This window comes from Loktanella sp. Alg231-35 (assembly GCF_900143545.1).
Taxonomy (GTDB): domain Bacteria; phylum Pseudomonadota; class Alphaproteobacteria; order Rhodobacterales; family Rhodobacteraceae; genus Yoonia.
The window spans coordinates 1-56,090 of the sequence record NZ_FREV01000007.1 but is presented as its reverse complement, the minus strand read 5'-3'; the positions used below and the strand labels follow the sequence as shown (position 1 = coordinate 56,090).

54 protein-coding genes and 2 tRNA genes (1 of these 56 running past the window's edge) are annotated in these 56,090 nt (G+C 57.5%); 30 read left to right on the top strand and 26 right to left on the bottom strand.

Features of this window, described 5'->3' with window-relative positions:
• From ptsP to DHN10_RS16215, 5 genes are all read right to left on the bottom strand, one after another.
• On the bottom strand, positions 1–1,581 hold the 5' portion of the coding sequence (ptsP, locus tag DHN10_RS16235; RefSeq protein ID WP_108816531.1) for a phosphoenolpyruvate--protein phosphotransferase. 663 nt of this gene lie to the left of the window's left edge; the window shows 1,581 of its 2,244 coding nt (coding positions 1–1,581); its start codon is at positions 1,579–1,581; its stop codon lies beyond the left edge, outside the window.
• Between the two features lie 36 nt (positions 1,582–1,617).
• Positions 1,618–2,856 (bottom strand): aspartate kinase, encoded by a 1,239-nt coding sequence (locus DHN10_RS16230; RefSeq protein ID WP_108816405.1) that lies wholly within the window; start codon positions 2,854–2,856, stop codon positions 1,618–1,620.
• Positions 2,857–2,926: 70 nt separating this feature from the next.
• Positions 2,927–3,577, bottom strand: coding sequence for an SDR family NAD(P)-dependent oxidoreductase (locus DHN10_RS16225; RefSeq protein WP_108816404.1), 651 nt, complete (start codon positions 3,575–3,577; stop codon positions 2,927–2,929).
• 15 nt (positions 3,578–3,592) lie between these two features.
• Positions 3,593–3,994, bottom strand: coding sequence for a DUF1178 family protein (locus tag DHN10_RS16220; protein ID WP_108816403.1), 402 nt, complete (start codon positions 3,992–3,994; stop codon positions 3,593–3,595).
• A gap of 40 nt (positions 3,995–4,034) precedes the next feature.
• Positions 4,035–4,529: an NUDIX hydrolase gene (locus DHN10_RS16215; protein ID WP_108816530.1), complete on the bottom strand. Its 495-nt coding sequence runs from the start codon at positions 4,527–4,529 to the stop codon at positions 4,035–4,037.
• Between the two features lie 33 nt (positions 4,530–4,562).
• Between DHN10_RS16215 and DHN10_RS16210 the strand changes: the two genes are divergently transcribed.
• From DHN10_RS16210 to modC, 4 genes are read left to right on the top strand one after another with little or no spacing between them, the layout of a single operon-like run.
• Positions 4,563–5,720, top strand: a complete 1,158-nt coding sequence (locus DHN10_RS16210) for an acetoin utilization protein AcuC (RefSeq protein WP_108816402.1) — start codon at positions 4,563–4,565, stop codon at positions 5,718–5,720.
• 38 nt (positions 5,721–5,758) lie between these two features.
• Positions 5,759–6,505, top strand: coding sequence for a molybdate ABC transporter substrate-binding protein (gene modA, locus DHN10_RS16205; protein ID WP_108816401.1), 747 nt, complete (start codon positions 5,759–5,761; stop codon positions 6,503–6,505).
• Positions 6,502–7,197 (top strand): molybdate ABC transporter permease subunit, encoded by a 696-nt coding sequence (gene modB / locus DHN10_RS16200; RefSeq protein WP_373456718.1) that lies wholly within the window; start codon positions 6,502–6,504, stop codon positions 7,195–7,197. Before modA ends, modB begins: the two co-directional genes overlap by 4 nt.
• Positions 7,194–8,255 (top strand): molybdenum ABC transporter ATP-binding protein, encoded by a 1,062-nt coding sequence (gene modC / locus DHN10_RS16195; RefSeq protein ID WP_108816399.1) that lies wholly within the window; start codon positions 7,194–7,196, stop codon positions 8,253–8,255. Before modB ends, modC begins: the two co-directional genes overlap by 4 nt.
• On the opposite strand, the gene DHN10_RS16190 is transcribed toward modC, so the two are convergent.
• Genes DHN10_RS16190 through neuC form a run of 3 tightly spaced genes read right to left on the bottom strand, consistent with a single transcriptional unit; the run spans position 8,252 to position 11,901 of the window.
• Positions 8,252–9,544: a 3-deoxy-D-manno-octulosonic acid transferase gene (locus tag DHN10_RS16190; RefSeq protein ID WP_108816398.1), complete on the bottom strand. Its 1,293-nt coding sequence runs from the start codon at positions 9,542–9,544 to the stop codon at positions 8,252–8,254. The two genes, modC and DHN10_RS16190, sit on opposite strands and share 4 nt — an antisense overlap.
• 1 nt (position 9,545) lies before the next feature.
• A complete protein-coding gene (locus DHN10_RS16185) occupies positions 9,546–10,793 on the bottom strand; it encodes a 3-deoxy-D-manno-octulosonic acid transferase (protein ID WP_108816397.1) in 1,248 nt (415 codons plus the stop codon).
• Positions 10,777–11,901, bottom strand: a complete 1,125-nt coding sequence (neuC, locus tag DHN10_RS16180) for a UDP-N-acetylglucosamine 2-epimerase (protein ID WP_108816396.1) — start codon at positions 11,899–11,901, stop codon at positions 10,777–10,779. The genes DHN10_RS16185 and neuC overlap by 17 nt, the downstream gene beginning before the upstream one ends.
• Positions 11,902–12,069: 168 nt before the next feature.
• Between neuC and DHN10_RS16175 the strand changes: the two genes are divergently transcribed.
• Positions 12,070–12,143 (top strand) — tRNA-Cys (locus tag DHN10_RS16175).
• A 52-nt stretch (positions 12,144–12,195) separates the two neighbouring features.
• On the opposite strand, the gene DHN10_RS16170 is transcribed toward DHN10_RS16175, so the two are convergent.
• Both DHN10_RS16170 and DHN10_RS16165 read right to left on the bottom strand, forming a co-directional pair.
• Positions 12,196–12,612 (bottom strand): GtrA family protein, encoded by a 417-nt coding sequence (locus DHN10_RS16170; RefSeq protein ID WP_108816395.1) that lies wholly within the window; start codon positions 12,610–12,612, stop codon positions 12,196–12,198.
• Positions 12,609–13,604 carry a glycosyltransferase family 2 protein gene (locus DHN10_RS16165; protein WP_108816394.1) on the bottom strand — a complete coding sequence of 332 codons (996 nt, stop codon included), beginning with the start codon at positions 13,602–13,604 and terminating at the stop codon, positions 12,609–12,611. The genes DHN10_RS16170 and DHN10_RS16165 overlap by 4 nt, the downstream gene beginning before the upstream one ends.
• A 215-nt stretch (positions 13,605–13,819) precedes the next feature.
• Between DHN10_RS16165 and DHN10_RS16160 the strand changes: the two genes are divergently transcribed.
• The 3 genes from DHN10_RS16160 to DHN10_RS16150 all read left to right on the top strand — a co-directional run bounded on the left by DHN10_RS16160 (position 13,820) and on the right by DHN10_RS16150 (position 16,654).
• Complete coding sequence (locus tag DHN10_RS16160) at positions 13,820–14,473, top strand: protein-L-isoaspartate O-methyltransferase family protein (protein ID WP_108816393.1); 654 nt, start codon at positions 13,820–13,822, stop codon at positions 14,471–14,473.
• Positions 14,474–14,528: 55 nt separating this feature from the next.
• Positions 14,529–15,893: a TolC family outer membrane protein gene (locus DHN10_RS16155; protein WP_108816392.1), complete on the top strand. Its 1,365-nt coding sequence runs from the start codon at positions 14,529–14,531 to the stop codon at positions 15,891–15,893.
• A 71-nt stretch (positions 15,894–15,964) separates the two neighbouring features.
• Positions 15,965–16,654 (top strand): hypothetical protein, encoded by a 690-nt coding sequence (locus DHN10_RS16150; protein ID WP_108816391.1) that lies wholly within the window; start codon positions 15,965–15,967, stop codon positions 16,652–16,654.
• Here the strand turns inward: DHN10_RS16150 and DHN10_RS16145 are convergent.
• Positions 16,651–18,096 carry a cobyric acid synthase gene (locus tag DHN10_RS16145; RefSeq protein ID WP_108816529.1) on the bottom strand — a complete coding sequence of 482 codons (1,446 nt, stop codon included), beginning with the start codon at positions 18,094–18,096 and terminating at the stop codon, positions 16,651–16,653. The genes DHN10_RS16150 and DHN10_RS16145 overlap by 4 nt on opposite strands.
• A 52-nt stretch (positions 18,097–18,148) precedes the next feature.
• Between DHN10_RS16145 and DHN10_RS16140 the strand changes: the two genes are divergently transcribed.
• A complete protein-coding gene (locus DHN10_RS16140) occupies positions 18,149–18,727 on the top strand; it encodes a cobalamin biosynthesis protein CobQ (RefSeq protein WP_108816390.1) in 579 nt (192 codons plus the stop codon).
• A gap of 57 nt (positions 18,728–18,784) precedes the next feature.
• Here DHN10_RS16140 and DHN10_RS16135 read toward each other — a convergent pair whose 3' ends face one another.
• Positions 18,785–19,108, bottom strand: coding sequence for a DUF6280 family protein (locus DHN10_RS16135; RefSeq protein WP_108816528.1), 324 nt, complete (start codon positions 19,106–19,108; stop codon positions 18,785–18,787).
• A 222-nt stretch (positions 19,109–19,330) separates the two neighbouring features.
• Here DHN10_RS16135 and efp point away from each other — a divergent pair, with 222 nt between their 5' ends.
• Positions 19,331–19,894 carry an elongation factor P gene (gene efp / locus DHN10_RS16130; RefSeq protein WP_108816389.1) on the top strand — a complete coding sequence of 188 codons (564 nt, stop codon included), beginning with the start codon at positions 19,331–19,333 and terminating at the stop codon, positions 19,892–19,894.
• Between the two features lie 3 nt (positions 19,895–19,897).
• On the opposite strand, the gene ygfZ is transcribed toward efp, so the two are convergent.
• Both ygfZ and DHN10_RS16120 read right to left on the bottom strand, forming a co-directional pair.
• Positions 19,898–20,632, bottom strand: coding sequence for a CAF17-like 4Fe-4S cluster assembly/insertion protein YgfZ (gene ygfZ / locus DHN10_RS16125; protein ID WP_108816527.1), 735 nt, complete (start codon positions 20,630–20,632; stop codon positions 19,898–19,900).
• A complete protein-coding gene (locus tag DHN10_RS16120; RefSeq protein ID WP_108816388.1) occupies positions 20,625–22,415 on the bottom strand; it encodes an ABC transporter ATP-binding protein in 1,791 nt (596 codons plus the stop codon). Before DHN10_RS16120 ends, ygfZ begins: the two co-directional genes overlap by 8 nt.
• A 129-nt stretch (positions 22,416–22,544) precedes the next feature.
• On the opposite strand from DHN10_RS16120, the gene DHN10_RS16115 reads away from it, so the two are divergent.
• Positions 22,545–23,723, top strand: a complete 1,179-nt coding sequence (locus tag DHN10_RS16115; protein ID WP_108816387.1) for a pyridoxal-phosphate-dependent aminotransferase family protein — start codon at positions 22,545–22,547, stop codon at positions 23,721–23,723.
• On the opposite strand, the gene DHN10_RS16110 is transcribed toward DHN10_RS16115, so the two are convergent.
• Entirely contained in the window at positions 23,720–23,902 is a 183-nt protein-coding gene (locus DHN10_RS16110) for a hypothetical protein (protein ID WP_108816386.1), read from the bottom strand. The two genes, DHN10_RS16115 and DHN10_RS16110, sit on opposite strands and share 4 nt — an antisense overlap.
• Before the next feature lie 48 nt (positions 23,903–23,950).
• Positions 23,951–25,072 carry a pyridoxal phosphate-dependent aminotransferase gene (locus tag DHN10_RS16105; protein WP_108816526.1) on the bottom strand — a complete coding sequence of 374 codons (1,122 nt, stop codon included), beginning with the start codon at positions 25,070–25,072 and terminating at the stop codon, positions 23,951–23,953.
• A 125-nt stretch (positions 25,073–25,197) separates the two neighbouring features.
• Here DHN10_RS16105 and DHN10_RS16100 point away from each other — a divergent pair, with 125 nt between their 5' ends.
• A complete protein-coding gene (locus DHN10_RS16100) occupies positions 25,198–25,359 on the top strand; it encodes a Tat pathway signal protein (RefSeq protein WP_108816385.1) in 162 nt (53 codons plus the stop codon).
• Positions 25,360–25,431: 72 nt separating this feature from the next.
• On the opposite strand, the gene DHN10_RS16095 is transcribed toward DHN10_RS16100, so the two are convergent.
• The 4 genes from DHN10_RS16095 to DHN10_RS16080 all read right to left on the bottom strand — a co-directional run bounded on the left by DHN10_RS16095 (position 25,432) and on the right by DHN10_RS16080 (position 30,788).
• Entirely contained in the window at positions 25,432–28,497 is a 3,066-nt protein-coding gene (locus DHN10_RS16095; RefSeq protein ID WP_108816384.1) for a valine--tRNA ligase, read from the bottom strand.
• A 291-nt stretch (positions 28,498–28,788) separates the two neighbouring features.
• Positions 28,789–29,166, bottom strand: a complete 378-nt coding sequence (locus DHN10_RS16090) for a COG4315 family predicted lipoprotein (RefSeq protein WP_199910700.1) — start codon at positions 29,164–29,166, stop codon at positions 28,789–28,791.
• 141 nt (positions 29,167–29,307) lie between these two features.
• On the bottom strand, positions 29,308–29,910 hold the full coding sequence (locus DHN10_RS16085; RefSeq protein WP_199910699.1) for an HD domain-containing protein: 603 nt from the start codon (positions 29,908–29,910) through the stop codon (positions 29,308–29,310).
• Positions 29,910–30,788, bottom strand: coding sequence for a phytanoyl-CoA dioxygenase family protein (locus DHN10_RS16080; RefSeq protein ID WP_108816525.1), 879 nt, complete (start codon positions 30,786–30,788; stop codon positions 29,910–29,912). The genes DHN10_RS16085 and DHN10_RS16080 overlap by 1 nt, the downstream gene beginning before the upstream one ends.
• A gap of 137 nt (positions 30,789–30,925) precedes the next feature.
• Between DHN10_RS16080 and DHN10_RS16075 the strand changes: the two genes are divergently transcribed.
• Entirely contained in the window at positions 30,926–33,226 is a 2,301-nt protein-coding gene (locus tag DHN10_RS16075) for a xanthine dehydrogenase family protein molybdopterin-binding subunit (protein WP_108816381.1), read from the top strand.
• Positions 33,213–34,280, top strand: coding sequence for a DUF2235 domain-containing protein (locus DHN10_RS16070; RefSeq protein WP_199910698.1), 1,068 nt, complete (start codon positions 33,213–33,215; stop codon positions 34,278–34,280). Before DHN10_RS16075 ends, DHN10_RS16070 begins: the two co-directional genes overlap by 14 nt.
• Here DHN10_RS16070 and DHN10_RS16065 read toward each other — a convergent pair.
• Together DHN10_RS16065 and metF are read right to left on the bottom strand one after the other, a co-directional pair.
• Positions 34,242–34,727, bottom strand: a complete 486-nt coding sequence (locus tag DHN10_RS16065; protein ID WP_108816379.1) for a PaaI family thioesterase — start codon at positions 34,725–34,727, stop codon at positions 34,242–34,244. The two genes, DHN10_RS16070 and DHN10_RS16065, sit on opposite strands and share 39 nt — an antisense overlap.
• Positions 34,728–34,763: 36 nt before the next feature.
• Positions 34,764–35,630, bottom strand: a complete 867-nt coding sequence (metF, locus tag DHN10_RS16060) for a methylenetetrahydrofolate reductase [NAD(P)H] (RefSeq protein ID WP_108816378.1) — start codon at positions 35,628–35,630, stop codon at positions 34,764–34,766.
• 92 nt (positions 35,631–35,722) lie between these two features.
• Between metF and DHN10_RS16055 the strand changes: the two genes are divergently transcribed.
• Both DHN10_RS16055 and DHN10_RS16050 read left to right on the top strand, forming a co-directional pair.
• Positions 35,723–36,628, top strand: a complete 906-nt coding sequence (locus tag DHN10_RS16055) for a LysR family transcriptional regulator (RefSeq protein WP_108816377.1) — start codon at positions 35,723–35,725, stop codon at positions 36,626–36,628.
• 67 nt (positions 36,629–36,695) lie between these two features.
• Positions 36,696–37,484: an inositol monophosphatase family protein gene (locus tag DHN10_RS16050; RefSeq protein WP_108816376.1), complete on the top strand. Its 789-nt coding sequence runs from the start codon at positions 36,696–36,698 to the stop codon at positions 37,482–37,484.
• Here DHN10_RS16050 and DHN10_RS16045 read toward each other — a convergent pair.
• Together DHN10_RS16045 and putA are read right to left on the bottom strand one after the other, a co-directional pair.
• Complete coding sequence (locus tag DHN10_RS16045; RefSeq protein WP_108816375.1) at positions 37,481–38,215, bottom strand: rhomboid family intramembrane serine protease; 735 nt, start codon at positions 38,213–38,215, stop codon at positions 37,481–37,483. The two genes, DHN10_RS16050 and DHN10_RS16045, sit on opposite strands and share 4 nt — an antisense overlap.
• Before the next feature lie 48 nt (positions 38,216–38,263).
• On the bottom strand, positions 38,264–41,728 hold the full coding sequence (gene putA, locus DHN10_RS16040; protein WP_108816374.1) for a bifunctional proline dehydrogenase/L-glutamate gamma-semialdehyde dehydrogenase PutA: 3,465 nt from the start codon (positions 41,726–41,728) through the stop codon (positions 38,264–38,266).
• Positions 41,729–41,834: 106 nt separating this feature from the next.
• On the opposite strand from putA, the gene DHN10_RS16035 reads away from it, so the two are divergent.
• The 11 genes from DHN10_RS16035 (at position 41,835) to DHN10_RS15985 (ending at position 51,589) form a co-directional block, all read left to right on the top strand.
• The gene (locus tag DHN10_RS16035) at positions 41,835–42,326 is read left to right on the top strand and encodes an Lrp/AsnC family transcriptional regulator (protein ID WP_108816373.1); all 492 of its coding nucleotides are present in this window, start codon (positions 41,835–41,837) and stop codon (positions 42,324–42,326) included.
• Between the two features lie 142 nt (positions 42,327–42,468).
• Positions 42,469–42,903: a tetratricopeptide repeat protein gene (locus DHN10_RS16030; RefSeq protein ID WP_234417161.1), complete on the top strand. Its 435-nt coding sequence runs from the start codon at positions 42,469–42,471 to the stop codon at positions 42,901–42,903.
• Between the two features lie 45 nt (positions 42,904–42,948).
• Positions 42,949–43,034, top strand: a tRNA-Leu gene (locus tag DHN10_RS16025).
• A 131-nt stretch (positions 43,035–43,165) separates the two neighbouring features.
• Positions 43,166–43,870, top strand: a complete 705-nt coding sequence (locus DHN10_RS16020) for a GntR family transcriptional regulator (RefSeq protein ID WP_108816371.1) — start codon at positions 43,166–43,168, stop codon at positions 43,868–43,870.
• Complete coding sequence (locus DHN10_RS16015; RefSeq protein WP_108816370.1) at positions 43,860–44,768, top strand: dihydrodipicolinate synthase family protein; 909 nt, start codon at positions 43,860–43,862, stop codon at positions 44,766–44,768. The genes DHN10_RS16020 and DHN10_RS16015 overlap by 11 nt, the downstream gene beginning before the upstream one ends.
• Positions 44,765–46,237, top strand: coding sequence for an aldehyde dehydrogenase (locus tag DHN10_RS16010; protein WP_108816369.1), 1,473 nt, complete (start codon positions 44,765–44,767; stop codon positions 46,235–46,237). The genes DHN10_RS16015 and DHN10_RS16010 overlap by 4 nt, the downstream gene beginning before the upstream one ends.
• Positions 46,234–47,784, top strand: coding sequence for a trimethylamine methyltransferase family protein (locus DHN10_RS16005; RefSeq protein WP_108816368.1), 1,551 nt, complete (start codon positions 46,234–46,236; stop codon positions 47,782–47,784). The genes DHN10_RS16010 and DHN10_RS16005 overlap by 4 nt, the downstream gene beginning before the upstream one ends.
• A gap of 1 nt (position 47,785) precedes the next feature.
• Positions 47,786–49,117, top strand: coding sequence for an NAD(P)/FAD-dependent oxidoreductase (locus DHN10_RS16000; protein ID WP_108816367.1), 1,332 nt, complete (start codon positions 47,786–47,788; stop codon positions 49,115–49,117).
• 90 nt (positions 49,118–49,207) lie between these two features.
• The gene (locus DHN10_RS15995) at positions 49,208–50,023 is read left to right on the top strand and encodes an ABC transporter substrate-binding protein (RefSeq protein ID WP_108816366.1); all 816 of its coding nucleotides are present in this window, start codon (positions 49,208–49,210) and stop codon (positions 50,021–50,023) included.
• 1 nt (position 50,024) lies between these two features.
• The gene (locus DHN10_RS15990) at positions 50,025–50,858 is read left to right on the top strand and encodes an amino acid ABC transporter permease (protein ID WP_108816365.1); all 834 of its coding nucleotides are present in this window, start codon (positions 50,025–50,027) and stop codon (positions 50,856–50,858) included.
• On the top strand, positions 50,858–51,589 hold the full coding sequence (locus DHN10_RS15985) for an amino acid ABC transporter ATP-binding protein (protein ID WP_108816364.1): 732 nt from the start codon (positions 50,858–50,860) through the stop codon (positions 51,587–51,589). The genes DHN10_RS15990 and DHN10_RS15985 overlap by 1 nt, the downstream gene beginning before the upstream one ends.
• 34 nt (positions 51,590–51,623) lie before the next feature.
• Here DHN10_RS15985 and DHN10_RS15980 read toward each other — a convergent pair whose 3' ends face one another.
• Complete coding sequence (locus DHN10_RS15980; RefSeq protein ID WP_108816363.1) at positions 51,624–52,631, bottom strand: Hint domain-containing protein; 1,008 nt, start codon at positions 52,629–52,631, stop codon at positions 51,624–51,626.
• Positions 52,632–52,793: 162 nt separating this feature from the next.
• Positions 52,794–53,294 carry a toxin-activating lysine-acyltransferase gene (locus tag DHN10_RS15975; RefSeq protein ID WP_108816362.1) on the bottom strand — a complete coding sequence of 167 codons (501 nt, stop codon included), beginning with the start codon at positions 53,292–53,294 and terminating at the stop codon, positions 52,794–52,796.
• An 86-nt stretch (positions 53,295–53,380) separates the two neighbouring features.
• On the opposite strand from DHN10_RS15975, the gene DHN10_RS15970 reads away from it, so the two are divergent.
• The 3 genes from DHN10_RS15970 to DHN10_RS15955 form a co-directional block, all read left to right on the top strand.
• Complete coding sequence (locus DHN10_RS15970) at positions 53,381–54,493, top strand: TIGR03032 family protein (protein WP_108816361.1); 1,113 nt, start codon at positions 53,381–53,383, stop codon at positions 54,491–54,493.
• Positions 54,494–54,996: 503 nt separating this feature from the next.
• Positions 54,997–55,884 carry a GEVED domain-containing protein gene (locus DHN10_RS15960; protein WP_108816359.1) on the top strand — a complete coding sequence of 296 codons (888 nt, stop codon included), beginning with the start codon at positions 54,997–54,999 and terminating at the stop codon, positions 55,882–55,884.
• Positions 55,859–56,090: transposase (locus DHN10_RS15955; protein ID WP_159087026.1), on the top strand; the 232-nt coding region annotated here is incomplete at its 3' end. The genes DHN10_RS15960 and DHN10_RS15955, both read left to right, overlap by 26 nt.

Here is a 56,090-nt window from a genome sequence, read left to right as displayed (position 1 = left end):
GTTAGGTTCGTCATTGGGTTTCATATAGGGCAGCACTTTGTCTGACCCAATATCGAGGGTGCGGAAGGCTACGCGTTTGCCGCCTGCCGCCTTGAGGACACGGGAATAAAGCGCCGACAGTTCGGCCCGGCGGGGCATTTGATTGCGGATCAGAAACTGCAACTCGGTGCGGAACAGGCCCACGCCTTCGGCGCCGGACCCTTCCAACGATGGCAAGTCTGCAATCAGACCTGCATTCATTTGCAGGCTGATCACACTGCCGCATTTTGACTGTGCAGGCAGATCACGGATGGATGCATAACGTTCCTGCGCACGCGTCTGCATCGCGATCTTGTCGCTAAACGCGCTTTGTACGGTTTCGTCGGGGCGTAGGTGCGCAATGCCCTGTTCGCCATCCACAAGGATCGTATCACCGTTCAGCGCCTCGCGTGTGACCCCTTTGGCGTTGATGATCAGCGGGATTGCCCAGGCGCGGGCGACTATGGTGGCGTGACTGCCCACAGAGCCTTCCTCAAGCACGATCCCTTTGATTTTCTTGCCATATTCCAGCAATTCTCCGGGGCCAATATTGCGGGCCACAAGGATTGGATTATCTGGCATATCGGCCTGCGCATCAGCGCCTTGGCCTGTCAAAGTGCGCAACAGGCGGTTCGACAAATCATCAAGGTCATGCAGGCGTTCGCGCAGATAAGGATCACCTGCCTTTGACAGGCGCGCGCGGGCAAGCGATTGTTCTTTTTCGACCGCCGCCTCGGCCGAGAGGCCGTTATTGACGTCTTCTTCCATCCGCCGCACCCAACTGGAGGAGTTGGCGAACATCCGATAGGCCTCAAGTACCTGTGCCTGATCGGCGTCAACGGTGCGGGCGCCCACCAGCATGTTATCAACTGATTTACGCAGTTGATCGATGGCCTCGCGCAATCGCGAAAGCTCGGTTTCGGGGTCGTCGGAAATGGGGTTGGTGACCACAACGCGCGGTTCGTGCAGGTAAACCTGCCCTTCGCTTGCGCCTTCCTGTGCAATCGAGCCGCGCAGCATGACCGGTTGCTGGTGGCGTGCAGAAAGCGCTGCCCCTTCGCCGACAAACGCACCCAGTTCGGTCATTTCGGCAATGACCATGGCCACGATTTCGAGGGCGTAAACCTCGTCGGGGGTGTATTCGCGGCCATCTTTGGATTGCACGACCAAGACACCCAGCACATCGCCCAGACGTTGGATCGGCACGCCGCAGAAGGACGAAAACCGTTCTTCGCCGGTTTCCGGCATGTAACGGAAACCCTTTTCGGAAGGGGCGTCGGCGGTATTTGTCACGGTGCGCGACTTGGCCGTTCGTCCAACCAAACCTTCGCCCAATCGCATACGGGTTTGGTGAACCGCTTCTTCCTGAAGGCCTTTGGTGGCGCAGAGTTCCAGAGTCTCGGCATCGCGGAACAGGTAGATCGAGCAGACCTCAGTGCGCATCTGATCTGCGATCAGATTGACCACAGCATCAAGGCGGGCCTGTCCTTCACTGTCGGCCGCCAGCGCCTCGCGGAGGCGCCCAAGCAGCTTGCGGCTTTCGCTTTCTAACCGGTGCGGCATCTGGCCCCCATTACGGCAGGCCACCACGCAAAGTGATCAGCCAGCCTTTTCCAACTCAAAGGCATCATGAAGGGCCTGCACGGCAAGTTCCATGTATTTTCGGTCGATCAACACGGAAATCTTTATCTCAGAGGTTGTGATAACTTTGATGTTCACACCTTCTGCGGACAAAATGCGGAACATCTTGGCGGCCACACCTGTGTGGCTGCGCATGCCAATACCTACAACACTGACCTTGGCGACATCTTCGTCGGCGACCAGATCGTGATAGTTTATGTCGCCACTATCCTTGGCATCCTGCATCGCTTTTTCAGCGCGCTTGACCTGATCGGTCGGGCAAGAGAACGTCATGTCCGTCCGCCCTTCCTCAGAAATGTTCTGCACAATCATATCGACGTTCACGCCTGCATCAGACAGCGGGCCAAAGATGGCCGCCGCAATGCCGGGGCGGTCAGCGACCGAGATGAGGGTCATTTTTGCTTCGTCACGGGAATAGGCCACACCGGCCACAACATTGGATTCCATGATTTCCTCCTCATCGCAGACCAGCGTGCCTGCGCTGTCAGATGGTTCTTCGAATGATGATAGCACCCGCAGGCGCACCTTATAGCGCATCGCCAGCTCAACCGATCGGGTTTGCAGAACTTTGGCGCCCAGTGACGCCAGTTCCAGCATTTCCTCAAACGCGATCTTGTCGAGTTTGCGGGCCTTGTCTGTGATGCGTGGGTCTGTTGTGTAAACGCCATCAACGTCGGTGTAGATATCGCAGCGGTCAGCTTCGAAAGCTGCTGCAAAGGCCACAGCCGTCGTATCAGATCCGCCACGGCCCAGCGTTGTGATCCGTCCTTCGGGGCTGACACCTTGGAAGCCCGCGACTACCGCAACTTTCATGCCTTCGCCGAATTTCGCAGTTATGTTGTCGGTTGGAATTTCTTCGATCCGGGCGCTGGAATGGGCAGAGGTCGTTTTCACCGGCACCTGCCAGCCTTGCCAACTGCGTGCAGGAATATCCATTTCCTGCAAGCGCAGGGCCATGAGGCCCGCGGTCACGTTTTCGCCCGACGATACAATCGCATCAAATTCGCGCGCGTCATACAAGGGTGAGGTTTCATCGACCCAGCCCACCAACTCATTGGTTTTGCCGGACATTGCCGAGACGATCACGATTACATCGTAGCCATTGGCGACCTCTACCGCGACACGTTTGGCCGCGCGCGCAATCCGGTCAAGATTGGCAACCGAAGTGCCACCAAATTTCATCACGAGAGTCGGCATGGGTCGTCCTAGAGAAACGGGTACTTAATCAGCGCCCGCTTTAATGCCCTGTGCCTAGAAGAGCAATCGGTTAGTAAGGGTGGTCGCGTCCGTCCCAGGTTTCGAATACGCCGGTGGTGTCTAGGGTGAGGGCGGCAAAGCGGTGCATCAAGCCTTCCGCACCCTCGGTAACGCTGATCTCTGCGTTATTCGTGCCCATGTCGGTGCGCACCCAACCGGGGTGGTAGATGCCAACGGCAATACCCCGTGGTTTCAGATCAGACGCCAGATTGCGTCCAAGGTTCAATACAGCAGCTTTGCTGGCCCGATAGATATAGCTGCCACCCGGCGCACGGGTCTGAGACGCCATTTGCGACGAGATAATCGCAATCTTGGCGTTCTGGGCGCGCATCAGATGGGGCAACAGGTTCTGAATGGTCAGGAAAACACCTGTGACATTGGCGGCAAAGCTTTGCGCCCACATCGCGGCGGGAAAGCCCCCTGACAGGTCTTCGAACTTGTCGAGGTAAACGCCTGCATTGCAGACCAGCAGATCAATGGGGTCATCCGACAGCTTGCCAGCCAAAGCATTTTGCGATGCTGGATCAGTGACATCCAGCTTTAGCAGTTGCCCCGCATCCGGCGCGCGATGCGTGCCAAAGACCTTTTCACCCTGTGCCGCATAGCCATCAAACATGGCCTTGCCGATGCCGCGGTTTGCGCCGGTGATCAGTGTCGTCATGATACGCCTCTTGGCTTAGTTGGTTTTCTTGCGCGGGACGAAGGGAAGGGGCATCACCGGGATGCCGTCATCAACCAGCTTTTTGGCCTCTTTCAAATTCGCCTCGCCATAGATTGGTCGGTCAGGCACCAAACCGTCGTGCATGTCGCGCGCTTCTTTGGCGAAAGCGCCGCCGACGTAGTCAGAGTTGGCTTCAACCTTGTCACGCAACTCTGCGATGGAGTCTTGAGGCTTGGGTGCGGTGATGTCTGATGACGTGCTGACGGCGGGGGCCATCATTGTCTTGCGCACCTGCGTGGATCCGCAAGTCGTGCAACTGACCATGTTGGCCTTGACCAGCTTGTCGAAAGCCGCGCCCGATTGAAACCAACTTTCGAATTGGTGGCCCTGGTCACATTTAAGATGAAAGCGGATCATTGCAGCCTAATTTCCTGTCGTCTGCCCATAAATAAGCCTTTCAGCCGCACCTGCAAGGCGCTCTATCGCCCAGCTTGTGCGGTTTGAAGGTTGTGACGATGCGTTTCAATTCCGGCTCTGTCAGTTTCTTTGCTGCTTTTGTGACGCTCATCCACTTGCGGCGGCGTTGGTGTTTTTCGGGCCATTTGCTATGCACATGGGTGACGTGGAGCGGGTAAACCATTGTGATGATCGGCGCATTCCCGACCTTCGCAGGTTTGTTATGGCTGTAGACGCCAAGACAGATATCAAGCGCTTCGCCGCTGACCCCTGCCTCTTCATAGGCCTCGGTGGCGGCGGCATCTGCCGGGGTCTGTTTGTGCATCGGCCAGCCTTTGGGGATGATCCAACGCTGCCGTGTGCGGCTTGTGACCAGACAGATCTGAACCTTGTCGTTCTTGATCCGCCAGCACAGTGCGGCAAATTGCGCACGCACATCGGATTTACCCCCAGTGCGCAGTTTAAGCGGTAGCTGTTTTGCGAGGCGTTTTGCCATATTCTCCACCACAAAAAGCATTACATCAGGGGCATGGCAGACGTTACGCAGAGCGCGGTTCCGGGGGCAACCCCTGCACCCCGATTTATCGGCTCCGAGATCTATCGGCACTCCAGTTATGGCGATTGGCACCCGCTGAGGGTGCCGCGTGTCTCGACCGTAATGGATTTGGCGCGCAGTCTGGGATGGCTGCCATCCGCGCAGTTTGTTGTCAGCCCGCGTGCGAAACCCGCCGCATTGGCAGGGTTTCATACAGCCGATTATCTGGCCGCCCTGCAAGCCGCAGAGGCGGCACAGGCCGTGACAGACCACACGCGCCTGCGCCATAACCTTGGCACTCCGTCCAACCCGGTTTTCCCTGAGATGTATCGCCGTCCTGCCACCTCTGCTGGTGCATCCTTGCTGGCGGGTGAATTGCTGGCAACAGGTGGGGTGATCTATTCACCAGCGGGTGGCACGCATCATGGTATGCCAGATCGGGCCAACGGGTTTTGCTATCTCAACGACCCTGTCCTTGCCATGCAATCGCTTAGACGCAACGGGGTGCGACGCATCGCCTACATCGATATTGATGCACATCATCCTGACGGTGTTGAACACGCCTTTGCGGATGACCCCGACACATTGTTGATTTCAGTGCATGAGGAAAACCGCTGGCCGCGCACAGGGCTACTGACGGACGTGGGCGTTGGCCAGGTGTTTAATTTGCCAGTTCCTGCTGGGATGCATGACGATGACATGGCGTTGATCCGGGATGCATTGATCCTGCCACTGGTCGCTGCGTACCGCCCTGATGCCATTATCTTGCAATGTGGTGCTGATGCTGTGACCGAGGATCGTCAGTCGCGGCTTGCCTTGTCCAACAATGCGCATTGGGCGATTGTTGCCGGTTTGATGCCGCTGGCGCCTCGGTACCTTGTTCTGGGTGGCGGCGGGTATAACCCTTGGTCAGTGGGCCGTCTGTGGACGGGTGTCTGGGGCACACTGAACGGCCATGACATTCCCGATAGATTGCCACCCGATGCCCAAGCCATATTGGGTGCTCTCACGTGGCGTGGCCCGTTACGGCAGCATCAACCAGAGCCGCATTGGATCAGCACGCTGCGCGATGCGCCACGCCATGGCGCGATTAGTGACGAGGTGCGCAGGCGCACGGCCCAACTGGCGGCCCGCCGCGCGGTCTGGGTCTAGCGCTTGCAACGCCCTGCGAACCGCCGGATAGTCCGCACATGTCGATACGCGCTCTCTTCCTTATGGCTGTTCTAAGCATCTCTGCCAGCTTTGTGCGGGCCGAGGTTGTTGTCTTTGCAGCGGCCAGCTTGAAAGAACCGCTGGACCGGATCGCGGCGGAGTTTGGCGATGTTGTTGTGTCTTATGGGGGCAGTGGCACCTTGGCGCGGCAGGTTGGGCTGGGGGCCCCCGCAGACGTTGTTTTACTGGCCAATGCCGATTGGATGACCGTGCTGTCCGAAGAGGGTGATGTACAAGAGGCGTCGGTGGTTGATTTTGCCAGCAATCGGCTGGTTCTCATCGGGCCCGCCGACGCGGCGGCGGTTGCATTGACAGAGGCATCGATGCTGAGCGCCTTGGGCGAGGGGCGCATCGCCGTTGGTTTCACCAAAGCCGTTCCCGCAGGGATCTACGCTAAGGCAGCTTTGCAATCGTTGGGCCTGTGGCGGTCGCTTTCTGCGCGGCTGGCTGAAGTTGACAACGTCCGCGCCGCACTGGCGCTCGTGGCGCGTGGGCAGGCACCGCTGGGCATTGTTTACCAGTCGGATGTGCGGGTGTCGGGGAACGTAAAGGAACTCGCCGTCTTTCCGAACGAGACGCATCCACCGATCCGCTATGTCGGTGCTGTGACCACTCACGCTGCCGGGCCAGAGCCCGCTGCGTTTTTGGATTATCTGCTGGGCGATGCAGGACAAGTTGCAATGGCCGACGCGGGCTTTTTGCCACCGATGGAGCAACGCGAGTGACTTTGGGATTGGGGCCAGAAGAATGGACCGCGATCCTGCTGTCGCTACGGGTCGCCTTGGTCGCGACATTGGCGGCGTTGCCGGTCGCGATCTGGATTGCCTATGTGCTCGCGCGCAAACGCTTTTTCGGGCGGCAATTGCTGAATGGGCTTGTGCATCTGCCGTTGGTGCTGCCCCCGGTGGTCACTGGGTATCTTTTGCTGGTTGTCTTTGGACAACAAGGTGCCGTCGGCGGGTTTTTGGCGCAGTTCGGTATCAGTTTTGCGTTTCGCTGGACGGGTGCGGCACTGGCAGCGGCCATTATGGCGTTCCCCTTGATGGTCCGTGCGATCCGGCTGGGGTTTGAGGCTGTTGATCCCGGATTAGAGGATGCCGCGGCAACTTTGGGTGCGTCGCGCTGGCGCATCTTGTGGACGGTGACATTGCCTTTGGTTCTGCCGGGTATTCTGGCGGGTGGTATCCTTGGCTTTGCTAAGGCGCTGGGCGAATTTGGCGCGACGATCACATTTGTGGCCGCGATCCCCGGACAAACACAAACCATCCCCACAGCGATCTACGGGCTGCTGCAAGTGCCGGGCGGTGAACCGGCGGTGCTGCGGCTGGTCATCGTTTCTGTCATTCTAGCGATGGGTGCCTTGCTCATATCGGAATGGCTGGCGCGGCGCATGGCCAAAAGGATCGGGCGGGCATGATCAGCGTTGCGATCAAAAAGCAGCTTGGCGGTTTCGCGCTTGATGCCAGCTTTGAGGCACCCGCAGGTGTCACAGCGATTTTTGGTGCATCGGGCTCTGGCAAAACAACTGTCGTCAATGCTGTGGCGGGATTGCTGACACCTGCGGCGGGGCGCATTAGCGTTGGTGACGTGGTACTTTTTGACCATGAGAAGCGCCGCGATCTTCCCCCGCAACAACGCCGTATCGGCTATGTTTTTCAGGACGCGCGCCTGTTTCCGCATATGTCGGTGCTCCGCAATCTGCGCTTTGGCGGCACATATGATGAGGCGCGGATTATTGAGGTGCTGGGACTGGGCGATCTGCTGGAACGGATGCCTGCCGGACTGTCAGGGGGCGAACAACAGCGCGTCGCATTGGGGCGTGCGCTGATGTGTAACCCGCAACTGTTGTTGATGGACGAGCCTTTGGCGGCCCTTGATGGTGCGCGCAAAGCTGAAATCCTGCCCTACTTTGAACGGCTGCGGGATGACGTGAAAATCCCCATCCTTTACGTCAGCCACGACATGTCCGAGGTGGCGCGCCTCGCGACGACGCTGGTTGTGATGGATGCAGGCAAGGTTGTGATCCAAGGCCCGCTGGGGCAGGTGCTGTCGCAACCTCAGGCCGTACCGCTGCTGGGTGTGCGGGCAGCGGGTGCGGTGATTGAAACAAAGGTCGCGGGCCGCCTGCTGGATGATGGGCTGACAGAGCTGTTGTTTTCGGGTGGGCGGCTGATGATGCCGGGCATATTGGGTGTTTTGGGGCAGAGCGTGCGCATTCGCATCCCCGCGCAGGACGTGATTCTCGCGACCGAGAAACCCAAAGGGATGAGCGCGCTGAACGTCCTGCCCGTTACGATCACCCAAATTTCCCAAGGGCGCGGACCGGGTGTGGCCGTCGGCTTGCAGGCGGGGAAGGATCATCTTTTGGCGCGTGTGACGCGGCGCAGTGCGCAGCGTATGGAGCTTGCCGTGGGTCAGAATATCTTTGCGATTATTAAGGCGACTGCAGTCGGGCCAGAGGACATTGGCCGCTAGGATTTCAACGCCTTGGGGATCGCCGCCAACGTCCGTGTCACGCTGCCAGCATGCGCCGCATAGAAGGCATCAATCTGCGGGTTGCTGACATCCCGAGGCTGTTGCACGGCCTGTAGCAGTTCCCCTGGGGTCTGCACATTGTGACAGACACCTGCTGCAATCGCTTCGGTTGCCGGATACTCGATCGTCCAGATAAAAGGACCCACGATCACAGGTTTCTTGAGCGCCAGAGGCTCAATCACGTTATGCGCGCCCTGCGGAATAAAGCCGCCACCAACGATGGCCCGATCACAAAGGCCAAGGTAGAAATACATCTCGCCCATGCTGTCGCCCAAAAGGACATCTATGTCTGTTGCAGGTGTTTTCAGCGCAAGATTGTCATCCAGAATCTCTGACCTGCGCGCATACTTCAGCCCGGCGGCACGCAGCATCTCTGCGACTTCGTCGAACCGTTCGGGCGCGCGGGGCACATAGGTAATGAACAGGCCCTTAGTCTGGCGGATCATATCGATATAAACGGCGTCCTCGCCCTCGACCACGCTTGTCAGGGTGAAACTAGGGCGGCCCTTGGTTAGCGTATCGCGGCATGCGGCGGCGGCATCCAGCAGTGATTGCGGAATCGGCTGATCAAAGCGTAATTCGCCAGTGACGTGGATATTTTGTATGCCAATGGCTGCACAGCGATCACGATGCGCTGTGGATTTGACGAATGCGCCGGCAAAACCACCCACAAGTGCGGCGCGCAGCCCCAAGCCCTGCTGGTCTTTCTCAAAGCTTTTCTTTGGGTATTGGGCGTTGCACATGAATAGCGGTGTGCCGTGTTTGCGGCCGGCCATGATCATGCGCGGCCAAATCTCGATCTCCATGACCAGACCATATTTCGGCGCGAACTGCGACAGGAAACGCCGATAGGCGAAGCCATACTCTAACGGCACCCAGATCACCTGCACGGTGCCCGCCGCTATCTCAGCGGCGAATTCGCGCATGGCTTCGCGCCGCCCGGCGGGCGTAAAGTTGGTGGTCACGACACATTCACCCTGCGCCAGCAGACCGCGTATCAACGGGGTTGCCGAGCGCATTTCGCCCAACGAGACAGCATGCACCCAAACGGGTGATTTAAGTAGGGTGGGGTACCGGCCGAACCGCTCGCTCAAATGTTGAAAGTAAAGCGGGTCCTTGCGCCCGCGGCGCCAGAGATAAAGCAATACCAACGGCAGCAAGAGCCACCACAGGATGCTGTAACAGATCAACGCAAGGTGGAGTTTTGGGCTGGGAAAGTTTGACGGCATATCAGCGCTTTACCTTCTGCAAGAGTTCGGTAGCCAGTTGATCTGTCGCGGCGCCTGCCGTGCTGACGTGATCTGCGGCTCTTTGGGCATGGGCCTGCAGATCATCTTCGCGCAGAGCCGTGGCTATGCCTGCGGAATTTGCAACAGAAATTGCAGCTTTTGCATCGATCAAGGCCTCAAAATCAGCCTGGAAATTTGCGGTGCGCGGCCCGCATAGGATCGCAGTTGACAGTGTTGCCGCCTCCCACGGGTTGTGGCCTTCGATGTCGCTGAAAGTGCCTCCGATCAAGACCGCTTGCGCAACCCGGTAGATCAGCCCCAGTTCACCGAATGTGTCGCAAAGCCAGACGGGGGTGTCTGCATCGGGCCATTGGCCTTGGGATCGTTTGGGGACGGGATCGTCTGCAAAACCGGACGGATGGCGCGGAACGATGATCAACAGCGCTGTGGGGTCTGTCTGGCGCAATATGTCATGGGCCGCGCGCGCGCGTTCGGCATCCGCGGGGTAGGCTGGTGCAACGGCCCAGACAAACCGGCCTGCTGTGGCACGGCGCAATGTATCAAGTGTAGCGGGATCGCTGGTCAACGCCGGGGCCGCAGGTTTTAATGATCCCGTGACGCGGACCGTGGCACCAAGGCCTTCCAGATGGGTCGCTGTGACCTGATCCTGTGCCGTGACCAGCGCCATCGCCTGATAAAGATCGCGAAAAAGACCCTTTGCCTTTTGATGGGCGGTGTAGGATGCCGCATTCATCCGTGCCGCAACAATGCACTGCGGAATGCGCCGCGCCGCAATCGCGCTCACAAACCCCGGCCACAGATCCTGTTCCGCCCAAATACACAGATCAGGATCAAAGTGGTTCAAAAAGCGCTTGCGATAGCGCGGCGCATCAAGCGGCAAAAACTGATGCAGCGTGCGGGGTGGGGCGTTCTTTGCAAAAACCTCTGCAGAGGCCGCCGTTGTGGTTGTGACCAGAAAAGATACGTCGGGACGGGCCGCGGCCATACGTGTGATCAGGCCGCGCAGTGACAGGACTTCGCCCAAGCCCACTGCATGTAACCAGATCAGCGGGCCTTCGGGCCGTGGGGCCAGACCTTGCCCAAGTTTTTCCGGCCAGCGGGTGGGGTGTTCTTTGCCGCGCTTCAGACGGCGACGCAACAGCGGCTTTGCGACCAGCGGGATAAGGTGACTGGCGGCAAGATAGCTGCGCAAGGCCCAGCCCGCCCGCAATTCAGTCGGCGGCGTCATGGAAGGTTTTTTGCAGTGATGTTTCCCAGAATGGCGCGGCCTCAAGAATGGCAGCAAAGCGCGAGGCCGCACTGCCGCCGCCAAAGGCATCATGACGCGGATAGGATTTGCCCCACTCCTTTTGCAGGAATTCCGCAATAGCATCAGTATCCGTGGCATCCGCAAAGAACACCGATGGCGATTTCGCCCGGTTGGTCTGACGGGTGCCGATGTCAAGCGATGGCACCCCGATAAACGGCGCTTCGCGAACGCCAGCGGAAGAGTTCCCGACCATCGCACTGGCGTTCTTCATGAGTTCTGAAAAATGCGCAAATCGCATCGAAGGCAAGACTCGGAACTGATCCTGCGGCACTGCTGCAATTGCGTCAAAAATCGCGGCAGAGCCCGGATCATTGTTCGGTGCAATAACGACAAACTGACGACCAGATCTGGCCAATGTCCCAAACAGGGATGCGGCCTGTGCGCCCATGCTGTCAGCCTCTGAAGTGACCGGGTGAAACACACAGATGCCATAGTCGTCAAAGGGCAGATCGTAGCGGGATTTCACCTCGGCCAAGCTGACCCCCGAGGCCCCTGCGTGAAAGTCGAGCTCGGGCGAGCCAATCGCATGAATATGCGCCTGTGGTTCCCCCAAAGCCATCACACGCCGGGCGGCATCATCGGACGACACGAAATGATCGCTGGCCAATTTGGAGTTACAATGGCGGTAAATTTCATCAATGGTGCCTGATACCTCACCGCCCTCAACATGGGCGCAGCGGATATAATTGGTAGCGCACACAAGGGCGCAAGCCAGCGCCTCAACCCGATCGCCATGGATGACGACGAGATCGGGCCGGGCTTCTTTGACGAAATCGGAAAACCCGGTGACGGTTTTGGCCAGCACCATATCCTGCGGGTCACCGGGTCGCTGATTGAGAAACTCATGCACCTGCACGCCGGGGGTGCGGTGGACTTCAACCTTTGTCAGCCCATACCGCGAGAGCATATGCATGCCCGTGACAAAGAATGAGACCGCAAAACCCGCATCGCGGGTGGCCGCAGCAAGCGGTTCCAGCTTGCCGAAATCGGCGCGGGTGCCGGTGACAAAAAGGATCGAACGGGGCATCGGTCTTCCAAATCAACATGATACCGGCAAGGCGGCGGTCCGCGCAGATTAACGAGACGTCGCGCGAAAGGAAACTGCGATATCACGCACCTTGGAAAGGATGCATGGCGGGAGCCACGATAACGGCTTGACCTTGCTAGGTTGCATCCTTAGGTGACGGTGCAGCAAGGCGAGTGGGCAGGTAGGTTATGCAGCGGATTGCAAATCCGTGTAGACCGGTTCGATTCCGGTACTCGCCTCCAATCGTCCCCTCGGATTGCTGACACTGCACAATTGGCCCCGCCCAGAATCGCTTTATGTCGCCCCGGCGTTTGGAAATGCGAAGAACCGTGCGCCAAGAAAGTTCACGAACAAACCGATTGTTGACCCGATCACAAACCCCAAAAGCACGAATTCAGGGGTTGGTTGTGTCAGGTTCAGTACCGTTGCGTAGGCAAGATAGTTTGTCGTGACACCGACAAGCTGAACCGCAACATACCGTCCAAGCTGCGAAACTGGTTTTGAGCGGTTGGAACTTTGAAACGTCCAAACCCGGTTGAGCCACCACGTGGCAAGCACGGCAAGCGGAAACGAGCATAGCCTTGCGGTGTATGGGTCAGTACCCAGCGCAATCAAAGAAAACAGCAGCCCACCGTCAACAATGAACCCCACAACACCCACGCACATAAACCGCACGAGGCTTTGCCACGAAGGTCGGTTTTGGGGTGTCATTGCCGATACTGAGTCGCCGGCAACGTCAAATAGTGCATCCGTTTGGCTTCGCGGCGTCCCAACGTCACGGTATCAAGGATGATGCCTGCGAGGAATGAAAGCACCGAGATCACGACCAAACTCGCGGCGAGAACAGCCGACGGGAAACGCGGCACCAATCCGGTTTCGATAAACTCGAACACGATTGGCAAACCGACAACCAGGGCCGCGATCAAAAAGAGCGCCGTGATCAGGGCAAAGAACTGAATTGGGCGCTCTTCCTTGACCAATGTCATGATTGTGCGAAGTATCCGCCAGCCGTCTTTGAATGTGCTCAGCTTACTTTCTGATCCGGGCAGGCGGTTGATATAGACCGTGTCGACATCGGACACAGGCAAGCGGAGCTCTAGCGCGTGAACCGTCAGTTCGGTCTCAATCTCAAACCCATGTGACATCACCGGAAAGCTTTTCACGAAACGCTGCGACATCACCCTGTAGCCTGACAACATGTCCTTTGTCTGTCGGCCAAAGATATTCGCGACGAGCGTCGTCAAAAGCCAGTTTCCGAATTGGTGTCCTTGCCTGTAGGCCTCTTTGATCTCGGAGACGCGGCTTCCTGTCACCATATCAAGCCGATCTGTCAGCAGATGCTCGATCAGTTCAGGCGCTGCGGATGCATCATAGGTATTGTCCCCATCCACCATCACGAAAACATCCGCTGAGATGTCTGCAAACATACGACGGACGACGTTGCCTTTGCCTTGCTGCCTTTCTGTACGCACAATCGCGCCAGCCATTGATGCTTGTGCTGCTGTGCCATCGGTCGAGTTGTTGTCATAAACATAGATAGTGGCGTGTGGCAGCGCCTGCAGGAAATCGTTTACGACGATTCCGATGGATGCTTCTTCATTGTAGCACGGGATTAGGACCGCAATCTCAAGCGGTTGATTATCTACGCCCACGGGCGGGTCCGGTCGCTGGGAGCGACTGCTTTCACCAAGACTTATGTTCATAGAACAAACTGATAAGTACGAATTCAAGTTTAGGCAATCTCTTGATCGCATGATGGGCGCTGCTGCCAGGCATCATGTCGAGAGGGGCGAGGAGACGCGCATGACAGATATTGCCTGTCCGGTTTTTGCCTGCGCCTTGCGGCGATCAAATGTTGCCGCCCCCAGGGAACTATGGCATCAAGCTGCAAAGCAGACTGAACGAAAGAGTTTAGACCGTGACCGACTACACCTCACGCCGCACTATGATGGTTGATACGCAAGTGCGCCCCTCTGATGTCACCAAATTTCCGATCATCGATGCGATGCTGTCGGTCCCGCGTGAGGCCTTTGTGCCCGATCACCTGCGCGAGGCAGCCTATGTCGGTGAAAACCTTGTTTTGGGGGCAGGGCGGGTGATGCTGGAACCCCGGACACTGGCCAAGATGCTTGATGCGCTCGATATCCAGCCGCACCATGTTGCCCTCGATGTGGGCTGCAGTTTGGGGTATTCGACGGCTCTTCTTGCCAGAATGTGTGAATTTGTCGTCGGCGTCGAAGATGATGAAACACGTGCCGAAGACGCGCAAAGCGCCCTTTCGGAGCAGGGTTTTGACAATGCCGCCGTGATGGCGGGGCCTTTGACCGATGGTTCGGCCAAATCAGGGCCCTATGACATCATCATTGTGCAAGGCGCTGTTGAAATGGTGCCTGCCGCACTTACCTACCAGTTGCGCGAAGGTGGACGCATGGCTTGCGTCTTTGCCGAGGGCGCTTTGGGTGTCATTCGCATCGGGCACAAAATTGATGGTGTGATGAACTGGCGGTTCTCGTTTAATGCAAGTGCGCCCGTTTTGCCGGGGTTTGAAAAACCAGCGGCATTCGCACTCTAAGAAAGATGGCGGCATCGTAAGCCGTACAATTGATCAACGAAGGTAGGGTGTCAGCATGTTCCGTCCGAAAAGATTAACCGTTATTGCTTTGGTAATGTCCACAATCACGGCGGGGCAGGTGCAGGCTGAAAACCTTTCTGAAGCGCTGACTTCTGCCTACAACAATTCTGGCTTGCTAGAACAGAACCGGGCCTTGCTGCGTGCTGCCGATGAAAATGTGGCGCAGGCCTTTTCCGCGCTGCGTCCGGTGATCAGCTGGTCGTATTCGGCAAACCGCACGTCGGTTGACGTGCCCGTTGAAACCACAACAGATTCGACAACCGCGCGTCTTAATGCTGATCTGACGCTTTATGCAGGCGGGTCCAATCTGCTGGCTGTTGAGGCGCAAAAGGAAACCGTGCTGGCCACGCGCCAGTCGCTGCGTAGTGTCGAACAGGGCGTTCTGCTGCGCGCGGTGCAATCTTACATGAATCTCCGCAGCGCACAGGAATTCCTGCAACTGCGTCAGAACAATGTTCGGGTCATCACGCAAGAATTCCGCGCCGCACAAGACCGCTTTGATGTGGGTGAAGTAACGCGCACTGATGTTGCCCTGGCCGAGGCACGTCTTGCCGCAGCACGCAGCCTTCTGGCTTCCGCGCAGGGTGATCTTGCCATTGCCAACGAAGAGTTTCGTATTGCCGTGGGGCGCGTGCCGTCGGGTCCGCGCAACGTCTCTCCGGCACCTGTGTCACGTAGCTTGGCCGACGCCATTGCTTTTGCCTTGCGTAACCATCCCAGTATTCTGCAACAACAGCACTCGGTCGCGGCTGCCGAACTTGCCATTCGCCGGGCAGAAGCCGCACTTTTGCCCTCCGTTTCTTTGAACGGTTTCCTCTCTTCCGATCAGGATTCCAATGAAACCGCACAAGTGGGCGTAACCATTGGCGGGCCAATCTACAGCGGCGGTGCGATTGCCAGCAGCATCCGACAGGTACGCTCAAACCGTGATGCCAGCCGCGCCGGGCTGCACCTGACCATGCTCTCGATCGAGCAGGAGGTGACCAATGCTTATGCCCGCCTTCAGGTTGCACGCGCGTCCCGCGAAGCCACTGACCGTCAGATCACTGCTGCCCGTACCGCCTTTGAAGGTGTACGTGAAGAGGCAACATTGGGATCGCGGACCACATTGGATGTGCTGAACGCTGAGCAGGAATTGCTGGATGCCGAGGCGAACCGGATTTCTGCGCAGTCAGACGAGGTTGTGGCGTCTTACTCTGTCTTGTCTGCCATGGGCTTGCTGACCGCAGACCATCTGAACCTGCCAGTGCAGCAGTATGACCCGGCCGAATACTACAACCTGGTCAAGGGCGCCCCAGCGGTCATTTCTGAACAGGGTCAGGCACTGGATCGGGTGCTTGAAGCTATCGGGAAAGAGTAAGCCTCTAGTTGTTAATTGTCCCAATTTTCGCTAACATTTTGTTACTGGGTGCGAAATTGGGATGAGTCTAAATGTCCAAGTCTGCACGTACGGATGAGATCGACGCATTGGTTTCTTCGGTGCGGGACTTTGTATCGCACAAAGACCTGCAAAAAGATTTACCACCAGATATACCTGAGCGGTTGGTTCTGACGCCAGAACAACTGGTGCGTGAAAACGCGCCCGAAGAGATCGAGCCAGAACCTGATTCACCAACAAATGTTGAGGCTCCAGAAGCTGCAGTTGTCGATATCGTTCACCGATTGCGCGCGACGCAGCCTGATGAACGTGAAGGTCTGGAAGAAAAGATTGCAGAGCTGGAAGCTGCCGTCACAGCCCAACCCGACGAGTGGGAGGCCGATGAAGGCGAGAGTTTTGAGGACGAGGCTTGGGCGTTTAGCGCCTTTCAGACGCCACGGGACGATTCGACTGACTCAGATGAGGCGCCCGGGCCAGAGGACGAAGCCGCATCGGAGCTGGGCGAAATTCCGCCAACTGATGATGACGATGATGAGGCCGCGACGGACGATGTTATCGCAAATCTTATGGCTGCCCAGACCGCTGACGCCATGGCAGAGGACGCCCTGCGCGCAATGATCACCGAGATTGTTCATGAAGAGCTGACAGGCGAACTGGGCGAGCGCATGACCCGCAATGTCCGCAAATTGGTTCGCCGGGAGATCAATCGCGTGCTTCTCAGCCGCGAGCTGGGTCAGGACTAACCAGCCAAGGCCAGCAAAGTATCAATATCAAGATGCGCTTCCAGATGATCGGCAAGCGCATCCAAGGTAGTCTGTACGCTGCCGGCATAGTCAAACGCATCCACTGGCCGCCCAAGCCGGGCTAGATAGGTCTCGCGGAACGCGTCCGAGGCAAAGAGCCCGTGCAGATAACACCCCATCACACGCCCATCTGCGGTTGCCGCTCCTTCCTTGCGTCCATCTAGTGAAAGCCATCCGTTGGCGCAGTCAGCCCCTTCGGTCTTACCAAGGTGGATTTCATAACCGCTAACGGCGTCTCCGGTAGGCAGATAGATTGCGCGTGATAGCGCCAGCCGCTTTTCTGGCACCATGACTGTGCGTACATCCAGCAGCCCTAGCCCGGCGACAGTCGATGGCGTGCCTTCGATGCCGTCAGGGTCGGCGATTTCCGCCCCCAGCATCTGATAGCCGCCACAGATGCCCAGAACATGCCCTCCACGCCGTAGATGCGCCTGCAGATCGATGTCCCACCCCTGCGCACGGAAGTGTGCCAGATCAGCGATGGTGGATTTTGAACCGGGAATAATCACGAGGTCCGCGTCACCCGGCAGGGGGCGGCCTTCGGGGATCATCTCGACTGTGACACCCGGTGTCGCCTTGAGCGGGTCCAGATCATCAAAGTTCGCGATCCGGTTTAGGCGTGGCACGGCAATCTTTAACTTGCCGCCTTGGTGGCTTGCGATGTCCATGACGTCCTCGGCGGGCAGCTTCCACGCGTCAGCAAACCACGGTACAATCCCAAGAGGCGTCCATTCGGTCTTGGTTGCGATGATGTCCATACCTTCGGCAAAAAGTGTCGGATCACCCCGAAATTTGTTGATAGCGAAGCCTTTGATCAGGGCTTCGTCGTCAGGAGGCAGCACCGCATGCGTGCCGACAAGCTGCGCAATTACGCCGCCTCTGTCGATATCGCCGATCAGGACAACTGGGACCTTCGCGGCGGCAGCAAATCCCATATTGGCAATATCGCCAGCGCGCAGGTTCACCTCTGCGGGGCTGCCAGCGCCTTCGACGATCACAAGATCACGTCCCTGCCCAATCCGGGCAAAGCTCTCTAACACGGCGGGTAAAAGCGTGGCCTTGTGCGTGCCATAGTCGCGGGCCTTCATCGTCGCGTAGCGCTTACCTTGCAGGATGATCTGGGCGCCAACTTCGGACTCTGGTTTGAGCAGGACAGGGTTCATATCCACGAGCGGATCCAGCCCACATGCAAGCGCCTGAAGCGCCTGCGCCCTCCCGATCTCGCCACCATCGACCGTGACGGCGGCATTGTTGGACATGTTCTGTGGTTTGAATGGGGCCACAGACATGCTGCGCCGCACACAAGCGCGGGCGATGCCCGCGACAAGCATGGATTTCCCCACATTCGAGCCCGCGCCCTGGATCATGATTGACTTGGTCATCGCCGCCCCCTCATCTAACGTCATAGGGGCGCAAGGAGCGCGGGGAAAGACCATGAACACGCCAGCGCATCTGATTTTTGGCATGACAGCATTTGGTAAGGCCGGGCGGCCCGGTGTGACTGCAGCAGCCTTTGCCGGATCGTTGCTGCCTGACTTGTCACTTTACCTACTGGCTGGCTGGCATTTGCAGGTTCTAGGCACCTCGCCAGGCGTGGTGTTTGGCCAGCTATATTTCTCGGAAGACTGGCAAAGCATCTTTCGGATTGATAACTCAATCATCCTTTGGGGTGTCGCACTTGCTTGGGGGCTAATGGCGCGGTCGCCCATTGTGATCGCGCTTTGCGGCGCGGCGCTGCTGCATCTAGGGTTGGACTTCGCCTTTCACCATGATGATGGGCGGGCGCATTTCTGGCCTGTGACCAACTGGATATTCGAAAGCCCGGTCAGCTATTGGGACCCTGCGCGATATGGCGATATCGTAGGCCCGGTTGAGGTCGCGGTGTCGCTGCTGTGCTGTGCATTATTGTGGCGACGATTTGAAAGCAGATGGATGCGCGGCGTGATCATCACATTTGGTGCGATGGAGTTTGCACCGTTTATCATCTTCGCAATCATGTTTTCCGGGGGGTGAACAAAAAAAACGCGGTCCCTTGGGACCGCGTTTTTTTGTCAGCGCTCAGATTGAAATCTAAGCGGCGCGTGCTTCCTGCTCGGCTGCATTGCGGCGTTCGCTTTCTTCGCGCGACAGCGCAACAGATGTACGAACACCTTTGCCAACAAATTCCATCAGGCCGTTCACGACACGCTCATTCGGGTCGATACCGGCACAGGACAGAACTTCGCGCCCATCACGTGATCGCGCCCAACGCGCAATCTGCTCTGGACCGTTGCCATATTTCTTGTCATCCGCAATCGCATCATCCAATGCGGCGAGGACAACAGCAGCAAAGAGCTTACGGGCACGGTTGCCTTGTTCGTTGTTGAAGGCTGTACCGTCGACGAAATCTCTCATCATGTTTCCTTTTTTGCTCTTGTAGTTCCCGCGTGCGGGCCTTTATGCCTGTTATTGATCGATTCGGGGGTGCTCTTTTGGAATGGCAGCCATGCACGTATCGCATAACTGAACAGCAAGAAATTCCCCGGCTCTGTTGATCTTGTCAGGCTCCCACGCTGCAGATATAGCCTCGGAAACACTTCATTCAACCTTAACCAAGAATCTGAGACAGAGTGACCCATGCCCAAAATCAACGGTAACGAGATCCGCCCCGGCAATGTTCTTGAGCACGAAGGCGGCCTTTGGAGTGCTGTGAAGGTTGATCACGTCAAGCCCGGTAAGGGCGGAGCCTTTGCACAGGTTGAGCTTAAGAACCTGCGCGATGGCCGCAAGCTGAACGAGCGGTTTCGTTCCGCTGACAAGGTAGAACGCGTGCGTCTCGACCAAAAGGACCAGCAGTTCTTGTTTGAGGACGGCGACATGCTGACCTTTATGGATAGCGAAACCTATGAGCAGATTGCACTGCCTGCCGATATCCTTGGCGAGCGTCGCCCGTTTTTGCAGGACGGCATGACGGTAAAGATCGAATACTACGGCGAAGAGGCGCTGAACGTCAGCTTGCCGCAAAAGGTGATCTGCAAAGTTGTGGAAACCGAACCTGTCGTCAAAGGCCAAACCGCCGCCAACAGCTTTAAGCCTGCGACGCTCGACAACGGGGTCCGTGTGATGATCCCACCTTTCGTCGGGCAGGATGAAGATATTGTCGTGAACACCGAGACGTTTGAGTACGCAGAGCGCGCCTGATGCTTATGTGATGCGGGTCAGGGTGGCGTCACCCGCCTGCATCTCGCCCTCTGCCCGGTCAAACCGCAGATAGGCCAATCCTGTATCGTCAGAAACGGTGTGCAACGTCCCTACGGGTTTACCGGCTGCCGTGATCGCATCACCCGCATTTGCTTTGCCAGTGATTTGCACCCGCGCAATGCCTTTTTTGAGCGTTGTCTTATGCTTCATCCGCGCGACGATCTCTTGCCCGACAAAACACCCTTTCTTGAAATCAACGCCGTTGAGCGCTTCAAAACCAGCCTCAAGAACGTAAGTATCATCAGTTAACTCAATCCCCGTTGCGGGGATCAGATTGGCCACGCGGATCGCGTCCCAATCCGTCGCATCACTGATATTGCTGTCGCCATAGGCGCGCCACCCCAGGGCAGGGTGGCGTGGGTCCGCAAATCCGCCATCGGGCATTTCACCTGTTCCGCGCGAAACAACAGTATCCGTTGGTTCTATCGAAACATCGGCACGCAGCCGGTACATCATCAGCCGCTGCCCCAGAACCTGCGTGTGAGAGGTCGCTACGTCGAGCAACAACCGATCCTTCTGCCCCAGCACAAAGAAATCGGCGATGAACTTGCCCTGCGGGGTAAGGAGTGCGGTGTAGATGATACTGCCGTCGGCCTTGGCGACATCATTGGTGACCAAGCCTTGCAAGAAGGACACGCGATCAGCGCCGCCAATGGACAGAACACTGCGATCAGGCATCATTTTCGTTCTCTTTCTGCGAGAACTGCAAGCGATGCAGGTCGGCATAGATACCGCCGCGCGCAATCAGCGATTCATGGTCGCCTTGGTCAACGACGCGACCATGATCCATCACAACAATGGAATCCGCATTGCGAATGGTCGAAAGGCGGTGGGCGATCACCAGCGTGGTGCGCCCGGTCGAGAGTTTCTCAAGCGCTGTCTGGACAATCGCTTCGGACTTCGTGTCAAGCGCGCTGGTGGCTTCGTCCAGCAAGAGGATCGGCGTATCACGCAGCAAGGCGCGTGCAATCGCGACACGCTGCCGCTGTCCGCCAGAAAGGTTCGAACCGCGCGGCCCTGCCGGACTGTCCAACCCGTTTGGCAACATAGGCAGGAAATCTGTCACATGGGCAGCATCCAGAACACTTTGCAGATGTGTGTCATCGACATCCTCGCGCCCTAGCAGGATGTTGTCGCGCAGCGTCTCGTCAAACAAGGCTGCGTCTTGGGTGACAACAGAGAAAAGCCCGCGCAATTCCGTCAGGTCAAACTCTGTGATCGGGATGCCGTTGATCGTCGCGGCACCATCGTTGGGTTCAATCAGACGGGTCAGTACGTTGAAAACGGTGCTTTTGCCTGCACCGGATGCACCAACAAGCGCTGTCGTTTTGCCAGCTTCGGCGGTGAAATTCGCACCGCGCAGGACCGGCAGTTCGCCATAGTTCATCTGCACATCGCACAGTGCCACGGCGGGTGATCCAGTTGGCAGCGCCTTGGCCTTTGCTGGTGATAGGATTGTGGGTTCGAGGTTCAATACATGTTGAAGCCGCTCAACACTGGCCGCAGCCATTTGCCACTGTCCGCTGACCAGCCCCAGACGGCGCAGCGGATCAAAGGCCAGCGACATGGCGGTAAAGAACGCCATGAACTCACCGTTTGTTTTTTCGCCTGCGATGATTTCGGAACCGCCATAAAGCATCACGCCCAGAAAACCGATGCCCGTCATGATATCAATCATGGCTGGGACAGCGGCCTGCCCAACAGATGTGCGCATGCTGGCGTCAACACCCTCGCGGATCACCCCATCGTATCGCTTTGCCTGATAATCTTCGAGAGAGTTCAGTTTGACCGGGTTGATGCCGTGGAATACTTCATCCAGCCGGGTCGACACGCGACCCGCTATCTCGCGCGTGTCGCGCGCGCGACGGCGGATGTAGGCCTGTACCAGCAATGAAGGCAGGATCAGCAAGGGAATGCCGATTATTGCAATCAGCGTCCAACGCCAGTCAATCCACAAGGCGACAGCCAACAACCCAAACAACGATACCAGATCACGTGCGAAGGCGGTCAGAATGCTGCTCCACACTCCGTTGATCACCCCAACATCGCCTTGCACCCGTTCGATCAATTGACCGGGTGGATGAAGCTGAAAGAAACCGCTGTCGAGGGTCATCATATGACGTAGCAGGTGTTTGCGCATGTCTGCTGCGGCCAACAGCTTGATCAGCGACATCAGAATCCGTTGCCCCGATGACGTGAGCGCGCGCACAAAAAAGATGCCCATGATCGCAAAGCCGACGAAATAAAGCGAGTCGCGATCGCCGTTGGCGAAAACGTCATCGAACATCGGTTGGATCATGCGGCTGATCAGGGCAAGCATTGACCCCTCGATCATCATCAGCACGACAGCACCGACCAAGAGCCATCTGTAGTGGCGCAAATAGTCACGCCACAGCCACCAAAACAAGGTCGCTGCGGATTGGTCTTTGCTACTGCCGGGTTTTGGGGTGGGCGGGGCCATCGAAAGCCTTCTGCTGCGCGATTGGATATGGGTCTAATCGCAAATGGGGGGCAAGGGCAAGCAGCACAAGGTTGACGCGGCATCGCGCAGCATTAATGTCCGCGTAATACCACTGTTGAAAGCTCCCAAATGTCCTTGTCTAACGGTCGCGCCTATCTGGCCATTCCCGGTCCATCCGTCATGCCTGATGCGGTCTTGCAGGCCATGCATACGGCCTCTCCGAACATCTACGAAGGCGTGTTGCATGACATGACCGATAGCCTGATCCCCGATCTCAAGGCTATCGCTATGACACAGGCCAATGTCGCCATCTACATCGGCAATGGACATGCCGCATGGGAAGCGGCGCTCGCTAACGTGCTCTCCAAGGGGGATACTGTACTGGTGCTGGCCACAGGGCGCTTTTGCATCGGGTGGGGCGAAATGGCTGAAGGTCTAGGCGCCAAGGTCGAAACGATCGACTATGGCGCGCAGTCCCCAGTGGATCTGGGGCAGGTGGAAGAGGTTCTTGCCGCCGATACAGACGGCCGGATCAAGGCCGTTTTGATGGTGCATGTGGATACCTCAACCGGGGTCAAGAACGATGTCGCGGGCGTGCGCGCAGTGATGGACAAGGTTGGCCATCCCGCATTGTTCATGGCGGATTGCATCGCCTCTTTGGGGTGTGACCGGTTCGAGATGGACGCCTGGGGCGTCGATGTGATGGTGTCGGCCTGCCAAAAGGGGCTGATGACACCCGCAGGCATCAGCTTTGTCTGGTTCAATGCAAAGGCCGACGCGGCGCGCGGTGATCGTGTGACGACCTATTGGGATTGGCGTCCACGCGTCAACGCAGATGTCTACTACCAGTATTTTGATGGCACAGCACCCACGCATCACATTTTCGGGCTGCGCGCAGCGCTTGATATGATCAAAGCCGAGGGGTTGGAGGCTGTCTTTGCACGTCACGAGAGGCTCGCGCAGGTAGTTTGGGCCGCGTTTGACCGTTGGTCGGCAAAGGGGCCAATGCAGCTCAATATTGCTGATCCGGTGCATCGGTCACATGCGGTGACCTCCGTTGAAATTGGATCACCAAATGGCGACCGCCTGCGCAACTGGTGTGAGCATCAATGCGGTTTGACGTTGGGCATCGGGCTGGGCCGGGAACCCGCCGATGCCTATTTCCGCATTGGCCATATGGGGCATGTGAATGCGCATATGATCATGGGTGTGCTGGGGACGATTGATGCGGGGCTGAAAGCCTTGGATATCCCGCATGGGGATGGCGCATTAGAGGCCGCGGCAGCGGCATTGGCACAACGCGCTTAGCGGTTGTTGATTCGTCCGATCCATCTAAAGACATGGTTGAGGCAGTAGGCATTGACAGCGACCCAGAGATATCCGAAAGCGGCTGCGATCACCCAAAAGCCCATGAAAAGCAGCACCCAGAGCGATGCAAGAAACGCGTCTGAGTAGTCTTCAACACGGCGGATCGGGTATTGCGACATAAGGATTCCTCAGCCTTTGCCATGAGGCTAGCCAGCTTTATGCAAAAATCACCCTAATTTTTCGTGTGCGCGCGCCGCGGCGAGCGCTGGCGTCAGGGCATCTGCAAAGGCGTCAAGCTCTGGTTGGGCACCGCAACTGACCCGAATGCACCGATCTTGCGGGGCAACAAAGGGCATGCGCACAAAGATGCCGCGCGCCACCAGTTCCGCCAGGACCCGGCGCGCAAAATCGCCATCCGCACCGCAATCTATGGTGACGAAATTCGTGGCTGACGACAGCGTTGTCAGTCCGTTTTTGCGTGCGATTTCTTCGATGCGGGCGCGGGCGTTGGCAACTTCTCCTTGGACATTTGACAGCCAGTCTGCGTCCTTCAGCGCGGCCAATGCCCCTTCTTGGCCGATCCGTGACATGCCGAAATGGTTGCGCACCTTGTTAAAGCCCGTAATCACCTCTGCTGTGGCAATGGCATAACCCACCCGCGCGCCAGCCATGCCATAAGCCTTAGAAAATGTGCGCATGCGGATCACGTTACCTGCCTGCGTGTCAAACGCGGGGGCCGTGCCGTCGGGGGCAAGTTCGACATAGGCTTCATCCAGCACCAGCATGCAGCCGTCCGGCAGGCCATCGATCATGGATTGAATGACCTTGGCGCTGTGCCAACTTCCCATGGGGTTATCGGGATTGGCCAGATAGATCAGTTTTGCTTTGGTTCGGGATGCCATGCTGAGCAAGGCATCAGGATCTTCGTGATCGCCCTTGTAAGGAACTGTGTGCAACACGCCGCCAAAACCGGCCACATGATAGTTAAAGGTTGGATAGGCCCCGGCAGAGGTCACTACAGCATCCCCCGCGCCGACATAAAGACGCACCAGCAGGCCGAGCAAAGCATCAATGCCTTCGCCGACCATGATGTTGTCCGGGGCGATGCCGTGATGTGACGCGAGTGCCTGACGCAGGTCATGGCTTTCGGGATCGCCATACATCCAAACCTCGCCCGCAGCGCGTTGCATGGCAGCGATGGCCTTGGGTGAAGGGCCAAAGCCATTTTCATTTGCCCCAAGGCGCGCGGCGAAGGCACGCCCCATCTGGCGTTCCTGCGCCTCGGGTCCGACAAAAGGCACGGAGGCAGGAAGGGTTGCGGCAAGCGGGGTCAAGGCAGGTTTTGTCATAGCGCCAGATAAGCCTGCCCTTGAAATACGCGCAACCATTCTTATATGAGAATCGTTCGCAACTAAAGCGTTTCGATGGCCCCATTCACAGACCCGGCCCCGGAATGCAGCAACGGAGGCTCCAGATGGATATCAGTAGACGCGGATTTTTGGTGAGTAGTGGAGCCGCCCTAGCACTGCGCGGCGTGCCGCAGGTTGCGGGCAAAACCGGCGGACGCCGGATTCTGACGCTGGTTTATGACAAGGCGCTGGGCATGATGCGCGCTGTCGAACGTGTGGTGCCGTAAGGATACCACCGGCGGAAGTTTGATTGGACATGGAAAGTCAGGGGGCGGCGTTTCAACCGCCCCTGTTTGTTTTTAGCCGATTTCTTGCAGGCGCGCGATTGCCGCCTTCAGTTGCGCCTCTTCGTTTTCGCGCAGCGCGAGGTTCGCCTTTGCCTCGGCCACAACCTCATCCGGGGCGGAGGCCACGAATTTGGGGTTGTTCAGCCGTCCACGCAGACCACCCAGTTCTTTGCCCAGCTTTTGCATGGTCTTTTCAAGCCGCGCGATTTCTTCTTTCACGTCGATCAGATCGGCCAGCGGAATGCCAAAGGTGCCGCCTGCCATAGGGATCGTGACGCAGCCTTTGGGGAAGTCACCCACATGCGCCAGGCTTTCGATCCGGGCAAGCCGTTGGATCAGAACATGGTTGTTGTCCCATGCGGATTGCCCTTTGGCCTCTAGATCGGTGACCAGCAGTGGCACTTTTGCGCCCGCTGGCACGTGTACCTGCGCGCGGGCAGAACGGACGTTGTCGATCAGGTCAATCACCCAGTTCATTTCGCGGTCGGCGTCTGCATCGACCAGATCAGCCGCCGTGTAAGTCGGCCAATCGGCGTGGACCAGCATTTTGGCGCGGCTGTCAGCCAACTGCCACAGCTCTTCGGTGATGAACGGCATGATGGGATGCAGCAGGATCAGGCATTGGTCCAGCACCCAGCGCAGGGTTTGTTCAGTCTCGGCCTTGGCCGCCGCATCGTCGCCCTGCAGGATGGGTTTTGAGAATTCCAGATACCAGTCGCAGACCTTGCCCCATGTAAAGGCATAAAGCGCGTCGGCGGCGTCGTTGAAACGATACGCCTCCATTGCCGCATCGACGGTTTCGCGGACCTTGCCGGTTTCGCCGATGATCCATTTGTTCAATGTTTGGCTGACGTCAGGTTTGGCCGGGTCGCCGGGGTAGGCGATTTGGTAGTGGTCGGCAAAGCTGAACGCATTCCACAGTTTCGTGCCGAAGTTCCGGTACCCTTTGATCCGGTCCTCACTGATTTTCAGAACACCGCCCAAGGCCGCCATCTGCGCGTTGGAAAAGCGCAGGGCGTCGGCGCCGTAAGCGTCGATCATATCCAGCGGGTCGATCACGTTCCCCTTGGTCTTGGACATCTTTTCGCCCTTCGCGTCGCGGACCAATTGGTGCAGATAGACGGTGTGGAACGGGTCTTTTTCCAGAACTGCTTGGGACATCATCATCATGCGGGCGACCCAGAAGAACAGGATATCCTGACCGGTGACCAACACGTCGCCGGGGAAGTATTTCATCGCCTCATCCTCAGCAGGCCAGCCAAGGGTGCCAAACGGCCAGAGGCCTGAGGAGAACCATGTGTCGAGGACGTCGGGGTCGCGCCAAACGAAAATTGCATTGCCATCAAGAGTTGCGGTCTCAATCAGGTCATCGAGCGCCCTTTGAGCATCGGCAACTTCATACGCTTTTTTCGGACCGTAATAGTCAGTGATCTGTTGTTCAATTTCAGCGAGAGACGATCCGCAAAATGCCTTCGGCTTCTCAAAATCTGTTGGAAGCCCTTTCTCGTTTAGACTTGGCCCATACCAAACTGGTATCTGATGCCCCCACCACAACTGCCGCGAGATGCACCAAGGCTCGATATTCTTCAGCCAATGATAATACACCTTCTCTCCGCTTTCCGGCATGATCTTGGTGCGGCCTTCTTTGACCGCATCCAGCGCGGGGCCGACGATTTTGGCAGTGTCGACGAACCATTGGTCGGTCAGCATCGGCTCGATCACCACTTTTGATCGGTCGCCGAAGGGCTGCATGATTTTCTTGGACTCAACAAACGGGATGAATTCCGGCACGTCCCGGACTTGATCCGGGACCTCACCCGCAGCCGCATCCTGAGACCCCGGCTCGGGGGCCGGGGTGTAATCGGGGTTGGGCACCATCACGGCGTTCCCTTCCGCCGTAATATCCGCCACCACGCACTTGCGTGCCTCGAACCGATCCAGCCCGCGGTACTCCTCGGGCACCATGTTCATCGCGGCGATCATCGCCTCGTCAAATTCCTGTTCGCCATTGGCAATGGCTTGGGCCACGGCGGCCTCTTCGGCATAAGGCTTTCCATCGGCGCGCATCGCCCCTTTGGTGTCCATCAGGTTATACATCGGGATGCCGCCGCGCTTGGCGACTTCATAGTCGTTGAAGTCATGTGCGCCGGTGATCTTCACCGCGCCAGAGCCGAAGGTCATATCGGGGTAGGGGTCGGTGATGATCGGGATCAGGCGGCGCTGTTCCTTGGGGCCGACGGGAATTTCGCAGAGTTTGCCAACGATGGGCGCATAACGCTCATCATCCTTGTGAACCGCAACGGCACCGTCGCCGAGCATGGTTTCAGGGCGGGTTGTGGCGATGGAAATATAATCGCGCGTCTCGCGCAGGGTCACATTACCGTCTTCGTCTTTCTCGACGTATTCATATGTCTCACCACCGGCCAGCGGGTATTTGAAATGCCACATGTGGCCGTCGACCTCGAGATTCTCGACCTCAAGGTCGGAAATCGCGGTTTCAAAATGCGGATCCCAGTTGACCAGCCGCTTGCCGCGATAGATCAGCCCGTCGTTGTACATTTTGACAAAGACCTTGAGCACGGCATCGTGGAAGTTACCGGGCTTTTCGCCAGCAGGCGCGCTTTCGGCACCCGACATGGTAAAGGCAGAGCGCGACCAGTCCATGCTGTCGCCCAAGCGGCGGGCCTGTTGTTCAATGGTGCCACCTTTGGCGGCCTTCCATTCCCAGACTTTCTCAAGAAACTTCTCACGACCCATCTCAACGCGCTTGGGTTGCTGAGTTTCCGCGAGGTCCTTTTCCACCATCAGCTGGGTCGCAATGCCTGCATGATCCAACCCCGGCTGCCAAAGCGTGTCATAGCCCTGCATCCGCTTCCAGCGGGTCAGCATATCCATGATCGTATGGTTGAAGGCGTGGCCGACGTGTAGGTGCCCGGTCACATTGGGGGGCGGCAGCATGATGCAGAATGTCTCATCCCGCGACGCGTTTGCGCCCGCTTTGAAGGCACCCGCCTCTTCCCACATCTGATAGATGCGTGCCTCGGCCTCGGCCGCGTTGAATGTCTTGTCCATTGCCATGTCTGCAACTCTCCTGCGCTTGGAAGTGCAGATAGCGGAGGGGGCAGGGAAGGAAAAGGGTTTGCGGTGGGATTGGGCCCTTATGGCAATTGTATCTGCCATATTGCCCGAACGGTCCACCTTCGCGAGACTTACAAGGCGCGTTTGCGATTGTGGCCCGTTTTGAGGCAACACCCACCTAGGCAAGGGATAGAGTGTGGGGGAGGGTGACGCAGGCCTGAAGGAGGCCAAAAAGCCTGCCCTGGGAAGTAAGGGCAGGCCAATACTCATTAAAACACGGGGGACTGAAGATCAGGGGCGGGCGAGGTGCCAGTTGCCGCCAACGCCATCACCAGTGATGTCGCCGGGGCGGCGGTCGTTGACCCAGAGATAGAGAGGTTGACCGGCGTACGCCCACTGCTTGGTGCCGTCATTGCGGGTGATGGTAGTGAACTGGCCTGCTTCATCGGCGTCTGCGGGGGCGGCCAGTGGTGGCCAGTTGACAGCACAGCCGCCGTTGCAGGCAGAAGATGTCGCAGTATCTGGATCGAATGTGTAAAGGCTCATGCCCTGATCATCGACAAGAATGCCGTTTGACTGGGCGACAGGGGCGGTGGCATGGCCGCCTGCATAGGCGTCACATGCAGACAGGCCGACGACGAGGGAAAGTGCGATTGCTGAGATTTTCATTTGGTATCTCCAAAGCTTGTTGAACGTCATGCTGGCGGATCATCCGTCAGTTATGAGGATTACGCAGGGAGATGCCGTTTTATTCTCGATTGTAGTTCGAAAATTTCACGAAAGTTACAAGTTTTTGATAAGATTGATTTTTTATTTATCCACTCTGTGTAACGCAACGCGCTCTCCAGCCCGGATTACATCTGGATCGTAAGGTGCGCGGGCAAAAACCTCTTCCACGCGCCCGGCAAAATGCGACAGTGCAAGCGTGTCATAGTCAGGGTCAAAAGAGCTTTGATCCCAGCGTTCGCAGAAGGTCGCGCAATCGTCGAAATAGGGGTGCCCTTTGTAGGCGTCGCGCTTGTCGGGGTCAGCACCCACATGTGCGCCATAATAGACCAGTTGGAAGTCACCGTGCTTTTCGACAACCCATGTCACCTGTTCACGCACAAAGGGGCGCAGGATGGTCGCCGCATATTCATCGTGATTGTAAGGCGCATAGATATCCCCGATATCGTGCAGCAGCGCTGCAACGACCCAATCGGTGTCCGCCCCATCGCGCTCTGCCCGTGTGGCGGATTGTAGGGAATGACCTAGGCGGGTGATCTGATAGCCAGACAACCCTTCATCAAGGCTGACCATTGCGTCCAACAGACGTGCAGCGGTGCCTTTGGTGTATTCCACCTCATGTTCGGTCAGGAAGTCGTAGTCTTCCTTGTCGCCATCTTTCATTGCGGTGAATTTGACACGTTCCATCACACATACATCTCCGTCTTGGCGCCAGCGCCTTTCATCATCACCTTAGACTGCGCCTCGCGCATCTCATCGTAAAGCGCCAATGCGGCGGGAGAGAAGTTTTCGATCGGCGCAGGGACATGGATGAAGTTGCCATGACGGTCTTCTCCGCGGGCCAGCATGGCATAGTCCTTTTCCCCGACCTGTTGCTGCATATCCGGGCGTATGTAGCGGATCACGCAAGCAATCCGTCGGTCGTTGCTGGTGTTGGGGCCCGATCCATGAATGGTTAGCCCGTGATGTAGGCTCATCTGGCCGGGGTGAATTTCGATGGCTGTTTTCTGATCGTCGGTCACATCAACCTTCACTTCTTGGCCCCGGCTAAGCAGGTTGTTTTCACCAAACGTATCCTCATGTGGCAAGATCGCATTCTTGTGGCTGCCCCGGACAAAATCCATACAACCAGAGGCTGGCGTTGCTGGCGAAAGTGGAATCCACGCCGTCACCAGCCCGTCAATCGCACCCAAGCCCCAATACGTCAGGTCCTGATGCATCGAAACGATGTGGTCGGTCTGCGGCTCTTTGATAAAGAACTCGCCTGAGAAAACCATAATATCAGGCCCGAGAATGCCCTCAATCACGTCCAGCACCCCGGGGTGCGTGGCGATCGTGGCGACCATCGGCATGACCACATGCGCGTTGATCCGTTTGTAGGTGTTCAGGGGGAGTGGCAGGCCGTTGTCCAGCCAGTCGCGCTCGATCGTTTCGATCTCTGCCCGATAGGCCAAAGCGTCGCGTGCAGGCAACGATGGTAACGGAAAAAGATACCCATCGTCCCAGTATTGCTGCGTCAGAGCTTGGGGCAATTTATGGTCTGTTAGCTTAAGGGATGTTTGCATGACGCCCTCCGCATTGATGCCTTTAGATTTGCGGAAAAAATGCGACATATCGCGCTTGGCAACGACCTGCGCGGAATGCGGTTGGACAAGGTACAATCCCCCGCTAGGGTCTGCGCAAGAACAGGCATGAGGACGCAATGGAAAAATTTGGCAAAAGCCAGGCGGTGAAACGCTTTGAAGATGTGCGCTTTCTCACCGGGCACGGGCGCTATGTGGATGATATTGCGCCTGATGGCGCACTTTATGCCTATTTCCTGCGGGCGACGGTGGCCCATGGCGAGATTGCCGAACTTGATCTGGCAGACGCCCGCGACATGCCGGGGGTGCATCTGATTGTAACGGCGGATGATCTGGTTGCGGCAGGCGTGCAGCTTGGGCTGGCAGGTTCGACCGTCAAGAACCGCGATGGCAGCAAGGGGGCGTCACCCTTGCGTCCGCTTCTGGCGCAAGGTCGGGTGCGTCACGTGGGTGAAGCCGTCGCGATGATCGTCGCGGACACGGCGCTGATCGCTAAGGATGCAGCAGAGATGATCGTCCTCGATGTCGATGACCTGCCTGTGCATGTCGAACTGGCCATTGGTGGCGATGCAATCCACGCTGAGGCCCCACAGAACCTCGCATTCGATTGGGGCATGGGCGACGAGGTGGCAACGAATGCTGAAATCGACAACGCCGCCCATGTTGTGACGGTGGATGTGGATGACAACCGGATCATCTGCAACGCGATGGAGCCGCGTGGCTGTTATGCCGAGGTCGTCGATGGCCGCTTGCATGTGGCCGTCAATGGGCAGGGCGTCTGGGTGCCCAAGGGTGATCTGGCGCACCATTTCAACCTTGATCCTGATGATATCCGTGTGACCAACCCCGATGTGGGTGGCGGGTTCGGGATGAAGGCTATGCGCTATCCCGAACCCGTTTGTGCGGCCCACGCTGCCCGTGTCTTGGGCCGTCCTGTCCGCTGGATGTCCGAACGCACAGAGGCCATGCTGACCGACAACGCAGGTCGCGACCTGACGACAACCGCGACACTGGCCTTTGATGCGGATTATCGGATCACCGCCTATCAGCTTGATACCGTGGCCAACATGGGGGCGTATAATTCACAGTTTGCACAAGCCATCCAAACCGACCTTTTCTCAAAGGTACTGATGGGCACCTATGACGTTCAGACCGCCTATATGCGCACGCGCGGCGTCTACACCAACACGACCCCGGTCGATGCCTACCGCGGCGCTGGCCGCCCTGAGGCCATGTTTGTTCTGGAACGCACTATGGATGAGGCTGCGCGCCAGCTTGGCATCAGTCCGTGGGACCTGCGGCGCAAAAACTTTATCGCGCCCGGCAACTTTCCTTACACCTCCGTCACGGGGGTGACCTATGACGTGGGCGATTTCGGGATGGTATTGTCCAGCGTGGCCGAAGCCGCTGACAAGGATGGGTTCGCCGCGCGCAAGGCGGCGTCAGCGGCACAGGGCAAACTGCGCGGGCAGGGGCTATGCTATTACATCGAGAGCATTCTGGGGCATCCATCCGAGACCACTGCTGTGGAGTTCACCCAAGCCGGGGCGACGATCTATGTCGGTACTCAATCGAACGGGCAGGGGCATGAAACGGTCTATGCGCAGTTTCTGGCGGATCAGACGGGCATTCCGGCGGATCGGGTCACGGTTGTGCAGGGCGATAGCGACCGGATCGCGGTCGGCGGCGGTACAGGCGGGTCACGCTCTGTCACTGTGCAGAACACCGCGACGCTGGCAACGATTGACGTTATGCTAGAGACCTTCACGGCCTTTCTGGCCGAAACCGAGGGCGTCGATGCCAAAGAGATCAGCTTTGATGATGAAAGGTTCCGCATTGCAGGGTCCAACCTGACGCCAACGATGCTTGAAGTCGCTGATATGGCGCGCGACGCGGGCCGCGATGACCTGCTGCATCACAGTGCCCGGATCACTTTGGAAAACCGCAGTTTCCCCAATGGCGGGCATGTGGCCGAAGTTGAGGTGGACGCTGAGACGGGCGTTGTCACGGTGGACCGCTATACGGTCGTAGATGATTTTGGTAACCTTATTAACCCAATGCTGGTTGCAGGGCAGGTGCACGGCGGTGTCGCGCAAGGCATCGGGCAGGCCCTGACAGAAAGGGTTGTGTTTGATGAAGACGGTCAACTGCTCACGGCGAGTTTTATGGACTACGGCATGCCACGTGCCGATGATGTTCCCATGATCAGTTTTTCAACAGAATGCACGCCGTCGCTATATAATCCCATGGGGATGAAAGGTTGCGGTGAGGCGGGCACCGTTGGTGCGCTGGCGGCGATGGCGAATGCCGTCGTCGACGCTTTGTGGGATGTTGGTGTGCGCGACGTGCAAATGCCCTACACCCCGCACCGTGTCTGGCAGAAAATTCAAGAGGCGAAGGAAAACAGTGCCGCTGCGTGATTGGTTCTTTGGCCTTTTTGGCAGGCAGGCGCGCACCGCGGAAGGCGGGATACGCAAACGCGGCCCGGCGACCCATGTTGTCATCCTTGATGGTACCATGTCGTCGCTTTCGGATGGGTGTGAAACAAATGCAGGCCTGACGTTCAAATTGCTGAGCGAGGTCAGCCGGACATCGAACCTGACAGTCTATTATGAGGCCGGGATCCAATGGCGCGATTGGTCAAGCACGTGGGGCGTGATCACTGGCAAAGGGATCAACCGCCAGATTGAGCGGGCCTACGGTGTTGTCGCCTCTCGCTACCGTCCCGGTGATCAGATTGTTCTGGTGGGGTATTCACGCGGGGCCTATGCCGTACGGTCACTGGCGGGGGTGATTGATATGATCGGGCTGGTGAAGGCCGATTGTGCAACTGTTCGTGCGGTGCGCCAGGCCTATCGCCACTATCGCACTGGCGCGCGCAGCGGTACGGTGCAGGCCTTTCGCGATCACTATTGTCATGCGGATACGCAGGTTGAGGCAGTGGCGGTTTGGGACACGGTCAAGGCTTTGGGGCTGCGCATGCCAATCGTGTGGCGCTGGGCGCAAGCGCAGCATGATTTTCACAATCACGCCCTTGGGCCGCATATCCGCAATGGATTTCACGCAGTCGCCCTTGATGAGCGGCGCGAGGCCTATGCGCCCGTGATGTGGGCCTGCCCTGTGGGTTGGAAGGGGCATATGGAACAGGTCTGGTTTCGCGGCAATCACGGAGATGTGGGCGGACAGGTCTGGCAACACCCTGCCGCGCGCCCGTTGGCGAATATTCCACTGGTTTGGATACTAGGGCGTTTGAACGCCTGCGGCGTGCCTTTGCCAGAGGGCTGGCAAACCCGTTTCCCGCAAGATGTCAGCGCCCCATCGGTAGGCAGTTGGCGGGGCTGGGCCAAGATATTCCTGTCGCGCCGCAAGCGAATTATGGGGCGGTGCCGGTCCGAGCGTCTACATGATACCGTCCCTGACAAGCTGCCGGAGTTGTCAGCCGCCCCGGAGCTTCATAATCAGACAAGTGGCTGATCCGGTGGCATAAAGCCTTCCCGTTTCAGCATCCCGGATTTCGCCATGGGCAACGCCGGTGCTCCGGCCTGCATGGGCGAGGGTGCCAATCGCCAATATCTCGCTGCCTATCGGAATCGCGCCGGTCAGGTTCACCTTGTATTCCAGTGTGGTGTAGACCGAACCTTTGGGTGTTCTGGTCATCACCGCACAAGACATGCAGCTATCCAGCAACGTGCCGTACCAGCCACCATGCACGCCGCCCATGGGGTTTGTGTGCTGGAATTCCGGTGACCCTCGAAAGACAACTTTACCGTCCTCAACGGTGTCCAATGTGTAGTTCAGCAAGGTCGAAATCGGCGGGCGGCTTAGCTCGCCACGCTGCATTGCCTGCATGAACTCTAACCCCGACATTGAAAGTGTCGTGTCTAGATCAGGCATTTCTTCAGGAGAGGTTGCGACGAACATGGGGCCTCGAGCGTTGTTTGCCCGCAAGCTGGCCCGTTATGCCACGTTTTGCAACTGCGCTTTGGGGGTGATGCCAAGCGCGTGACAGACATCGCGTGTCAGCTCTGGTCGGTTGAGAGTATAGAAATGCAAGTGCTCAACGCCGCCTTGGCGCAGATCATCGCAAAGCTCTGTTGCGACGGCTGTTGCCAACAGGTCGGTCGTGCCATCGCGGGTTGCATTGTCAAAGGCATCACGGATGATTTGCGGGACTTGCGTTCCGCATTGCGCAGCAAAGCGTTGCGTCCCCGCCCAGTTCTCAACGGGCAGGATACCGGGGATGATCGGCGCATCAATACCAGCTTTAACGCAGGCGTCCCGGAAGCGGAAAAACGTGTCAGCGTCAAAGAAGAACTGCGTGATTGCAGAGGTAGCACCGGCATCAAACTTCCGTTTCAGGAACGCGATGTCGGCGGCTTGGTCGGGTGCTTCGGGATGTTTCTCTGGATAAGCACCGACGCGGATGTTGAAGGTGCCAGTGTCCGATAGGGCGGTGATCAAATCAACCGAGCTTGCAAACCCGTCGGGGTGCGGTGCGAAGCTGCTGGCGTCCTTGGGGGCATCGCCGCGCAATGCAACAATGTCGCGCACGCCTGCCGTGGCATAGCTTTCTGCAATCGCGAGCGTTTCGTCCTTGGTCGCATCAACACAGGTCAGATGCGCCGCTACATGCAGGCCGCTGGTCTTGTGGATTGTTGTCACTGCTTCATGGGTCAGTTTGCGCGTCGTGCCGCCCGCACCATAGGTGACCGACACAAAGGACGGATCAAGCGGGGCCAGTGTGTTGACGCAATCCCACAGCCGGAATGACGCCTCCAGTGATTTGGGCGGGAAGAATTCGAAAGATACGGATGGCGCGGACATGACAAACCTCTTGCTTGATTTGCTCTTGTCCCACCTCTATGGAGTTGAGGCAAATTCATATACTTCACCAAAGTAATGAGGATTGCTCACATATGCATATCGAATTCCGGCACTTGCGCACCATCAAGGCGATCCATGATACGGGCGGGCTGGCGCGGGCGGCGGATCAGCTCAACATCACCCAATCGGCGCTGTCGCATCAGATTAAGGGGATCGAGGATCAGGCCGGAGTTGAGCTATTCGTGCGTCGCTCCAAGCCGCTGAAACTCTCTGCGGCGGGCATGCGCATGCTGGCCGCAGCTGAGACGATCCTACCGCAAGTCGCCGCGTTGGAGATGGAGTTTTCCGGCCTGATTGCAGGAAAGTCCGGCCGTCTGCATATCGCGATTGAATGTCACGCCTGTTTTGAATGGCTGTTCCCGGTGTTGGAGCAGTTTCGCAAAGCATGGCCGGACGTTGATGTGGATATTCGCCCCGGCCTTGCCTTTGATGCGCTGCCTGCTCTGCGCAAGGAAGAGGTGGATCTGGTTGTATCCTCCGATCCAGAGGATCTGCCCGAGACTGATTTCACCCCGCTTTTTGACTATGACGCCGTCTTTGTTGCCTCTGCCGCGCACCCGCTAGCCCAGAAGGAGGTAATCGAAGCAGATGATTTTCGCGGTCAGACGCTGATCACCTATCCGGTGGATCGGGCGCGCCTTGATGTGTTTTCCCAACTTCTCACCCCTGCAAAGGTCGAACCGGCAGAGGTGCGGCAGGTGGAGCTGACGGCAGTGATCTTGCTGCTTGTCGCTTCAAACAGGGGCGTTGCGGTGCTGCCGGACTGGGTGGTGCGTCAGGTGCGTTACAACTCTGATTATGTGACGCGGCCACTGACGAAATCGGGTATCACGCGCAGGCTTTATGCGGCCACGCGTGAAGATGACACCAGCCGCCCCTATATGGCGCATCTGATCCGATTGGCACGGCAAGAGGCGGTCAAACTGCAGCGCGCCTGAGGCCCTTGCCTCCCTAGGCTTTGCGGCCTATACGCCGCGCTTGATCCCGAACCAAGGACACCTCGCAATGGCTGGCAGTGCAAACCTGAACGTAATGATGAAAACCGCCCGTAAGGCAGGGCGTGGTTTGCTGAAAGATTTTGGCGAGGTCGAGAACCTGCAGGTCAGCACCAAGGGCCCCGGCGATTTTGTCAGCCGTGCGGATAAGGCTGCGGAGGCGCTGATCAAAGAAGAGCTGATGCACGCGCGCCCCTCTTATGGTTTCCTTGGCGAAGAAGGCACAGAGGTTGATGGCGAAGATCCCACGCGCCGCTGGATTGTTGATCCGCTGGACGGGACGACGAACTTTCTGCACGGCCTGCCGCATTGGGCGGTCTCAATCGCGTTGGAGCACAAGGGGCAGATCGTGGCCGGTGTCATCTATGACCCCGTCAAAGACGAGATGTTTTATGCCGAAAAGGGCGGCGGCGCATGGATGAATGAAAGCCGCCTGCGCGTCTCTGGCCGCCACCGGATGATTGAGAGCATCTTTGCAACCGGCCTGCCGTTTGGTGGCCGTATTGATCTGCCGGAATCGCTGCAAGATCTGGCGCGCATCATGCCATCCTGTGCCGGTGTCCGCCGCTTTGGTGCGGCGGCACTTGATTTGGCCTATGTCGCCGCTGGCCGCTATGACGGGTTTTGGGAACGTAGCCTGAACGCCTGGGACATCGCCGCCGGAGTTGTCATCGTACGCGAGGCGGGCGGTATCATCGAGCCGCTCACGCCTGAGGATGATATCCTAGAGAGCGGCGCGCTGATCTGTGCCAATGAGCCGATCTTTGAAACCTTCGCCAAGGTTATTCGTAACACCTAACGCCGCACGATGGGGACGCTGCTGCGCCCATAGGTCGCCTCTGGATGGGGCGGATGCCCGTGCGTTTGCCGCCAATAGAGCCCGCCACCAAGTTTGCGCCAAAGCGGCAGCGTCAGGACAAACCCGATCACAAAACCACCCGCATGCGCCCAATAGGCGACACCGCCACCTGTAGTGTCGATGCTAAACCCATTGAAAAGCTGCAGCGCAAACCACAATCCCAGCATGACCCACGCCGGAATGGGGAAGATGCGGAAGAAGACGACGAAAAAGATAAAGATATCGACTCGCGCTTTTGGATAAAGCAACAGATACCCGCCCATCACCCCGGCAATCGCGCCCGAGGCACCCACGGTGGGCACCGCAGACATCGGATCGGTTGCAAACTGCGCCAGCCCCGCACCGATCCCGCAAACCAGATAGAAGATGAGGAAGGGGATATGCCCCATGTCCTCTTCCAGATTATCCCCGAAGATCCACAAAAACAGCATATTGCCCGCCAGATGCATAAACCCGCCGTGCAGGAAGGTTGACGTAATCAATGCGGCATAGTTCTCGCCCTGCGACAGCCGGATCGGTAGCAGGGCATAATCGTAGTAGAACAGCCCCAACGCCCGGTCATTTTGCAGCAAGGCAAGCCCAGCCAGAAACACCACGACGTTGATGGCAATGAGGGACAGCGTCACATAAGGCGTGCGCTCGGACGGGTTGTGATCACGTATTGGAAACATAGCGCGACCGTTATGCATGTGGCGGCTTTGGTCAAGCCGAAGCTGGCGTCAGCCCCCGCCGACTTCGGCCAAAAGTGCAGCATTGCCCCCCGCAGCAGTGGTGTCGATGCAGACATGGCGTTCGTGCAGGACATGGGCCTTGTCAGGCAACCCGGTGATTAGCGCAGTGATCGGCCCCTCGCGTTTGCTCAGGGCCGTTTCAATCGCGCGTCCTGTGTCGTCATCACCCCACCAGATAACACCCGCAAGCCGGGTGAGGGTGGTCAGCGCCTTTGGCGCAAGATCACCTTCGGCATTCACTGCGATACCGCCCAAAGCCGTCACAGCCTCTGCCTGCTCAGCCGCCGCGGTGGCACCCGGTCCCATGCACAGGATCGGACCGCGCGCGTGTAGGCTGTGCCGATTGGATTCACCCGTTGGGCCAGGCAGATCGGTCACAGGATAGTCCTGATTGGTTTTGGCGGTTTGCAGTCGGGTTGCGACGTCTCCTTGATTTGCCGCTGCCGCCCATGTCACTTTTGCCGGGGAAACAGGACGGGCGGTAAAACGAGGCAGATAGTGTGGTCCGCCAGCCTTTGGCCCGGTCCCGGACATGCCTTCGCCACCAAATGGCTGACTGCCCACGATGGCGCCGATCTGGTCGCGGTTCACATAGAGATTGCCCGCCTGAACCTTCTCAACAATCGTCTGTACGCGGTCATCGATCCTTGTGTGCAGGCCAAAGGTCAGGCCATAGCCGGTGGCGTTGATTGCATCAATCACTGCGTCCAACTCTGAGGCTTTGAAGGTCGCAACATGCAGGACGGGCCCAAAGATCTCTTTGGTCATTTCGGCGATGCCAGACACTTTGATGGCGACGGGCGCGATAAAGTGGCCCTGTGCAGGTGCGTCGGTCTGGTGGATAATGCGGCCTTGTGCTTGTGCGGTCGCAATGTGGTCCGCAATGCCCGCATGGGCGGCCGCATCAATGACGGGGCCTACATCGGTGGACAGATGCCACGGGTCACCAACGCTCAGTTCATCCATCGCGCCCTTCAGCATAGTCAAAAGCGGTTCTGCGATATCCTCTTGCACGTAAAGGCAACGCAAAGCCGAGCAGCGCTGCCCGGCAGAGCGGAACGCCCCGTTGATGATGTCACGCACCGCATGTTCGGGCAGGGCGGTACTGTCGACGATCATGGCATTCAACCCGCCGGTTTCTGCAATCAATGGCGTGCCGGGTGCGCAATGTGCGGCCATGTTGGTGCGGATTTTCAAAGCAGTGGCAGTTGAGCCGGTAAACGCCACGCCGTTGATGCGGGCATCGCCCGTCAAGGCCGCGCCGATCTCGCCACCGCCGGGTAACAGTTGCAAGGCAGATGCGGGGACACCCGCCGCATGCAACAATGCCACTGCGCGGGTTGCGATCAGCGGTGTTTGCTCGGCGGGTTTGGCAAGAACCGCGTTTCCTGCGGCCAGTGCTGCCGCAATCTGCCCGGTGAAGATTGCCAGCGGAAAGTTCCATGGGCTGATGCAGGTCCAGATGCCGCGAGCGCTCTGGTCCGCGTGCGCTTGGGCGGCGTAGTAGCGCAGGAAATCAACGGCTTCGCGCAGTTCCGCAATGGCATCCGGCAGCGCCTTGCCCGCTTCGCGACACAGGATCGCGAAAAGTTCCTCAGCATGGGCCTCATAGGCGTCCGCAGCAGCATTGAGAGCCTTGGCGCGCGTTGCCACATCCGCAGACCATGGTTTGGCGGCATCAAGTGCTGTGGCGATATCATTGTCAGTACTCACCTGCACCTGACCGACCTCATCACCCTGCTTGGCCGGGTTCAGCACCGGCTGCGCTGTTTTGAATGCAGCGCGCGGATAGGCGTGGTCGGACCCTGTAAGTGGGTGACCCACAAAGGACGCTGTCCGCAAAGGTTCACGTTGTTTTGCGATTAAATCCAGTGTTGGCCCATGGGTCAGATCCCAGCCTTTCGAATTGATGCGTTGCGGTTGATAGAGGTTCGGCCCGGTCGGCAGTTGCGGACCAACGCCTGCGCTTTCAAAGGGGCAGGCTGCCACGACCTCTGGGGGTACGTCTTCATCAACGATCTGATTAACAAAGCTGGAGTTCGCGCCGTTTTCCAACAAACGGCGGACCAGATAGGCCAGCAGGTCCTCATGTGCGCCGACGGGGGCGTAAATCCGGCAGTGGGTTTGCTCGGCCTGCAACACGATTGTGTGCAGCGTTTCGCCCATGCCATGCAGACGCTGGAATTCATAATCATCCTTCCCGCGCCCCATGCCTTGCGCCATGTCGAGGACGGCGGCGACGGTATTGGCATTGTGTGTGGCGAATTGCGGATAGATGCGATCCGTCAAGTCCAGCAGTTTGCGAGCGTTGGCGATATAGCTGATGTCGGTGTGCTGTTTTGAGGTGAAGACGGGGAAGCCATCGATGCCCTCAACCTGCGCACGCTTGATCTCGGCGTCCCAATATGCGCCTTTGACAAGGCGGATCATGATCTTGCGGTCCAACCGTTCGGCAAGATCATACAGGTAGTCGATGACCAAAGGCGCGCGCTGGCCGAAGGCCTGCACAACCACGCCAAATCCATCCCAACCGGTCAAAGCAGGTTCAGACAGAACCGCGCTGATCACGTTGAGCGACAGCGACAAACGGTCGGCCTCTTCAGCGTCAATGTTAAAGCCCATGCCCGCCGATTTCGCCAAAAGCGCCAGCGCACGTACACGTGGGACCAGTTCCTCCATCACCCGGGCGTCTTGGGCCACTTCATAGCGCGGATGCAGCGCCGAAAGCTTAACAGAAATGCCGGGGTTTTCTGCAACACTCGTGTGTGTGCAATGCTCGGCAATGGCACTGATGGCACGGGAATAAGCCAGATGATAGCTGCGGGCATCGGCATCCGTGCGGGCGGCTTCGCCCAGCATATCATAGCTGTAGGTAAAGCCTTTGGCCTGCATGCCTTCAGCGCGTTTCATGGCCTTGCCGATATCCTCACCCAAGACAAATTGGCGGCCCATTTCGCGCATGGCGCGGGCAACGGCGGTGCGGATCACAGGCTCTCCCAGACGTTTGACGGCACTGCGCAGATGGCGGGTCATGCCCGGTTTTTCATCATCCAGCACGCGGCCCGTCAGCATCAACGCCCATGTGGACGCATTGACCAACGAAGAGGCAGAGTGGCCCAGATGCTTGCCCCAGTCGGAAGGTGCAATCTTATCCTCGATCAGATCGTCCATGGTTTCGGCGTCAGGGACGCGCAACAGCGCCTCGGCAAGGCACATCAATGCAATGCCTTCATCCGTGGACAGGCCATATTCGGCCAGAAAAACCTCCATCAATCCGGGTTCAGAGCTGCCACGGATCTGACGCACCAGGTCGGCCGCCTTGTCAGAGACCCGCGCACGGTCGTCCTGTGACAGTGCGGCTGTCTCTATCAGGTTCTGCACACTGGCCGCTTCGTCTTGGTACATCGCAAGGTCGATTTGACGGTGAAGGTCGGTGCTGTGATCGCGCGGCATTGCTGGCTCCTGCGTTGGGTTTGTCCCATCATATACCAGATTTCCTAGTCAAGATGCCTTCAGTCTGGCAAAGTGAAAGGCAATTCGACTTAATAGAGGTAACTGTATGGCCGAAATGCTTTCCGAACTGGATACGTTTGATCGCAAGATTCTCGATATCCTGACCGTCGAGGGGCGGATCAGCGTGACAGAACTTGCACGCCGCATCGGGTTGTCGAAGTCGCCGACGCAGGCGCGGCTCAAACGGCTGGAGGATCAAGGTGTGATCCGCGGCTACCGCGCGCTTTATGATGCAATCCGACTGGGGCGCGACCACGTGGCCTTTGTCGAGGTCAAACTGTCGGACACCCGCGAAAGCGCATTGGCGGCGTTTAACAGTGCGGTTCTGAAGGTGCCGGAAATCGAACAATGTCACCTGATTGCCGGGGCGTTTGACTATCTGTTGAAGGTGCGCACAGCCGGTATGCCGGGTTATCGCGCTGTTTTGGCAGAGAAAATCTCGACCTTGCCACATGTCGCCAGCACGTCGACCTATGTGGCCATGCAGGCAGTCAAGGAAGAAGGACTGTCGCCCTTGACGCCGGGCACGGGGTCGTGACTTGACCTGAGCGGTTGCTGCCTCAGATACTCAAGGCATGAAATGGATATTGCCGATTTGCGTCATAGCAGGACCCGCTTTCGCCCAAAACTGCCCACCCGCCACGGATCACAGTGCGCGTCTCGCACAAATTGTAAGTGAATTGAGCGCCTCCCGCGGTCAGGGCGAGGCACAAATGCTCAGCCAGCAGCTCTGGGAGTTGTGGCTTGATGCACCTGACGCGCTGGCCCAAGAGATGCTGGATGAAGGCATGTCGCAGCGTTCTATCTACGACTTTCTGGGCGCGCGCGAAACGCTGACGCGGTTGGTGGATTACTGCCCTGACTATGCCGAAGGGTATAACCAACGGGCCTTTGCCAGTTACCTTGCGCAAGATTTTGAGGCGGCACTTGCAGACCTCAACGTCGCCCTTGAGATCATGCCAAACCACATCGCCGCATTATCGGGTAAAGGGCTGACGCTGTTGGGGCTTGGCCGCGATGAAGAAGCGCAAGAAGCGCTGCGTGCGGCGGTCAAGATGAACCCCTGGCTGCAAGAGCGTGCGCTGCTGACGGAACCAATGGGCACCGACCTCTGATCACCGCTTGCCGACCACGGCTACTGCGCATAGGAATAGCGCCGTGCCCGCGTGGTGGAATGGTAGACACTGGAGACTTAAAATCTCTTGGCCGTATGGCCGTGCCGGTTCGAGTCCGGCCGCGGGCACCACTTTGAATATCCAAAGCAACAATATCCCCTTTGCTTGCAGGGTAGCGCTGCGCTGCCGTGGTTTACATCGGAAGAATAAACTTGCGTGAAATCGAAATGTATACATTGTGTATACAGATTGGATAACACACATGACCCGATTCTCAAAAGACGCATGTCTTGAAGACCTCAAACGCCGCATCCTCTCGACCGAGTTGGTGCCGGGTTCTGACTTGGATGAGATCAGCCTGACCGCGCTTTATGGTATGTCCCGTACCCCCATGCGCGAAGTGCTGCAGCGCCTGATGGGCGAAGGCTATGCCGCGCGGACGCCCAATCGCGGGGCGAAGGTGGCGTCGATGGATATCGCGGTGATGCGGACCTTCTTTCAGACTGCGCCGATGATCTACGCCAACATTTCGCGACTGGCGGCGGAAACCTGGACAGGTGGCCAGATTGACGACCTCAAAACGGCACAACTGAAATTTGCCAAGGCGGCCAAAGCGAACCAAAGCGAAGAAGCCGCCCTCGCCAATCACCGCTTTCATGCCATCATCGGCGACATGGCCCAGAACGCCTATCTTGAGGCCGCGCTGTCGCGCTTGCTGATTGACCACACGCGCCTTAGCCAGACATTTTACAACCCGTCGTCACCTGCCGAAAGCAATCTGGTGCGTAAGGCGATTGAGCAGCACGAGGCCTTGATCACTGCGATTGAAGCGCGCGAAGGCGCTTTGGCCATCGATCTGACCATCCAGCACTGGGACCTCAGCCGCGATCAGATGGAGCGTTTCGTGCGTCCTGATCCGCTCCCGGTCAATGTGATCTCTCTGAAGGACAACAGCCATGCAGTTTGAAGGCATCTATACCCCCATTGTCACGCCTTATCATGATGACTTTTCTTTGAATGAGACTGCCTTCGCACAGACTGTTGACCACCTGATTGCATCAGGTGTGCACGGGATCATAGTGGCAGGGTCAACCGGCGAATACTACGCGCAGACCGCTGATGAGCGGATTGAGATGATGACCACCGCCAAGGCCTTGATCGGTGGGCGCGTTCCGATGATTGTTGGCACCGGCGCTATCCGCACCGAAGACAGTGTGATGTTTGCCAAAGCGGCCAAAGATGCCGGCGCAGATGCGCTATTGGTGGCAACACCGCCTTATGCCTACCCAACAGGTCGCGAGATTGCCTTGCATGCCCTCGCAGTGGACCGCGCGGCCAACCTTCCCGTGATGCTTTACAATTATCCCGGTCGGATGTCCGTGAATATGGATGAAGAATGCCTTGACCGTCTGGGTCGCAGCCCGAATTTCTGCGCCATCAAGGAAAGCTCTGGTGACGTCAACCGTCTGCATATGCTGGCCCGCGATTATCCGCATATCGCGCTGTCCTGCGGTATGGACGATCAGGCACTGGAGTTCTTTGCATGGGGTGCGCGGTCTTGGGTCTGTGCCGGGTCCAATTTCGCACCAGAGGCGCATATCGCACTTTATCAGGCCTGCGCGGTTGAAGGGGATTTCACCAAAGGCCGTGCGATCATGTCAGCGATGTTGCCGCTGATGCGTGTGCTCGAACAGGGCGGTAAATTTGTGCAATGCATCAAATACGGGCTGACCCTGCGCGGGATTGATGCCGGACCACCACGCAAGCCGCTGCAACCGCTCAACAAGGACGACAAACGCGCCTTGGCCGATGTGATCCGCACCATGAACACGGCAATCACTAACATTACGGGGCAAAAGATATGACTGACCTTCTGACACATGCCGAGTATCAGGCAATCGCAGCAACGCTCGACCTGCCGCGCAGCCCGTTTATCGACGGCAAATACCGCGCTGGGAATGGCCCGATGATGGCGACAACGAACCCGGCAACAGGTGCGGAGATTGCGCAAATCTCTTGTGCTGATGCCGTTGATGTTGATTTGGCCGTTGCCAAGGGCCGCGAGGCCTTTGATCAGGGGCATTGGTCAAAGATGGACCCCGACGCGCGCAAGGATGTGCTGATCCGCCTGTGCAAGCTGATCACCCGGAACAGGCGCGAACTGGCGGTCATGGAAAGTATCGAGAGCGGTAAGCCGATTGCCGATTGTGAGCAGATTGATCTGCCCGAGACCATTCATTGTATCAAATGGCATGCCGAAGCTGCCGATAAGATCTATGATCAGACTGCTCCCACAGGCGACAGTGCCATGGCCATGATCGTGCGCGAACCCATTGGTGTTGTTGCTGCCGTCCTGCCATGGAATTTCCCGTTGATGATGCTGGCCTGGAAAATCGGCCCGGCCCTTGCCGCAGGCTGTTCGGTGATCGTGAAACCGGCAGAGCAGACCAGCCTGACCGCACTGCGCGTGGCCGAGCTTGCCGCTGAAGCGGGCATTCCGCGCGGTGTCTTGCAGGTCTTGCCGGGCGATGGTCCATCTGTGGGTGAGCCTTTGGGCCGTCACATGGACGTTGATATGGTCAGCTTTACCGGCTCAACCGAAACCGGTCGCCATTTCCTGCGCTATGCGGCCGATAGCAACCTCAAGAAGATCGTGCTGGAGTGTGGCGGCAAGAACCCGGCGGTTGTCTTTGACGATGCAGAGAACCTCGACCACGTGGCAGGCCATGTTGTGAATGCGGCGTTCTGGAATGCCGGGCAAAACTGCTCTGCCACTTCGCGGCTGATCGTGCATAAGGCTGTCAAAGCGGCGTTGATGGAAAAGATCGAGGCGCATTTGCGCAATTGGAAAACCGGCGATCCGCTGGACCCGGCAAATCACATTGGTGCGCTGATTGATCAAGGGCATTGCGCCAAGGTGCGCAGCTATCTCGATAGCAGCGAAGACAGCCCCTTCGTTGCCCCCGTCGTGATCGAGATGTCAGCAGATGACGTGCGCGCCCGCGAAGAGATTTTCGGCCCTGTTCTGGGCGTAATCGAAGTGGCCAGCAATGATGAGGCCGTGCAGGTCGCCAATGACACCGACTATGGGCTTGCCGCGTCAATCTTTTCCGCAGGTGGCCGCGATGCCATGCGCGCCGCGCGCGACATCCGGGCAGGTACGGTCACGATCAATTGTTATGGCGAAGGCAATATGGCCACGCCCTTTGGCGGCTACAAGCAGTCTGGCTTTGGCGGGCGCGACAACGGGTTGCATGCCCACGACCAGTATACCGAGCTCAAAACCATCTGGATCGACCTGACTGATCCCGCCGATGGGGACAATGTATCATGAGCGTTGATGCGGTTGGCACGGTTCGTCGCGGACGCGGTGCGCGCAAGGCGATCCGCCAGACCCGCGATGTGGCGATGTTGCCTGCATTGAAAAGGCGCTTGCCACTGACGGAACCCATGACGCCAGAGCAGGTCGAAAAGATCGATGCCGCCTCGATGGATATTCTGGAAAACGTCGGCGTTCAGTTCCGTGACCCGATTGCCTTGGCCGATTGGAAGCGGGCAGGGGCCAAGGTTGTAGGCGAGCTGGTTTTTCTGGACCGCGCACTGGTGCGCGAGCTCATCGCAACCATTCCCGAAACATTCACCTATCATGCACGTAACCCCGCCAATAACCTGCCCTTTGGCAAGGATCACTGCATCTTTGTGCCTATGACGGGCGCCCCATTCCTGCGCGACCTAGAAGATCAGCGGCGCAATCCGACGCTTGATGATTTGGCGAATTTTCACAAGCTGAGCCACATGTTGCCCGCGATCCATTCGTCCGCGCATCATATCGTGGAACCTTATGATCATCCGATCAGCCAAAGGCATCTGCGGATCACCTATTCGTCGATGAAGCATTCCGACAAGACCTTCATGGGCATGACGACCAGCCCCAAAAACGCTGAAGATGTGATCGAGATGTGCGCGATCCTCTTTGGTGACGACTTTATTGATACCCATCCCGTAGTCACCGGGAACTGCAACGGGAACTCACCGCTTGTTTGGGATGAAACGATGCTGGGGGCGATGCGTGCTTTTTGCCGCCGCAACCAGCCGGTCTTATGTTCGCCTTTCGTCTTGGGTGGAGCGAATACCCCTGCTTCAACAGCGGCCACTGTGGCGCAGCTGAATGCCGAAGCGCTTAGCGCTTTGGCCTATACCCAAGTCATCAAGAAAGGGTGCCCGGCCATCTATGGTCACTACCTCAGCACTGTGTCGATGAAATCTGGTGCGCCCATGGCGGGCACGCCAGAGATTAGCCTGATGAACTTTATGATTGGTCAGATGGCGCGGTTTTATGGTGTGCCATGGCGAACCTCCAATACGCTTGGCGGGGCCAAGACCTTTGACGCGCAGGCCGGCTACGAATCCGCCATGACGCTGAACGCGGTGCTCATGGCGGGTGCCAACTACATCTGGCACAGTGCCGGCTGGAACGAGGCGGGGATGCACTGTTCAACCGCCAAATTCATTGTCGATGCTGAAATGTGCGCGATGGGCTACCGGATGGCCGAAGGGATCAACTGGGACGACTTTGACGAAGCAATCGCCGCCGTGCCCGATATCGGCCCAGGTGGGCATTATCTGGGGCACGCTCACACGCTGGAGCATTTTCAGAAGGCATTTTTCATGCCCGAGATGTTTGACAACAACTCGATCGAGCAATGGCAGGCCGAAGGCGGCATCGAGATCACCGAGCGCGCACTGATCCGCGCCAAGGCCATGCTAAATGAATATGAAGAACCCATGCTGGACGAGGGCGTCAACGAGGCGCTGCTGGACTATATCAGACGCCGCGAGACTGAAATTCCTGCCGCTGATGCATTGAACCAGGACCATTAGGATGAAGGCCAAGCGTCTACCCAAAGACCCCGGTCCTGCCGGTTGGAACAGCCTATTACCACCCGCCGCACCGGCCACGCCGTTGGAAGACACAGTCACGGCAGATTGGCTTGTCATTGGTGCGGGATTTGCGGGGCTTGCTGCCGCCCACCGTCTGTCGAAACTTGCGCCAGATGATCGGATCGTCGTGCTGGATGCCGTGCGTGTGGGCGAGGGGCCAGCGGGGCGCAATTCGGGCTTTATGATTGATTTGCCACATGATCTGGCCAGTGCTGATTATGGCGGGCAGTTGGCGCATGACCGGGCGCAGACCGAAGATAACCGGCGCGGTATCTCTTACGCCAGCGAAATGGCCGAAGAATACGGGCTGGATGCCGAAGCCTTTGTGCAATCGGGTAAAATCAATGGGGCAGCTACTCAAAAGGGGCTTTCGCACAACGAAAACTATGCCAAGCACCTTTCGGCCATGGGTGAAGCGCATAATCTGCTGAGCGAACAACAGATGCAGCGGATTACGGGCACAGATTATTACCGGGGCGGTCTTTTTACCCCAGGAACAGCTGTCATCCAACCGGCACGCTTTGTGCGCGGCGTGGCAGTGGGTCTGCGCTCAAACCGGATCTCTTTGTATGAAAACAGCCCCGTCATTGAGCTGAAGCGCGATGGCAACTGGGTGGCCACCACGCCCAAGGGCAAAGTGACTGCCCCCAAAGTTATCATGGCGGTGAACGGGCATCTGGCCAGCTTTGGATATCTGGCCCGCCGGCTAATGAACGTCTTCACTTACGCCTCGATGACATACGCATTGACGGATGATGCGGTCGCGCGTCTTGGCGGTGATCCGATCTGGGGGATCACGCCTGCCGATCCGCTTGGCACCACCGTCCGGCGCATCAGCGGGACCGGTGGCGACAGGATCGTGATCCGCAATCGCTTTACCTTTGACCCGTCAATGGAGGTGTCCGACAAACGCATCGCGCGCATTGGGCAGGACCATGACGCCGCATTCGCCGCGCGTTTTCCGATGCTGTCCGGGGTCAAGATGGAGTACCGCTGGGGCGGGCGTCTTTGCCTGAGTCGCAACAACGTGCAGGTCATTCAGGAGTTGGAACCAGGGCTTTACGCTGCCTGCTGCCAAAATGGGCTTGGCACTGCCAAAGGCACCTTTGCCGGGGTGACAGCGGCGGAGCTGGCGATGGGAGTGACCTCACCGGGGCTCAGTCGTGCGCTGAATGCCGATCCGCCAAGCCGCCTGCCACCACGTCCGATTTCCACCATAGGCGCGAACCTGCATATCATGCTGCATGAACGCCGCGCCGGAGGCGAGCTTTGACCGCATCGGGCAGGGCGGCATCACGCTGGACACCTTTGGCATGCGCTACTACGCTTTGGCAAAAGTGTATCCAACAGAAGGTTTGATGATATGTCCAAGATGCTCTCTGCCAGCGCTGTCGCCCTTGCGCTGATGTCGACCGCCGCTTTTGCCGGTGGTCATTGTGCGGCTGGAAAGACGCTCACCGACGGCAAATTCACAATCGCGACGGGCAATCCTGCCTACTACCCTTGGGTCATGGATGACGCGCCTGAAAGCGGGCAGGGGTTTGAAGCCGCTGTTGCTTATGCGGTTGCCGCGGAAATGGGGTTTGCGGCTGAAGATGTGGTTTGGGTCAGATCATCCTTTGATGAGGCGATCCAGCCGGGGGCAAAGAACTTTGACGTCAACATGCAGCAGTACTCGATCACGCCAGAGCGCGATGAAATCGTAGATTTCTCGGCACCTTATTACACCGCCCCCATGGCCGTTCTGGTCAGCCCAGGCGCGATCGACACCGAAGCAACGCTTGATGCGCTGCGCGAATTGCAATGGGGGGCAGTCGGATCAACGACGGCTGTGCCTAAATTGGCCAGCGTCATTCAACCCAGCAACGACCCGCTGCTTTATGGCGACAATGCTGATGTGAACGCAGCGATGTCTGCCAACCAGATTGATGCGGCTTTGTTTGATCTGCCCACGGCGCTTTTTCTGAGCGCTGTGATGATCGAAGGATCAAAGGTGATCGGGCAGTTCGCACCGGATGCCAGCGACAACCCTGATCAGTTTGGCATGCTGTTGGAAGACGGCAATCCGCTGAAGACCTGCGTGGATGAAGCGCTTGCAGCCTTGACCGAAAGCGGCGATCTGGCCGCGATTGAGGCGGAATGGCTTCAGGACACCACCGGTGTTCCGCTGATCAAGTAATATGGCGCTGAAACAGGCGGCGGGGATGACCCGCCGCGAACGCTATGAGGCGCAGCAGCGCAGGCGGTCACTGATCATCGCGGCAACAAGTACGGTGATCGTGGTTGCAGCTATCGTGATCTTTGTGCCCATGGCTCCCGGTTGGGAGAAGGTGCAAAAGAGCTTCTTCAACGGCGAGGTGTTGGCCAAGTCCTTTCCCAAACTGCTGGAAGCCTTCACCGTCAATGTGATGATCTTCGCTTGGTCCGCACCTGCCATTGCCGTGCTGGGGCTGCTGATAGCATTAGCGCGAGACGCTAAATCACCGGCTTTGTTCCCGCTGCGTATCTTTGGGGCTGCGTTTACAGACGTATTTCGCGGGGTGCCGGTCATTCTCACCGTCTATCTGATCGGTTTTGGCATTCCGGGGCTGGGTCTGCCGCGGCCTTGGAATTCGCCCTATATTTGGGGTTCGCTCGCGCTGATCCTGACCTATTCGGCCTATGTCGCCGAAATTTTCCGGTCGGGCATCGATAGTGTCCACCAAAGCCAACGTGCTGCGGCCTCATCGCTGGGACTGGCAGATCGGCAGGTGATGCGAGACGTTGTCCTGCCGCAGGCCATCCGCAACGTTGTCCCATCGCAGATGAACATGCTGATCGCATTGCAAAAGGATGTCTCATTGCTCAGCTTCATCGGCCCGGTCGAGATTTTTCGGCAGGCGGGCGTGTTCAAATCGCTGTTGGCGAATTTTACACCCTATGTCGGGGCTGCGATCATTTTTCTGATCGTGACCATCCCAGCCACGCGCTATGCCGACTATCTGATGGCACGGCAAATGCGGGATCGCAGCTGATGGCCAAGCTAGAATTGCGCGGTGTCGTCAAACGGTTCGGCGACACAACGGTTTGCGACGGGATCAATTTGGACGTGACAGAAGGCCAGATGGTCTGTTTGATCGGGGCGTCGGGCGCGGGAAAATCCACGCTGCTGCGGTGCATCAACCTGCTGGAACCGGTCGAGGACGGGGAAATCCTGTTGGATGGCGAAGATATCGCCGAACCGGGCTTGAACCCGCAAGGCGTGCGTTCTCGGATCGGCATGGTGTTTCAAAGTTTCAACCTGTTTCCGCATATGACCGCATTGGAAAACGCCATGCTGGCCCCCCGGCGGGTGCGCGGTCTGTCGCGGGCCGAGGTGCAGCCCGAAGTTGAGGCGCTATTTGCGCGGTTTGGTCTGGCGGACCGGATGCACAACTACCCCGATCAACTGTCAGGCGGTCAACAACAACGCGTGGCCATCGTGCGCGCCTTGGCCATGCGCCCCGAGGTGATGCTGTTTGATGAGATTACGTCGGCGCTTGATCCGCAATTGGTGGGCGAAGTGCTGGACGTTCTGCTGATGCTGAAGAACCAGGGTATGACCATGGTACTTGCGACCCATGAAATGGGGTTCGCACGAGAAGCCGCCGACAAAGTTTGTTTTTTGGCGGATGGACGCATCGTGGAAGAGGGCCCGCCGGAGCGGTTGTTCGACGCACCACAGCAAGAAGCGACGCGGGCCTTTCTGGCGCGCGCGCTGAAGTGAGCACGCCTAGGGCCTGAAACAAGGTGCAGATGCGTCAAAGAGAGATTGGTTGGGACGCACTGCTGTCCAGATGTGCGATCACACGTCCGGCTTCGCGGGCTTTCAGCACCGGGTAGGCCAGCTCGCGCCCGCCTGCCGCCAAGTCCGGGAAGATTTCTTTCAACTCATTGACCTGACCACTGTCGAGGATCACCGCCGACATCGGACCAAAATAGAAAGATTCAACCGGGCAGCCATTTGCGACGACAACATCATGATCATCAAGCATCAGATGCCAGTATTCCAATTTCTCAAAGCGCTCACCACAAGGTCTGATCCGCTGCCCATCGCAAAGGTGCTTTGCCGCGACAAGGCGATCCTGAGATTCAAATAGCGCATCGGCCACTTGCCCGGTCAACAGAACTCGGTGTTGTGGCGAAACAACCAAATCGCGAGAGGGGATGTTTGGCTCAATAGCGCCTTTCTCGATCAGGATCGGCTCCAACCCATCGTTGCCGCGCCGCCGGGCGTCGGAAATTTCGGAGTACCCAAGCCATTTGATAGGTCTCGTTTTGTTATCTTGTGTTAGGATCAAATCACCCACTTGAAGGTCTTCAATCAGGCGGGCGCCATCTGGTGTGGCAATTTCTGTGCCACGGGTAAAGCAAACTTCGTTCTCACCAAAGATGGTGATCGTGACCTGATGGGTATCAATAACCGGAATCCCACTCTGAGTTGAGGCATCGCCCGTACCTGTCCAAGAGACATCAAAGACGCGGACATTAAAGGTAATATCCAGCGTTGAACCGCTATCCAGTGTGTCCAGCGCGGGGTCATCGGAATCAAACACGAACGACCACGTGTAGCCGCCTTCACCGTTCGCAGTGTTCTGCGTGATAGTCAGCGTACCAAAGCCCGGTGCAGACAGTACGGTGTTTCCACCAGCCAGCCAAATGTAGATACCCGGATCGGTGTTGCTGACAGAGCCAGTCACGGTCACGTTTCCTGCGCCGTTCAGGCCTTCTGTTGCCGATGCTGTAGTGGGTCCGACCAAGCCAACCATTGCATGTCTCCAAATCTCACGCTGCGTCGCAGCTACCTCACATTAGCGATCTTTGGGGCAAAAGCCCATCTCCAATGTGTCTTCTGGACAAGCGCTGTCACAGCGTTTTGATACGGTCACAGCTTATGCCGCCTTGCGTCAAGAGCGAGGTAACCTGTGCCACTAAATTGTGCGAATTTTCCATTTGCTTTCGACGTCGCTGCGGTAGTACTCGACAACCCGTTTTCGGCCGCCGCGCACGCGCAATGTCTTGAATGACGTGCCGGGTATAGTCTTTAGCACATCAGCAATAATGGCCTTGCCATGGCCCCAGGGCGCAATCAAATCGACAACCCAAAGGTTGTTGCCTGATTTCCATTCGTCATAGGTGTCAAGCCCGTTGCCTTTGATGAATTTGGCCTCTGTCGCCGCGTCCATCTGGGCCCATGTGACCAGCCCGCGGGGAACGTCACGCGCACGGTACACCTGAAACTGCTTAAGATAGATCGGAGGCTCGAACACCTTGCCGATCATTTCCATTGTCCAGTTGCGATGCACTTTCGAATGAAAACACAAGAAGCAAAACTCGCCGATCACACCCAGCACGTCCTGATTGGGATAAAGCGGCGATACCTGGATCATGCCGCCATCGTCCGGGGCTGCGCCTTTTTCAGTTGTTTGCATGGCACTGCCTTGACTGTTGTTGTTTGAGCGTCATCGCTCTAGTTGTAACAATTCATAGTTACGTCCAGCAGTGTTAGTGTCAATCGATGGAACAAACCGGCGACCGCGAATCCTTTGACATCAGCCAGGTGGAAACACCAGACAAAGAGACGCGCAAAATCACGATCAGCACGTCGCCGGGCCTGCGTCAATGGATGGCGCAGCGCCGCTTTTCTATCGCATTCAACACCTACCATATTGGCAAACTCTTCATGGTGGGGTTCGACCCGCTCGGAACCTTCCAGTTCTCTGAGGCGAATTTCCCCCGCTCTATGGGGCTCAGCATGCACAACCAGACACTCTGGATGGCGGGGCAAAAGCAGCTTTGGCGGTTTGAGAATTTCCTCCAACCCGGCCAGACGTCCCAAGGCCACGACGCGGTTTTTGTCCCGATGGGTGCCACGACAACCGGCATGATCAACCTGCATGATGTGCGCGCCTCTGATGAAGGGGTCTATTTCATCTCGTGCAATTTCAACTGCATCGGGAAACTGCACCCCAAGTGGAGCTTTGAGCCGGTCTGGAAGCCGCCCTTCATCAGCCAGTTTGAATATGGCGATAAATGCCATCTGAACTGTTTGGCCCTTGAGGATGGCAAGCCTAAATATGTGACCGCCTTTGCCGAAACCGACGACATCAGAGGCTGGCGAAACAACTCAAAAAGCGAAGGCACCGGCATCGTGATGGATGTCACCACCAATGAGGTACTCTGCCGTGGCTTGCATATGCCGCATTCGCCACAGATCCATGAGGGCGAGCTTTACGTGGCAAACAGTGGCTGCGGTGAGTTTGGCCATGTGGATCGCAAGACCGGTGTCTATACCCCCATCTGCTTCATCCCCGGTTTTACCCGTGGGATCGCCTTCTGGCGGCATTTTGCCTTTGTTGGTTCCTCAAAGCCAAGAGAGCATGGCGTTTTTGAAGGCAACGACGAAACACCACTGAACGACATCCTGACGCGCGACAACATCGCGCCGCAATGCCAGATTTCCATCGTTGACCTGCGCAGTGGCGAAATCAAGCAAACGCTGACCATCGAAGGTGTCGCGTCCGAGATTTACGATGTGTGCATCATTCCTGGAGTGCAAAGGCCGTTCGTGACTGATGTGCAAAGCGACCACATGAACACGATCTTTCGGCCGTCGAGTTTGCATATCTAGGTACGCAGTCAGTGGGGTGTCGTCAGGTGCGCCCAAGGCTGATCGAACTATCCAGCATGTTGACGCTCATCTCCTCTGTAATGTTCAAGCAATCCCGTATCAGCACTGATTCGCCAGCAATTGTGACCACCAGACAAATGCAACCTTCAGGTGTGTCGATTATTGGGCTGGAATTGACCAAATTTCAGACACATTTGAAATTTCTGCTCATATTTTCAACGCGTTCAAAATTGGAATTGTGGCCGCAACATCTCAATCCAAACCGCTATTGAATCAAATTTGTGACATATTTGGAGGGCCATCTAGGACCACCCGACGTGCGCTTGGCTTTAGGTATTTCACCATGTGGTCCCATAGCTCGTCTGAACCCAATTCCGATGGATGTGCCGAAAGCGCCATCGTTGGACAAGATAGAGTGTGTATAAGAAATGACAAAGAGTCTCGCGTCCCGTTAGTACCAGACGACAACATCCGTAGCTGCCCTTTCCAGTGCGATCCTTGCCGTGGGCGCGCCGACAACCGCATATGCGGCGTCACCGCTTTGTTCGTCAGCAAGTGACACTGCAACGATTGAATGGGTGACGCGAGTTGGCATTGGTGGCAATGATATCGCCGTTGCGCCCAACACAAACTACCTTGACGGCTCTGATGCGTCTATCAGCACGGTCAACGCTGGCGCGACCTTTGACATTGAAGTCGACGTCATCACAAGCGGCTCTACATTCAACGAATTCGTCATCTTGTGGCTGGATTTGAACCAGGATGGTGTCATCGACGATGCCACCGAACGCGTATTCACGCAGAACGCGGATGTTGATGGAACTGGTCTGACCTTTTCGGGCGCATCCACCGCCATTCCCGCAACAGCGTTCAATGGTACGTCCTATGGCCGGATGATCATGCAGTTTGCCGGAAGCCCAAATCTTTGCGGCTCATATGGTTTCGGCACAACTGTCGATTTCAGGGTAGACATTACTGGAGGTGCAGAAAACCCCAACGCGCCACTACCACCCGCAAGTGTCGTTGCCACGGCTGGCAACGGGGATGGCTCGCTGACGATTACGCCTCCACTCACCGGCAATACACCAATAGAATATCTGGTCACCATTCAGCCAGATGGGACCCAGATCACGGTTCCCGCATCTGCTATTGGCGGCCCTATTGCGATACCCGGTCTGACAAATGAGCAGACATACACCTTTGATGTGACGTCTGTCTTCGATTTCACAAACGCGGGTGGTGACACCGTGCCACTGTCCAGTTCGTCTTCGACGACCAGCAACGCTGTTACGCCAGATGGTATTGCGCCATGTCTTGACCCCCTAAAACTGTGCCAAAGTTGGCTTAGTTTTGGAGATTGGATTGATGGCACGGAAACGGTACTCGGATGAAGATGTTCTTCGGCTTTTGCGTGAGATTGAACTGAGCCTAGCGTCTGGCTCAGATGTAGCGACGGCCTGCAGAAGTGCTGGTGTCAGCGACGCGACCTATTACACATGGCGCAAACGGTTTGGTGGCATGGGACGATCGGAGATGGCCAATCTGAAGGCGCTTCAGAAAGAGAATGATCGGCTCAAGAAGATCGTGGCGGAGCTTG

What these genes read in the sequence shown, in the direction of transcription:
- DHN10_RS16045 (WP_108816375.1), bottom strand. Translation starts at nt 38,215, where the DNA reads ATGTTTCCAATACGTGATCACAACCCGTCCGAGCGCACGCCTTATGTG.
- DHN10_RS16185 (WP_108816397.1), bottom strand. Translation starts at nt 10,793, where the DNA reads ATGACGCCGCCGACTGAATTGCGGGCGGGCTGGGCCTTGCGCAGCTAT.
- DHN10_RS16035 (WP_108816373.1), top strand. Translation starts at nt 41,835, where the DNA reads ATGGCCGAAATGCTTTCCGAACTGGATACGTTTGATCGCAAGATTCTC.
- DHN10_RS16190 (WP_108816398.1), bottom strand. Translation starts at nt 9,544, where the DNA reads ATGCCGTCAAACTTTCCCAGCCCAAAACTCCACCTTGCGTTGATCTGT.
- DHN10_RS16115 (WP_108816387.1), top strand. Translation starts at nt 22,545, where the DNA reads ATGTCCTTGTCTAACGGTCGCGCCTATCTGGCCATTCCCGGTCCATCC.
- DHN10_RS16020 (WP_108816371.1), top strand. Translation starts at nt 43,166, where the DNA reads ATGACCCGATTCTCAAAAGACGCATGTCTTGAAGACCTCAAACGCCGC.
- DHN10_RS16055 (WP_108816377.1), top strand. Translation starts at nt 35,723, where the DNA reads ATGCATATCGAATTCCGGCACTTGCGCACCATCAAGGCGATCCATGAT.
- DHN10_RS16065 (WP_108816379.1), bottom strand. Translation starts at nt 34,727, where the DNA reads ATGTTCGTCGCAACCTCTCCTGAAGAAATGCCTGATCTAGACACGACA.
- DHN10_RS16145 (WP_108816529.1), bottom strand. Translation starts at nt 18,096, where the DNA reads ATGACCAAGTCAATCATGATCCAGGGCGCGGGCTCGAATGTGGGGAAA.
- DHN10_RS15985 (WP_108816364.1), top strand. Translation starts at nt 50,858, where the DNA reads ATGGCCAAGCTAGAATTGCGCGGTGTCGTCAAACGGTTCGGCGACACA.
- DHN10_RS16085 (WP_199910699.1), bottom strand. Translation starts at nt 29,910, where the DNA reads ATGGAACGTGTCAAATTCACCGCAATGAAAGATGGCGACAAGGAAGAC.
- DHN10_RS16220 (WP_108816403.1), bottom strand. Translation starts at nt 3,994, where the DNA reads ATGATCCGCTTTCATCTTAAATGTGACCAGGGCCACCAATTCGAAAGT.
- putA (WP_108816374.1), bottom strand. Translation starts at nt 41,728, where the DNA reads ATGCCGCGCGATCACAGCACCGACCTTCACCGTCAAATCGACCTTGCG.
- DHN10_RS15980 (WP_108816363.1), bottom strand. Translation starts at nt 52,631, where the DNA reads ATGGTTGGCTTGGTCGGACCCACTACAGCATCGGCAACAGAAGGCCTG.
- metF (WP_108816378.1), bottom strand. Translation starts at nt 35,630, where the DNA reads ATGTCCGCGCCATCCGTATCTTTCGAATTCTTCCCGCCCAAATCACTG.
- DHN10_RS16155 (WP_108816392.1), top strand. Translation starts at nt 14,529, where the DNA reads ATGTTCCGTCCGAAAAGATTAACCGTTATTGCTTTGGTAATGTCCACA.
- DHN10_RS16120 (WP_108816388.1), bottom strand. Translation starts at nt 22,415, where the DNA reads ATGGCCCCGCCCACCCCAAAACCCGGCAGTAGCAAAGACCAATCCGCA.
- DHN10_RS15995 (WP_108816366.1), top strand. Translation starts at nt 49,208, where the DNA reads ATGTCCAAGATGCTCTCTGCCAGCGCTGTCGCCCTTGCGCTGATGTCG.
- DHN10_RS15970 (WP_108816361.1), top strand. Translation starts at nt 53,381, where the DNA reads ATGGAACAAACCGGCGACCGCGAATCCTTTGACATCAGCCAGGTGGAA.
- DHN10_RS16005 (WP_108816368.1), top strand. Translation starts at nt 46,234, where the DNA reads ATGAGCGTTGATGCGGTTGGCACGGTTCGTCGCGGACGCGGTGCGCGC.
- efp (WP_108816389.1), top strand. Translation starts at nt 19,331, where the DNA reads ATGCCCAAAATCAACGGTAACGAGATCCGCCCCGGCAATGTTCTTGAG.
- DHN10_RS15990 (WP_108816365.1), top strand. Translation starts at nt 50,025, where the DNA reads ATGGCGCTGAAACAGGCGGCGGGGATGACCCGCCGCGAACGCTATGAG.
- DHN10_RS16230 (WP_108816405.1), bottom strand. Translation starts at nt 2,856, where the DNA reads ATGCCGACTCTCGTGATGAAATTTGGTGGCACTTCGGTTGCCAATCTT.
- modC (WP_108816399.1), top strand. Translation starts at nt 7,194, where the DNA reads ATGATCAGCGTTGCGATCAAAAAGCAGCTTGGCGGTTTCGCGCTTGAT.
- DHN10_RS16000 (WP_108816367.1), top strand. Translation starts at nt 47,786, where the DNA reads ATGAAGGCCAAGCGTCTACCCAAAGACCCCGGTCCTGCCGGTTGGAAC.
- DHN10_RS16010 (WP_108816369.1), top strand. Translation starts at nt 44,765, where the DNA reads ATGACTGACCTTCTGACACATGCCGAGTATCAGGCAATCGCAGCAACG.
- DHN10_RS16165 (WP_108816394.1), bottom strand. Translation starts at nt 13,604, where the DNA reads ATGAACATAAGTCTTGGTGAAAGCAGTCGCTCCCAGCGACCGGACCCG.
- neuC (WP_108816396.1), bottom strand. Translation starts at nt 11,901, where the DNA reads ATGCCCCGTTCGATCCTTTTTGTCACCGGCACCCGCGCCGATTTCGGC.
- modA (WP_108816401.1), top strand. Translation starts at nt 5,759, where the DNA reads ATGTCGATACGCGCTCTCTTCCTTATGGCTGTTCTAAGCATCTCTGCC.
- DHN10_RS15975 (WP_108816362.1), bottom strand. Translation starts at nt 53,294, where the DNA reads ATGCAAACAACTGAAAAAGGCGCAGCCCCGGACGATGGCGGCATGATC.
- DHN10_RS16080 (WP_108816525.1), bottom strand. Translation starts at nt 30,788, where the DNA reads ATGCAAACATCCCTTAAGCTAACAGACCATAAATTGCCCCAAGCTCTG.
- DHN10_RS16105 (WP_108816526.1), bottom strand. Translation starts at nt 25,072, where the DNA reads ATGACAAAACCTGCCTTGACCCCGCTTGCCGCAACCCTTCCTGCCTCC.
- DHN10_RS16170 (WP_108816395.1), bottom strand. Translation starts at nt 12,612, where the DNA reads ATGACACCCCAAAACCGACCTTCGTGGCAAAGCCTCGTGCGGTTTATG.
- DHN10_RS16150 (WP_108816391.1), top strand. Translation starts at nt 15,965, where the DNA reads ATGTCCAAGTCTGCACGTACGGATGAGATCGACGCATTGGTTTCTTCG.
- DHN10_RS16140 (WP_108816390.1), top strand. Translation starts at nt 18,149, where the DNA reads ATGAACACGCCAGCGCATCTGATTTTTGGCATGACAGCATTTGGTAAG.
- DHN10_RS16075 (WP_108816381.1), top strand. Translation starts at nt 30,926, where the DNA reads ATGGAAAAATTTGGCAAAAGCCAGGCGGTGAAACGCTTTGAAGATGTG.
- DHN10_RS16215 (WP_108816530.1), bottom strand. Translation starts at nt 4,529, where the DNA reads ATGGCAAAACGCCTCGCAAAACAGCTACCGCTTAAACTGCGCACTGGG.
- DHN10_RS16225 (WP_108816404.1), bottom strand. Translation starts at nt 3,577, where the DNA reads ATGACGACACTGATCACCGGCGCAAACCGCGGCATCGGCAAGGCCATG.
- DHN10_RS16110 (WP_108816386.1), bottom strand. Translation starts at nt 23,902, where the DNA reads ATGTCGCAATACCCGATCCGCCGTGTTGAAGACTACTCAGACGCGTTT.
- DHN10_RS16095 (WP_108816384.1), bottom strand. Translation starts at nt 28,497, where the DNA reads ATGGCAATGGACAAGACATTCAACGCGGCCGAGGCCGAGGCACGCATC.
- DHN10_RS16015 (WP_108816370.1), top strand. Translation starts at nt 43,860, where the DNA reads ATGCAGTTTGAAGGCATCTATACCCCCATTGTCACGCCTTATCATGAT.
- DHN10_RS16050 (WP_108816376.1), top strand. Translation starts at nt 36,696, where the DNA reads ATGGCTGGCAGTGCAAACCTGAACGTAATGATGAAAACCGCCCGTAAG.
- DHN10_RS16135 (WP_108816528.1), bottom strand. Translation starts at nt 19,108, where the DNA reads ATGAGAGATTTCGTCGACGGTACAGCCTTCAACAACGAACAAGGCAAC.
- DHN10_RS16100 (WP_108816385.1), top strand. Translation starts at nt 25,198, where the DNA reads ATGGATATCAGTAGACGCGGATTTTTGGTGAGTAGTGGAGCCGCCCTA.
- DHN10_RS16210 (WP_108816402.1), top strand. Translation starts at nt 4,563, where the DNA reads ATGGCAGACGTTACGCAGAGCGCGGTTCCGGGGGCAACCCCTGCACCC.
- ygfZ (WP_108816527.1), bottom strand. Translation starts at nt 20,632, where the DNA reads ATGCCTGATCGCAGTGTTCTGTCCATTGGCGGCGCTGATCGCGTGTCC.
- DHN10_RS16090 (WP_199910700.1), bottom strand. Translation starts at nt 29,166, where the DNA reads ATGAAAATCTCAGCAATCGCACTTTCCCTCGTCGTCGGCCTGTCTGCA.